At 69.9% G+C, this 56,760-nt stretch carries 48 protein-coding genes (2 of these 48 cut by a window edge); 17 read left to right on the plus strand and 31 right to left on the minus strand.

Annotated elements, in window-relative coordinates:
* From ACIBJB_RS08160 to ACIBJB_RS08190, 7 genes are all read right to left on the minus strand, one after another.
* Positions 1 to 70 carry the beginning of a VOC family protein gene (locus tag ACIBJB_RS08160; protein ID WP_398927728.1) on the minus strand. It extends 1,136 nt beyond the left edge of the window, so 70 of the gene's 1,206 nt are visible here — the first part of the coding sequence; the start codon lies at positions 68 to 70; its stop codon lies off the left edge, out of view.
* 10 nt (positions 71 to 80) lie between these two features.
* Positions 81 to 1,091, minus strand: coding sequence for a fumarylacetoacetate hydrolase family protein (locus ACIBJB_RS08165; protein WP_398927730.1), 1,011 nt, complete (start codon positions 1,089 to 1,091; stop codon positions 81 to 83).
* A 51-nt stretch (positions 1,092 to 1,142) separates the two neighbouring features.
* Positions 1,143 to 1,520 carry a nuclear transport factor 2 family protein gene (locus tag ACIBJB_RS08170; RefSeq protein ID WP_398927732.1) on the minus strand — a complete coding sequence of 126 codons (378 nt, stop codon included), beginning with the start codon at positions 1,518 to 1,520 and terminating at the stop codon, positions 1,143 to 1,145.
* A 37-nt stretch (positions 1,521 to 1,557) separates the two neighbouring features.
* Entirely contained in the window at positions 1,558 to 3,036 is a 1,479-nt protein-coding gene (locus ACIBJB_RS08175; protein ID WP_398927734.1) for an aldehyde dehydrogenase, read from the minus strand.
* A 169-nt stretch (positions 3,037 to 3,205) separates the two neighbouring features.
* The gene (locus ACIBJB_RS08180; protein WP_398927736.1) at positions 3,206 to 4,024 is read right to left on the minus strand and encodes an HpcH/HpaI aldolase/citrate lyase family protein; all 819 of its coding nucleotides are present in this window, start codon (positions 4,022 to 4,024) and stop codon (positions 3,206 to 3,208) included.
* 15 nt (positions 4,025 to 4,039) lie between these two features.
* Positions 4,040 to 5,209: a CaiB/BaiF CoA transferase family protein gene (locus tag ACIBJB_RS08185; protein WP_398927738.1), complete on the minus strand. Its 1,170-nt coding sequence runs from the start codon at positions 5,207 to 5,209 to the stop codon at positions 4,040 to 4,042.
* A 30-nt stretch (positions 5,210 to 5,239) separates the two neighbouring features.
* On the minus strand, positions 5,240 to 6,457 hold the full coding sequence (locus ACIBJB_RS08190; RefSeq protein ID WP_398927741.1) for an FAD-dependent oxidoreductase: 1,218 nt from the start codon (positions 6,455 to 6,457) through the stop codon (positions 5,240 to 5,242).
* Positions 6,458 to 6,574: 117 nt separating this feature from the next.
* On the opposite strand from ACIBJB_RS08190, the gene ACIBJB_RS08195 reads away from it, so the two are divergent.
* Positions 6,575 to 7,495 (plus strand): LysR family transcriptional regulator, encoded by a 921-nt coding sequence (locus ACIBJB_RS08195; protein WP_398927743.1) that lies wholly within the window; start codon positions 6,575 to 6,577, stop codon positions 7,493 to 7,495.
* Between the two features lie 249 nt (positions 7,496 to 7,744).
* Positions 7,745 to 8,725: an intradiol ring-cleavage dioxygenase gene (locus ACIBJB_RS08200; protein ID WP_398927745.1), complete on the plus strand. Its 981-nt coding sequence runs from the start codon at positions 7,745 to 7,747 to the stop codon at positions 8,723 to 8,725.
* Here ACIBJB_RS08200 and ACIBJB_RS08205 read toward each other — a convergent pair.
* From ACIBJB_RS08205 to ACIBJB_RS08225, 5 genes are all read right to left on the minus strand, one after another.
* Positions 8,720 to 11,047: an ATP-binding protein gene (locus ACIBJB_RS08205; protein ID WP_398927747.1), complete on the minus strand. Its 2,328-nt coding sequence runs from the start codon at positions 11,045 to 11,047 to the stop codon at positions 8,720 to 8,722. The two genes, ACIBJB_RS08200 and ACIBJB_RS08205, sit on opposite strands and share 6 nt — an antisense overlap.
* Before the next feature lie 142 nt (positions 11,048 to 11,189).
* Complete coding sequence (locus ACIBJB_RS08210; RefSeq protein ID WP_398927749.1) at positions 11,190 to 12,143, minus strand: LysR family transcriptional regulator; 954 nt, start codon at positions 12,141 to 12,143, stop codon at positions 11,190 to 11,192.
* Between the two features lie 296 nt (positions 12,144 to 12,439).
* On the minus strand, positions 12,440 to 13,618 hold the full coding sequence (locus tag ACIBJB_RS08215) for an acyl-CoA dehydrogenase family protein (RefSeq protein ID WP_398927751.1): 1,179 nt from the start codon (positions 13,616 to 13,618) through the stop codon (positions 12,440 to 12,442).
* A gap of 52 nt (positions 13,619 to 13,670) precedes the next feature.
* Positions 13,671 to 14,825 (minus strand): CaiB/BaiF CoA transferase family protein, encoded by a 1,155-nt coding sequence (locus tag ACIBJB_RS08220; protein ID WP_398927753.1) that lies wholly within the window; start codon positions 14,823 to 14,825, stop codon positions 13,671 to 13,673.
* Positions 14,822 to 16,330, minus strand: coding sequence for an aldehyde dehydrogenase family protein (locus ACIBJB_RS08225; RefSeq protein ID WP_398927755.1), 1,509 nt, complete (start codon positions 16,328 to 16,330; stop codon positions 14,822 to 14,824). The genes ACIBJB_RS08220 and ACIBJB_RS08225 overlap by 4 nt, the downstream gene beginning before the upstream one ends.
* A 206-nt stretch (positions 16,331 to 16,536) precedes the next feature.
* Between ACIBJB_RS08225 and gabT the strand changes: the two genes are divergently transcribed.
* Complete coding sequence (gabT, locus tag ACIBJB_RS08230) at positions 16,537 to 17,913, plus strand: 4-aminobutyrate--2-oxoglutarate transaminase (RefSeq protein WP_398927757.1); 1,377 nt, start codon at positions 16,537 to 16,539, stop codon at positions 17,911 to 17,913.
* 7 nt (positions 17,914 to 17,920) lie between these two features.
* Here gabT and ACIBJB_RS08235 read toward each other — a convergent pair whose 3' ends face one another.
* The 4 genes from ACIBJB_RS08235 to ACIBJB_RS08250 all read right to left on the minus strand — a co-directional run bounded on the left by ACIBJB_RS08235 (position 17,921) and on the right by ACIBJB_RS08250 (position 23,066).
* Positions 17,921 to 19,462, minus strand: a complete 1,542-nt coding sequence (locus ACIBJB_RS08235) for a PucR family transcriptional regulator (protein ID WP_398927759.1) — start codon at positions 19,460 to 19,462, stop codon at positions 17,921 to 17,923.
* A 53-nt stretch (positions 19,463 to 19,515) separates the two neighbouring features.
* Positions 19,516 to 19,995 (minus strand): dirigent protein, encoded by a 480-nt coding sequence (locus ACIBJB_RS08240; RefSeq protein ID WP_398927761.1) that lies wholly within the window; start codon positions 19,993 to 19,995, stop codon positions 19,516 to 19,518.
* A gap of 2 nt (positions 19,996 to 19,997) precedes the next feature.
* Positions 19,998 to 21,473 (minus strand): aldehyde dehydrogenase family protein, encoded by a 1,476-nt coding sequence (locus tag ACIBJB_RS08245; protein WP_398927763.1) that lies wholly within the window; start codon positions 21,471 to 21,473, stop codon positions 19,998 to 20,000.
* A gap of 69 nt (positions 21,474 to 21,542) precedes the next feature.
* Positions 21,543 to 23,066 carry an APC family permease gene (locus ACIBJB_RS08250; RefSeq protein WP_398927765.1) on the minus strand — a complete coding sequence of 508 codons (1,524 nt, stop codon included), beginning with the start codon at positions 23,064 to 23,066 and terminating at the stop codon, positions 21,543 to 21,545.
* A gap of 200 nt (positions 23,067 to 23,266) precedes the next feature.
* Here ACIBJB_RS08250 and ACIBJB_RS08255 point away from each other — a divergent pair, with 200 nt between their 5' ends.
* Both ACIBJB_RS08255 and ACIBJB_RS08260 read left to right on the plus strand, forming a co-directional pair.
* On the plus strand, positions 23,267 to 24,016 hold the full coding sequence (locus tag ACIBJB_RS08255; RefSeq protein WP_398927767.1) for a FadR/GntR family transcriptional regulator: 750 nt from the start codon (positions 23,267 to 23,269) through the stop codon (positions 24,014 to 24,016).
* Positions 24,017 to 24,061: 45 nt separating this feature from the next.
* Positions 24,062 to 24,802, plus strand: a complete 741-nt coding sequence (locus tag ACIBJB_RS08260) for a cache domain-containing protein (RefSeq protein ID WP_398927769.1) — start codon at positions 24,062 to 24,064, stop codon at positions 24,800 to 24,802.
* A gap of 172 nt (positions 24,803 to 24,974) precedes the next feature.
* Here ACIBJB_RS08260 and ACIBJB_RS08265 read toward each other — a convergent pair whose 3' ends face one another.
* The 6 genes from ACIBJB_RS08265 to ACIBJB_RS08290 all read right to left on the minus strand — a co-directional run bounded on the left by ACIBJB_RS08265 (position 24,975) and on the right by ACIBJB_RS08290 (position 31,004).
* The gene (locus tag ACIBJB_RS08265) at positions 24,975 to 25,154 is read right to left on the minus strand and encodes a hypothetical protein (protein WP_398927771.1); all 180 of its coding nucleotides are present in this window, start codon (positions 25,152 to 25,154) and stop codon (positions 24,975 to 24,977) included.
* 89 nt (positions 25,155 to 25,243) lie between these two features.
* The gene (locus ACIBJB_RS08270) at positions 25,244 to 27,394 is read right to left on the minus strand and encodes a beta-galactosidase (RefSeq protein ID WP_398927773.1); all 2,151 of its coding nucleotides are present in this window, start codon (positions 27,392 to 27,394) and stop codon (positions 25,244 to 25,246) included.
* A gap of 62 nt (positions 27,395 to 27,456) precedes the next feature.
* On the minus strand, positions 27,457 to 27,807 hold the full coding sequence (locus tag ACIBJB_RS08275) for a hypothetical protein (protein ID WP_398927775.1): 351 nt from the start codon (positions 27,805 to 27,807) through the stop codon (positions 27,457 to 27,459).
* 34 nt (positions 27,808 to 27,841) lie between these two features.
* Entirely contained in the window at positions 27,842 to 28,642 is an 801-nt protein-coding gene (locus ACIBJB_RS08280; protein ID WP_398927777.1) for a carbohydrate ABC transporter permease, read from the minus strand.
* Between the two features lie 125 nt (positions 28,643 to 28,767).
* Complete coding sequence (locus ACIBJB_RS08285) at positions 28,768 to 29,673, minus strand: carbohydrate ABC transporter permease (RefSeq protein ID WP_398927779.1); 906 nt, start codon at positions 29,671 to 29,673, stop codon at positions 28,768 to 28,770.
* The gene (locus ACIBJB_RS08290) at positions 29,673 to 31,004 is read right to left on the minus strand and encodes an ABC transporter substrate-binding protein (protein ID WP_398927781.1); all 1,332 of its coding nucleotides are present in this window, start codon (positions 31,002 to 31,004) and stop codon (positions 29,673 to 29,675) included. The genes ACIBJB_RS08285 and ACIBJB_RS08290 overlap by 1 nt, the downstream gene beginning before the upstream one ends.
* Positions 31,005 to 31,416: 412 nt before the next feature.
* Between ACIBJB_RS08290 and ACIBJB_RS08295 the strand changes: the two genes are divergently transcribed.
* On the plus strand, positions 31,417 to 32,490 hold the full coding sequence (locus ACIBJB_RS08295; protein WP_398927783.1) for a LacI family DNA-binding transcriptional regulator: 1,074 nt from the start codon (positions 31,417 to 31,419) through the stop codon (positions 32,488 to 32,490).
* A 155-nt stretch (positions 32,491 to 32,645) separates the two neighbouring features.
* The gene (locus ACIBJB_RS08300; protein WP_398927785.1) at positions 32,646 to 35,327 is read left to right on the plus strand and encodes a family 78 glycoside hydrolase catalytic domain; all 2,682 of its coding nucleotides are present in this window, start codon (positions 32,646 to 32,648) and stop codon (positions 35,325 to 35,327) included.
* Positions 35,328 to 35,478: 151 nt separating this feature from the next.
* Here ACIBJB_RS08300 and ACIBJB_RS08305 read toward each other — a convergent pair whose 3' ends face one another.
* Both ACIBJB_RS08305 and ACIBJB_RS08310 read right to left on the minus strand, forming a co-directional pair.
* The gene (locus ACIBJB_RS08305) at positions 35,479 to 36,849 is read right to left on the minus strand and encodes an APC family permease (RefSeq protein WP_398927787.1); all 1,371 of its coding nucleotides are present in this window, start codon (positions 36,847 to 36,849) and stop codon (positions 35,479 to 35,481) included.
* Entirely contained in the window at positions 36,846 to 37,724 is an 879-nt protein-coding gene (locus ACIBJB_RS08310) for a carbon-nitrogen hydrolase family protein (RefSeq protein ID WP_398928425.1), read from the minus strand. The genes ACIBJB_RS08305 and ACIBJB_RS08310 overlap by 4 nt, the downstream gene beginning before the upstream one ends.
* Positions 37,725 to 37,919: 195 nt before the next feature.
* Here ACIBJB_RS08310 and ACIBJB_RS08315 point away from each other — a divergent pair, with 195 nt between their 5' ends.
* Positions 37,920 to 38,816, plus strand: coding sequence for a LysR family transcriptional regulator (locus tag ACIBJB_RS08315; protein ID WP_398927789.1), 897 nt, complete (start codon positions 37,920 to 37,922; stop codon positions 38,814 to 38,816).
* A gap of 292 nt (positions 38,817 to 39,108) precedes the next feature.
* Here ACIBJB_RS08315 and ACIBJB_RS08320 read toward each other — a convergent pair whose 3' ends face one another.
* The 3 genes from ACIBJB_RS08320 to ACIBJB_RS08330 all read right to left on the minus strand — a co-directional run bounded on the left by ACIBJB_RS08320 (position 39,109) and on the right by ACIBJB_RS08330 (position 41,709).
* Positions 39,109 to 39,252 (minus strand): hypothetical protein, encoded by a 144-nt coding sequence (locus tag ACIBJB_RS08320; RefSeq protein WP_398927791.1) that lies wholly within the window; start codon positions 39,250 to 39,252, stop codon positions 39,109 to 39,111.
* A complete protein-coding gene (locus ACIBJB_RS08325) occupies positions 39,249 to 41,252 on the minus strand; it encodes a hypothetical protein (protein ID WP_398927793.1) in 2,004 nt (667 codons plus the stop codon). The genes ACIBJB_RS08320 and ACIBJB_RS08325 overlap by 4 nt, the downstream gene beginning before the upstream one ends.
* A gap of 298 nt (positions 41,253 to 41,550) precedes the next feature.
* Positions 41,551 to 41,709 carry a hypothetical protein gene (locus tag ACIBJB_RS08330; protein ID WP_398927795.1) on the minus strand — a complete coding sequence of 53 codons (159 nt, stop codon included), beginning with the start codon at positions 41,707 to 41,709 and terminating at the stop codon, positions 41,551 to 41,553.
* Between the two features lie 274 nt (positions 41,710 to 41,983).
* Here ACIBJB_RS08330 and ACIBJB_RS08335 point away from each other — a divergent pair, with 274 nt between their 5' ends.
* The 6 genes from ACIBJB_RS08335 (at position 41,984) to ACIBJB_RS08360 (ending at position 47,603) form a co-directional block, all read left to right on the plus strand.
* On the plus strand, positions 41,984 to 43,177 hold the full coding sequence (locus tag ACIBJB_RS08335; RefSeq protein WP_398927797.1) for an NAD(P)/FAD-dependent oxidoreductase: 1,194 nt from the start codon (positions 41,984 to 41,986) through the stop codon (positions 43,175 to 43,177).
* Complete coding sequence (locus tag ACIBJB_RS08340; protein WP_069763736.1) at positions 43,174 to 43,473, plus strand: (2Fe-2S)-binding protein; 300 nt, start codon at positions 43,174 to 43,176, stop codon at positions 43,471 to 43,473. Before ACIBJB_RS08335 ends, ACIBJB_RS08340 begins: the two co-directional genes overlap by 4 nt.
* The gene (locus ACIBJB_RS08345) at positions 43,466 to 44,875 is read left to right on the plus strand and encodes an FAD-dependent oxidoreductase (protein ID WP_398927799.1); all 1,410 of its coding nucleotides are present in this window, start codon (positions 43,466 to 43,468) and stop codon (positions 44,873 to 44,875) included. The genes ACIBJB_RS08340 and ACIBJB_RS08345 overlap by 8 nt, the downstream gene beginning before the upstream one ends.
* A 42-nt stretch (positions 44,876 to 44,917) precedes the next feature.
* Entirely contained in the window at positions 44,918 to 45,811 is an 894-nt protein-coding gene (locus ACIBJB_RS08350; RefSeq protein WP_398927801.1) for a dihydrodipicolinate synthase family protein, read from the plus strand.
* A 20-nt stretch (positions 45,812 to 45,831) separates the two neighbouring features.
* On the plus strand, positions 45,832 to 46,833 hold the full coding sequence (locus ACIBJB_RS08355) for a proline racemase family protein (protein ID WP_398927803.1): 1,002 nt from the start codon (positions 45,832 to 45,834) through the stop codon (positions 46,831 to 46,833).
* An 80-nt stretch (positions 46,834 to 46,913) separates the two neighbouring features.
* Positions 46,914 to 47,603, plus strand: coding sequence for a GntR family transcriptional regulator (locus ACIBJB_RS08360; protein ID WP_398927805.1), 690 nt, complete (start codon positions 46,914 to 46,916; stop codon positions 47,601 to 47,603).
* A gap of 30 nt (positions 47,604 to 47,633) precedes the next feature.
* Here ACIBJB_RS08360 and ACIBJB_RS08365 read toward each other — a convergent pair whose 3' ends face one another.
* The 4 genes from ACIBJB_RS08365 to ACIBJB_RS08380 all read right to left on the minus strand — a co-directional run bounded on the left by ACIBJB_RS08365 (position 47,634) and on the right by ACIBJB_RS08380 (position 52,624).
* The gene (locus ACIBJB_RS08365; RefSeq protein ID WP_398927807.1) at positions 47,634 to 49,112 is read right to left on the minus strand and encodes a cellulose binding domain-containing protein; all 1,479 of its coding nucleotides are present in this window, start codon (positions 49,110 to 49,112) and stop codon (positions 47,634 to 47,636) included.
* A gap of 352 nt (positions 49,113 to 49,464) precedes the next feature.
* On the minus strand, positions 49,465 to 50,784 hold the full coding sequence (locus ACIBJB_RS08370; RefSeq protein WP_398927809.1) for a radical SAM protein: 1,320 nt from the start codon (positions 50,782 to 50,784) through the stop codon (positions 49,465 to 49,467).
* Between the two features lie 62 nt (positions 50,785 to 50,846).
* Positions 50,847 to 51,557, minus strand: coding sequence for a pyridoxamine 5'-phosphate oxidase family protein (locus ACIBJB_RS08375; RefSeq protein ID WP_398927811.1), 711 nt, complete (start codon positions 51,555 to 51,557; stop codon positions 50,847 to 50,849).
* Between the two features lie 59 nt (positions 51,558 to 51,616).
* Positions 51,617 to 52,624: a hydroxyacid dehydrogenase gene (locus ACIBJB_RS08380; protein ID WP_398927813.1), complete on the minus strand. Its 1,008-nt coding sequence runs from the start codon at positions 52,622 to 52,624 to the stop codon at positions 51,617 to 51,619.
* Between the two features lie 119 nt (positions 52,625 to 52,743).
* Here ACIBJB_RS08380 and ACIBJB_RS08385 point away from each other — a divergent pair, with 119 nt between their 5' ends.
* The 3 genes from ACIBJB_RS08385 to ACIBJB_RS08395 form a co-directional block, all read left to right on the plus strand.
* Positions 52,744 to 53,997, plus strand: coding sequence for an FAD-binding protein (locus ACIBJB_RS08385; protein ID WP_398927815.1), 1,254 nt, complete (start codon positions 52,744 to 52,746; stop codon positions 53,995 to 53,997).
* An 87-nt stretch (positions 53,998 to 54,084) separates the two neighbouring features.
* Positions 54,085 to 55,356 (plus strand): ROK family transcriptional regulator, encoded by a 1,272-nt coding sequence (locus tag ACIBJB_RS08390; RefSeq protein ID WP_398927817.1) that lies wholly within the window; start codon positions 54,085 to 54,087, stop codon positions 55,354 to 55,356.
* Positions 55,357 to 55,392: 36 nt separating this feature from the next.
* Positions 55,393 to 56,760: the 5' portion of a glycoside hydrolase gene (locus ACIBJB_RS08395; RefSeq protein ID WP_398928427.1), read on the plus strand. It continues 477 nt past the right edge of the window; the window shows 1,368 of its 1,845 coding nt (coding positions 1-1,368); its start codon is at positions 55,393 to 55,395; the stop codon falls past the right edge of the window.

Here is a 56,760-nt window from a genome sequence, read left to right on the forward strand (position 1 = left end):
GGTTGAGCCGCCGGATCTTGAAGGGGCGGTCGTACAGGACGCCGCCGACCTGGAACTTCTGCGTGGTCATGTTGGTCTCCTCAGCCGGTCGGCTTGACGACTTCGTTGCGGATGGTGCCGATCAGGGCGGAGGAGACTTCCACGACGTCACCGGGCTTGAGGAACAGCGTGTCCGGGAACGATCCGTCGGGCCCCTGCCGGCTGGAGTCGACGGCGGTGCCCTTGGGCGTGCCACTGGCGATCAGGTCACCGGGCAACAGGGTCGTGTCCCTGGAGAGATGCTCGGCGAGCGCGGCGAAGGAGTGGACCATGGAACGCGTGTTGCCGCTCTGACGCACGTCGCCGTTGACCCGGCATTCGATGGGGATGTCCTGCGGATCGATACCGTCGTCGACGACGATCCAGGGTCCGATCGTCGCGGAGCCGTCGAAGTTCTTCGAGTACATGAAGTCGGGGCCGAAGGAGACGTTGTCCCTCACCGACCAGTCGTTGAACAGGGTGTAGCCCCACACATGGGAGGCAAGATCATCGCCCCTGATGTCGCGGCCGCTCTTGCCGATCACGACGGCCACCTCCGCCTCGTAATCCAGCCGCTGGGTGCGTGCCGGGTAGCGCAGCGGATCGCCGCTCGCGGAGACGGCACGGTGGTCCTTCACGAAGAACTTGGGTCCTCCCGCGAGGAGACGGTTGATGGTCGCCTCGGTGTCCTCGCCGTGAGAGTTCTCGGCCGCGCTCTGCATGTGGTCGGCGAAGTTGGCCAGAGCGCACAGGATGCGGGACTGTCCCTCGATCGGGGCGTGCAGCCGCGTCTCGTCAAGTCCGAACCAGAGCTGCTCACCTGTCACCCCACGCACGTCCTGCGCCTGCTTCAGCAGGTACTCCAGTGCGGCCCGTGCACCGTCGAGGGCACGAGCCCCCTCTTCGATGAACGCGTTGAGCTGAGCGGGGACTGCTGCGGCTGCGTCAGCAAGTGGCCGGGCGGCAGAAGAGGTCTCGGCCAGGTACTTCGCGTACGCGGCGCTGATGTCGACGACGGAACCTTCGTGCACCACACCGACCCGCCGAGTGGGGCCGAATACTGCGACCTTCATGGTTCTCCTTGTGAACTGGTGGGGAAACGCGCCGTACGGCGGGGCGTCAGATCACGCCGCGTCGGGGTCGACGCCGACCTTGTCGAAGAGACGTCCGTCGGTGGGGGTGAGGCTGTAAATGGCGAGACGCGCGATCTTCCCGTCGCGGACGGTGAAGAAGTCGGCGAGTGCCACGGAATTCCCGTTCGCGATCAGGTCGATCTCGACAGCGACGTTCTCGCCATCGACGACAAGCCGTTTGGGGTCCGGCTTCATCGCACCGGGCGCGAGACCGTTCTCGTACATCCGCCTGATCGCGTCGGCACCGGTCAGCGTGCCGGCGGCGTTCTGCAGGACGGCGTCCGCGGCGAAGAGGGCTGCCACGGCCTGCGGATCGGCCGCGGTGACCGAGGCGAAGTAGGCGTTGACGACCTCGACGGGACTCGTCATCACTGCCCTTCCTCTCGTGTTGTTCCTGGTGTCCGGCTCATGCCGGGAGGTACTTCGTCGAGGCGTAGACCGACTTGTACTCGAGGTAGGCGTTGATCCCCTCCGGACCGAGCTCACGGCCGATGCCCGAGTCCTTGTAGCCGCCGAACGGCGCGCCGAGATCGAGGGTGTAGTAGTTGAGCCCGATGGTGCCGGTTCGGACGCACCGTGCCACGGCCAGCGCGCGGTCCTCGTCGGCGCTCCAGACGGAGCCGCCGAGACCGTAGTTGCTGTCGTTGGCGATCCGGACCGCGTCATCGTCGTCGTCGAAGGGGATGAGGGCCATGACCGGGCCGAACACCTCCTCGCGGGCGAGCCGGTCGGCGTTGTCCACATCGGCGAAGACGGTGGGCTGCACGAACCATCCCCGGTCCAGGTGATCCGGCCGGCCACCGCCGGTGACGAGTCGGGCGTCCGAGTTCTTGGCGATCTCTATGTAGTTGAGGACCCGTTCGAGGTGCGCACGGGTGGCCATCGGACCCAGCGTCACCGAGGGGTCGAGGGGGTCTCCGAGCCGGTACGCGTCCGCGAAACCCGCGACGGCGTCGACGACTTCGTCGTAGCGGGAGCGTGCGATGAGGATCCGCGACTGGGTTGTGCAGGTCTGGCTGTTGTTGAGGAAGGAGGCGTTGTCCAGGCCGGCGAGGAGTGTCTCGACGTTCCCGTCCTCGAGGAAGATCGCAGCCGACTTGCCGCCCAGTTCGAGGGTGACCCGGCGGATCAGTCGTCCGCACTCCTGGCCGATGGCCCGGCCGGCCTCGGTGGACCCGGTGAAGGCGATCTTGTCGACCAGCGGGTGGGACACGAGCGCGGCGCCGGCATCACGGTCACCGAGCACGATGTTCAGCACGCCTGCGGGCAGCCCGGCCTCCTGGGCGGCGTCGGCGAAGACGTAGGAGTCGAGCGCGGTCTCCGGCGAGGGCTTCAGCACCACCGTGCACCCGGCGGCCAGCGCGGGTGCGATCTTGAACATGGCCAGCGCCTGCGGGAAGTTCCACGGTGTGATCGCACCGACGACGCCGACCGGTTCGCGGTGGACGATCGTCGAGCCGGCCATGCTCGGTCGCGCCTCCTCCAGCGGAAGGCTCTCGACGACGTCGGCGTAGATCCGCAGGAGGACGGCGGGCGCCCCGCCGTTCAGCATCTGCGAGAGCCCGATCGGCATTCCGTTCTCGCGGCTGACCAGGGTCGAGGTGTCCCCGGCGCGCTTTTCGAGCGCGTCCGCGAACCTGCGCAGCACCTCGGCACGTTCGGCCGCGGTGGTACGACCCCACGGGCCTTCGTCCAGTGCGCGCCGGGCGGCGCGGACGGCGGCGTCGATGTCCGCTTCCGTGCCCAGCGCGGCCACACCGATGCGCTCACCCGTGGCGGCCTCGATCTGCTCCTGCACGCGGTCGCCGCTCGGGGCGGCCCATTCTCCGTCGATGAAGAAGCGCTTCCGGTCGAGGTCGCTGGGGCGCTGGGTGGTGAGGGACATGGCTTCTCCTGCCTGTCACAAGACGGACATCGCCTGTAAACAAAGGATGTTGGCCGGAGCCGGAGTTGACGAGGCCGGGAATGTTCGCCCGGTGATTCATCTGGTGCATGAAGGTGTGCGCAGCCCCACGGGCCCGGCGTGCTGCACCACCGGTACGCCGGTGCGGGTGTCAGCCGGCTCGCTGCAGGATGGCCTTGGCCCGTGCGAGGACCGGGGCGTCCACCATGTGTCCGTCCACGCGGGCAGCGCTGCTCCCGGTGGCGGACGCGACGACACGGCGGGCCCAGCGGACCGCCTCCTCGTCGGGCCGGAACGCGGCGTGGGTGGGCTCCACCTGCTTGGGGTGGACGAGGAGCTTCGCCGTGAAGCCGGTCTCCTTCGCCCGTCTCAGATCCCCGTCAAGGGCCTCGGCGTCGTCCAGCGCCGTGGTCACCCCGTCGACGGGGCCTGGCAGCGCAGCCGCCCTCGATGCGAGTACCAGGGACGACCGGGCGTGGAGCATCGCGCTCCACCCGGGGTCGGCGCCCAGGTCGAGTGCGTAGTCGAGGTGCCCGAAGGCCAGGCGGGCGACCGCAGGGGTGCGGGCGATGTCATGGACGCGGACCATGCCGACCGCCGACTCGATCAAGGCGATCACCGGTACGCCGGCCCACTCGGCGGCAGCCGTCGACGACTCCGGCGAGTCGGTTTTCGGAACCATGACCGCCACGAGGCCGGGAATGTCGGCAAGGGCGTCCAGGTCGGTGCCGTACAGCGGGCTCGACGGGTCGTTGATCCGCACGCATGCACGACCGCCGTGCGAGAGCCACTCGACCGCTGCTGCGCGCGCGCTGTCCTTGCGGTCTCCCGCGACCGCGTCCTCGAGGTCGATCACCACCAGATCTGCGCCCGAGTCGACCGCCTTGTCGAAGCGCGCCGGTTGATCGCCGGGCACGAAGAGAAACGACCTCGCCGCTTGTACGACGTTGTTCCGATGCGTGTGCGGCATGCTGACCACCCGCACCTAACGGCGGCTGTCCGTGAGCTCTGCCGACGGCAGTGCTCCGAACTCGGCAAGTACGGCATCGGTGTGTTCGCCGACTTCCGGAACCCGGCCCATGACCGGCTTCGCGCCCACGAACGTCGCCGGCGGAATGAGCGCTCGTAGCGTCCCGGCCGGTGAGTCGTACTCCAGCCACCGTCCTCGAGCCTTGAGCTGCGGATGATGCGCCAGGCCGGCCATGTCCCTCAGCAGGGCGTTCGCGATACCCGCGGTCTCGAGCCGCTGTGCGACCTCCTCGGCAGTGCTGTCACCGAAGGCCCGCTCGATCTCGGCCTGCAGCTGCGCGCTGTGCTCCACTCGCGCGGAGTTCCGGACGAATCTCGGGTCGACGGCGAGGGTCGGCTCGCCGAGGATCCGCTCACAGAACATGGCCCACTCGCGCTCGTTCTGGAGCCCGAGGAAGACCTGCTCGCCGTCCCCGCAACGGAACGGCCCGTACGGAGCGATGGCCGCGTGTCGCGCCCCGGTCCGCGCGGGCGGCGTGCCGCCGTACAGGGCGTAGTTGAGCGGATAGCCCATCCATTCGGCGAGCGCCTCCAGCATCGAGATCTCGATCGTGACGCCCTCATCGGTCCGACCGCGCTGGATGAGTGCGGAGAGGATGCCGCTGTACGCGTACATGCCCGAGGCGATGTCCGCGATGGAGATGCCGACCTTCGAGGGCTCGTCCCGGGTGCCGGTGATGGAGACCAGGCCGGCCTCGCACTGGACGAGCAGGTCGTACGCCTTCTTGTCGGCATAGGGTCCGTCGCCGCCGTAGCCGGAGATCGAGACGTGGATGAGGCGGGGGTTGACGGCTCGGAGCGCATCGGCGCCGAGCCCGAGCCGCTCGGCCGCGCCAGGGGCGAGATTCTGGACGAAGACGTCGGCCCGGCTCACCAGGGCCGCAACGGCCGACCTGCCGTGGTCGCTCTTCAGGTCGAGCGCCACTGACTCCTTCGACCGGTTGAGCCAGACGAAGTGGCTCGCCAGCCCGTGGACGGTTTCGTCGTAGCCGCGGGCGAAATCGCCGGCGCCGGGACGCTCGATCTTGATCACTCGGGCTCCGAGATCAGCCAGCTGACGCGTCGCGAACGGCGCGGCGACGGCCTGCTCGAGGGAGACGACGAGGAGTCCGTCGAGGGGGTTCATGCCGAATTCCTTCGTTTGTCGTCAGACACGTCAGAGACGGGTCCGGGCGGCGAGCAGGGAGGGGGTTTCCAACTCCTTTGTGAAGTACAGGCGTTCCGCGGCGAACTCGGGGTCGCGTGACATCCGCCGGAAGACTTCGAGGTCCTGGTCGAGCTTGACCGGATCGGCGGAGTGGAAGAGCAGTCGCTTGTTCGCGGAGGCCCGCGGGCTCGCCCTCTCCAGGAAGGCGCGGCGACGCAGGTCGGCGTAGACGTCGAGGACGCCCTCATCGGCGCGTTGCTGGATCACCGCGCCGAGTGCCTCGTTCAGGACGTAGGAGTCGAACAGTCCCATCGTCAGTCCGAGGCCGCCGGTCGGATTGGTGGCGTGCGCCGCGTCGCCGGCGAGCAGTACCCGGCCCGCGCGGTAGGCGGACGCGCTGCGCTGATGCATCCGGTACGGCGAGAGCGCGACCAGCTCCGTGTGTGGGGCGATGTCCTCCCCGAACACGCCGGCGAGGAATTTCGGGAGCCGCTCGGCCGCGGACTCGGCGGGCAGCGCGTCATCCTCCATGTAGGTGTAGCGCCACAGGCCGTGGTCACCCGACTCGTCGATCTTGGCGATGATCGCGCCGTAGACGTCGTCGACATAGAACGTCGACTGCGCCCAGCCCGGGCGGGCGTCGGGGAAGCGCACGTTCGTCGCGACGAACCGCTCGGGCCATGTCATGCCGTCGAAACCGAGCCCGGCCTCGACACGAACCCTGGAGCCGGCGCCGTCGGCTCCGACGAGCCAGGGGGCGCGCAGGACCTTGCCGCCGCTCTCGGTGCGGACGGTGACCTCGACCCCGTCGCTGTCCTGGGTGACCGCGGTGACCTCGTGGTCCCAGAGCACGCGGGCGTTCTCGAACGTCTCCAAGTGCCGCAGGATCACTTGGGCCAGCGCTCCCTGCCCCAAGTGCAGGTTGTAGGGCCGCCGCACCCTGCCCTCGAGCGCGTGCAGTCCGTACGCGATGATCTCGCCGGTCCGACGCACCCGGTAGGCATAGTCCTGCTTCAGGAACCCGGCCCGAAGCGCGTCGTCGAGGACACCCAGACGAGCCAGACCATCGAGTGTGGCCCAGTGGTAGACCATCGCCCGTGGCGCGTCCTGCAGGGCCGACGCACGCTCGACCACGGTGACGACGACGCCCTGCTGCGCCAGGCCGAGTGCGTTGAGGAGCCCGGTCGGCCCGGCCCCTGCGACGATCACCTGTTGTTCCTCTGCCACCTGTCCTCCAGCTCTGGAAGCCACCGGCCGCTACGGACCGCGAGCCTCACGTCACCTTGCTGGAGAGGCAGCCATTGGTCCAATGTTGGTTGTTCGGCGCTTCGATACACTCCGCGCATGGATCTGCGGAACATCAGGTACTTCCTCGCCGTGGCGGACGCCGGATCCATCACCGAGGCGGCGAAGGCACTGCACCTCTCCCAGCCGCCGCTCAGTACGGCCATGGCGAAGCTCGAATCGGAGCTCGGCGTGCCCTTGCTGAACCGGTTGCCGCGCGGCGTCACCCTGACTCCGGCCGGTCGTTACCTGCAGGCCGCAGGCCGACGGCTCATCGCCGAGGAGCAGCGGCTGTCCGCGACCTTGCGGGCGATGGGTGAAGGGCTCGAAGGGGAACTGCGGGTCGGAGCCGAGCCCATGGGGCTGTGGCGGGTCGTGAGCACACGCGTCGCATCGTTCCTTTCCGCGCACCCTCGGGTGTCACTCGAACTGATGGACGCACCACCGCGGGTTCAGCTCGAGAACCTCGCCAACGGCTACCTGGACCTCGCCGTGATTCCCGTTCTGCCCCAGGAGCCGTTGCAGCCCATCGGCGACGTCGCTTTCACCGTCGACGTCGTCGCGACGCTGCCGCTGACGCTGATCGCGCCGCAAAGCTGGAATCTCGGTGCCTCGGAGCCCCTTTCCCTTGTCGGCCTGAGGGACCAGACGTGGATCCTGCCCAGAAGGCTGCCAGGCGCCCGAAGCCTTTCGCGGCTCATCGACGACCGCTTCACCTCCGTGGGCGGGAGTCCCACGAAGATCATCCCCGTCCCGACGGTGCAGACCGCGGTGACACTGGTCGCGGCGGGTCTCGGCGTATCGGTGATGAGCGACGAGATGGCCGCGCACCACCCCGGCGTGGACCGGGTCCCCGTCGCCGGGGGCTGGCCCGACCTGCCTCTGGGCCTTGTGCGAAGGCAGGACGGGATCGTGACACCCGTCGCCGGGAGGTTCGCCGGGCTCTTCGGAGTGGACGAGAACGGGGAGTCGGCCGACTGAGCCGCCCCTTTCTCCGACAGGGACGCCGCCGTCGAACAGCTTGACCAAGAGGGCGCGTACGCGTCTGTCCCTCCCGGCCTCTCATGCATCTGACGCATAGGACTCCTCAACAACCCGCCAGTTCCCCTCGCACAGGGCGCCTCGCACGATGGACGCACAGGGATCACTGGCCAGAAGGGACCTCGTCCTCGAATGCCAGTCATGAATCCCGTGATGAAGACACACAAGGAACCAGGGAAGCGAGTCCCGATGACGTTGCCCCAGGAACTCTCCACAGAGCAGCGTGCCCGCGAGGACGACCTCGTCCAGCGCGTGCTGCGCTCGTTCGACGACTGCGAGAATCCCCGGCTCGACCACGTCCTGCGCTCGCTCGTCCGGCATCTGCACGCCTTTCTGCGCGAGGTCCGGCTCACCGAGGCGGAGTGGAAGACGGGCATCGACTTCCTCACCGAGGCAGGCCACATCACCGACGACAGGCGGCAGGAGTTCATCCTGCTCTCCGACGTGCTGGGCGTCTCGATGCAGACGATCGCCATGAACAACGAGGTGTACGGCGACGCCACGGAGGCCACCGTTTTCGGGCCCTTCTTCGTCGACGGCTCGCCACGCGTCGACAACGGCGGCGACATCGCCTTCGGCGCCCAGGGGCAGCCGTGCTGGGTCGAGGGAACCGTCACCGACTCCGAGGGCAAACCTGTGCCCGGCGCGCGCATCGACGTATGGGAGGCCGACGACGACGGCCTCTACGACGTGCAGTACGACGACGACCGGGTGGCCGCGCGGGCCCATCTCCTCACTGACGAGGACGGCGGCTACCGCTTCTGGGCGATCACGCCCACGCCGTACCCGATCCCGCACGACGGCCCCGTCGGCCGACTGCTCGCCGCTGCCGGCCGGTCGCCCATGCGCGCCTCGCACCTGCATTTCATGGTGACCGCGCCGGGCACCCGCCGACTGGTGACGCACATCTTCGTGCGCGGCGACGAGCTGCTCGGCACGGACGCCGTCTTCGGCGTGAAGGAGTCACTGGTCAAGGACTTCGTGCAGCAACCCGCGGGCACCCCGACCCCCGACGACCGCCCGCTGGACCATGACTGGGCGCGCGTCAGGTTCGACATCGTGCTGGCGCCCTGTGCCTCGCCAACCGGCACTCCGGCGAGCGCGACGCCATCCCCGCGGTCTGCGGCGCCATGGACCTCGCGATCGGAGCCAAGGGCGTCTACGTCATGACGACCCTCCGAGCACCTGGGCCGCCCATACGCCTGCTTCGGTGCGCGAGCGGAAGCCGAGCTTGTGAAGAATGTGTTCGACGTGGACCTCGACTGTTCTCGGGGAAAGTACAAGCCTTGCGGCAATGGCCCGATTGCTGAGACCCTCCACCAGCAGTGACGCGACCTCCCTCTCCCTTCGAGTGAGCAGATCGAGCTCGGCCACTGCGCCTGCCTGGTCCTCCGGTGCGCCGGCGGCACCGCCGAGTGCGAGGCTCATGCGCCTGGCTGGCTCCAGGCGCCGCCCCATCTCGTGGATGCGTTGGAACGCACCTTCTCCCAGCCGGTCTCGTACGGCGCGCTCAATGGCTTCGTACCGCGAGACCAGCACGGGCCCGAAGGCCTTGAGTCCGGTGTCGAGCAGGGTCCACATGGCTGCGACGACCCCGAGCAGTTCTGCCGCCCTCCTAGGGTCGCCGTTGTCCAGGGCGATGCCGGCCATCAGGTTGATGACGAGCGCCGTGCCGAGGTCGTCCCGGAAGTCGTGTTTGAGCTCGAGGCTCTGCTTGGCCAGCTCATTCGCGACGTCCAAGGACTGACGCGTCCAGGCGTCGAACGCCAGCACCCACAGAGCGTAGGAGCGCACCCACGTCTCGCCCAGGCTCTCGCTGAGGCTGACGACTTCCTGGCAGGCGTCCGACGCCCCCTGATGGTCTCCCAGCACACTCTTGACCATCCCGAGCAGGAAGAGGGTTATGAGCTGCCCCTCTGCGTCCGACAGGTCCGTGTGACCTCTGTATGCCGCCTCCAAGGCTTCCTGGGCGGCGTCGAGATCCCCTGCGGTCAGGGCGGTTTGCCCTCTCCATGTGGCCGTGTGCGCAGCCAGCCTCCGGTCCTCGGTCGAGCGCGCGATCTCGTCGGCCTCTCTCAGGAAGCTCTGGGCCCTGGGCAGTTCCCCGTGCATGGCCATGACCGCCGCCGCTATCCAGAGCGCGTTGCCGCGTTCGACGGATTCGGTCGTGTCCGCGGCAAGTGCCCTCTCCAGCCAACGTCGGCCCTCACGGAGATGGCCGGTGATCCAGTAGAAGCGAAGGCTTGATGCGAACTCCAACACCTCACGGGAGCGACCCGGGTCCCGGGAGAGATCGTTGAAGGCCAGCTCGAGGTTACTGAAATCGGATTCCAACCGCTGCACAGCATCGGCCTGGCCAGGGCCGAAGAAATTACTCGCGGTGTGCGTCGCCCACGCCCGGTAGTACGCCACGTGCGCACTCCGAGCGTGGACGAGGTCCTCACTCCCCTGGGCGCGCTCCAGGGCGAAATCGCGCAGCGTCTCCAGGAGCCGGTAGCGCATGTCTCCCCGCGTCAGTTCAGGGAGGAGGATCGACTTGGAGACCAAGCCGTCGAGTGCGTCGATGAGCTTGGCGCCTTCCAGGGGCGGAAAACCGCCCACGGCTTGGATCGCCGCAAGATCGGGGCTGCCGCTGAATGCGGCCATCCTCGCCCAGAGCAGCTGCTCGTCCCGGGAACAGAGGTCGTAGCTCCACCGCACCAGCGCGTCGAGCGAGTGGTGGTGCGGACTCGCGGTGGGGTCGCCCCGGTTCAGGAGCGCGAATCGGTCGTTGATGCGGTCCAGCAGCTCCTTCACCGGCAGGGACCGCAGTCGCGCGGCGGCGAGTTCGATGGCCAGCGGCATGCCGTCCAGGCGAGCGACCAGTTTCGCCACTGCCGACGTCTCGTACTCGGTGATCTCGAACTGATCGTTGACGGCCTTGGCGCGGGCTTCGAGCATGGCCACGGCCGGATAGTCGCGCAGCTCACCCACGGTGACGTCCCGCTCCTGGGGAGGAACGGGCAGGGGGCGGACGACGATCACACGCTCATCCCTGATCCTCAGCGGCTCTCTGCTGGTGGTCAACACCCGCAGCTCGCTGGAGGCGGCGAGGAGTGCGGTCACGAGTCGTCGGCATCCCGGGAGGACGTGCTCGCAGTTGTCCAGAACCAGGAGCATCGAGCGGCCCGCCACATGACGGCGGAGTTGTTCCTCGGCTTCCATGGTCGGTACGGCACTCAGCCCGAGGTTCGTCGCCACCGTTTCGGCGATGGTGTCCGAGCTCCGTTGAGCACCCAGCTCGACGAACCACGTCCCCTCTGTGAAAGCTCGTTCGAGTGTGGTCGCCATCGCGGCAGCCAACGAGGTCTTGCCCACCCCGCCGGGACCGGTGAGCGTCACGAGGCGGTGGGAAGAGAACAGCTGGCGGGCAGCGGCCACCTCACCCTCACGTCCGAACAGATGGGTCGAAGGGGATGCCGGCGGTCGAAAGGTGGCTGCGTGCCTGCTCATGGGGGTCATTCTGGGCCGACGTTCCCCACGGGCAAACCCATCTGCACGCACCGACTGCCGCCCGCCCCTCTGCCGGACGGGCGGGACGCGAGAGTGTCCGGGGCCACTCACGCCGGCGGCGGGTCCGGCCCGACCAGTTCGATCAGGCGGTCCTGGTTGCCGTGAGCGCTCCCGTCACGGTTTCTTTGCCTGCCGGTCGGCCTGACTGCGAGGGAGGCGTCGAGCCTCTGGCGACGAACTTCAGAAAGCGCCTCGCGGCCAGGCCGCTCGGCCCGCACCGCCGGGTGACCGCGCCGTAGTGCCGGAAGGCGGTCGGGTCACTGAACGGGATGCCGCGGATCGTGGGTCCCGGAGTGTGCCCCGTTCTTGGTGCGGGCACGACAGCCACACCCATTCCCGCCGCCACCAGAGCATGGAGGGTGGAGAGCTCGGTCACCTCGATCTCGACACGGGGACTGAACCCTGCTTCACGGCACAGGCGGTCCGTGACGTGACGCAGACCGAACCCGGCCCTGAGAGCGACCATCGGCTCGTGCACAAGGTCGGCGATCGCCACCTGGTCGCGGCCCTCGAACACGTGACCCGGCGGAACACCGAGGCACAGCGGCTCGCGCCCGAGCGGGATCCAGTCCAGATCGTCCGCGACCGGTTCGGGAGCCACGAAGCCGATGTCGATGTTCCCTCGACGTACGTCGTCGATCACGGCGTCACAGGCGCCACCGCGCAGCTCGAATGACGTGCTCGGGGCGAGCTTGCGATAGCGGTTCAAGAGGTCGGGCACCAGCCATCCACCGAACGAGTGCAGGAATCCGAGCGATACCGAGCCTCGCTCCGGATCGACCAGAGTGACGATCCGCTCCTCTCCCCTGTCGAGCTCGCTCATGGCCCGTAGAGCGTGGGCCTGGAAGATCTCCCCGTACTTGTTGAGCCGCAGCCCGCTGTGATGACGGTCGAAAAGCTTCACGCCCAGCTTGCGCTCGAGCCGGGCCAAGGCTCGCGACAGGGTGGGCTGGCTGACGTTCAAGCGCAGCGAGGCATCCGTCATGTGCTCGGTCTCGGCCAGGGTCGTGAACCACTCGAGCTCGCGCAGTTCCATGGTCACTCCCCGCCGCCGGCGCGTCGGGCGGCCCACGGCAGTCCGGCGAGCAACGTCCGGCGAACGAAACGTCCATGACGAAGACCCGGTTTCCCACGGCTTTCGGCGTCCCGACCGGTCATCGTGGTCACCTCTTTTCCGCATGAGGGCAGGTAGATGAGGCTCCACCCTCCGCCTTCCGCCCGCCCCCCACATTCGGACGAACACGTATCCGCTACGTAGTTCCGGGGCCTACGTGTCTGCAGCGGCTCCTTGGATTCAGGGGAGCGGGACGGCATTGCAGCTGTTGGGGCCGGTCAGCGGTACGCCGCCTGGCCGGTCAGGGCCTGGCCGATGACGAGGGTGTGGATCTCGCTGGTGCCCTCGTAGGTGAGGACGGATTCCAGGTTGTTGGCGTGGCGCAGCGGCGAGTACTCCAGGGAGATGCCGTTGGCGCCCAGGACGGTACGGCATTCGCGGGCGATGGCGATGGCCTCGCGGACGTTGTTGAGTTTGCCGACGCTGATCTGCTCGGGGCGGATGCGGCCCAGGTCCTTCAGCCGGCCGAGGTGCAGGGCGAGCAGTGCGGCGCTGCCCAGGGAGACGCTCATGTCGGCGAGCTTCTTCTGGGTGAGTTGGAAGCCGCTGATGGGCCTGCCGAACTGGACGCGCGCGTCGGCGTAGTCGAGGGCCGTCCGGATCGAGTCGCGGGCTGCGCCGACCGCGCCGAAGAGGATGCCGAAGCGGGCCTCGTTCAGGCAGGACAGCGGCCCGCGCAAGCCTGCCGCGAGGGGCAGCCGCGCCGAGTCGGGCAGCCGTACGTTGTCGAAGTACAGCTCCGAGGTGACGGACGCCCGCAGCGACATCTTCTGCTTGATGTCCTGGGTGGTGAAGCCCGGGGTGCCGCGCGGTACGAGGAAGCCGCGGATGCCGTCCTCGGTCTGCGCCCAGACGGTGGCCACGTCGGCGATGCCGCCGTTGGTGATCCACATCTTGGAGCCGTTGAGGACCCAGTCGTCCCCGTCGCGGACGGCCCGGGTGCGCATGTCCGAGGGGTTGCTGCCGAAGTCGGGTTCGGTCAGTCCGAAGCAGCCGATCGCCTCACCGGCGGCGAGCCGGGGCAGCCACTCGAGCTTCTGCTCCTCCGAGCCCCACTTCCAGATGGAGAACATCGACAGCGAGCCCTGTACGGAGACGAAGCTGCGGAAGCCGGAGTCGGCAGCCTCCAGCTCCAGACAGGCCAGTCCGTACGAGACGGCGTTGGTGCCGGCGCAGCCGTACCCGTCGAGGTGCATGCCGAGCACGCCCAACTTGCCGAGTTCCGGGGCGAGTTCGCGGGCGAAGTGGGCGTTCTCGAACCACTCGCCGATGTGCGGGCGCACGCGGTCGGCGAGGAACTTGGCGACGGTCGCCTGGATCTCGCGCTCCTCGTCGGTGAGGACGGAGGCGAGGTCGATCAGGTCGAGGGGGTCCTTCATCGGCTTGGCGCCGCTCATCGTGTGCTCCTGGGGGCGGTGTTGGTCGGTCGGGGATGGCGGGGAGGGCGGGTCATGAGTCCAGCCAGGCGGTGAGGTCCTCGGTGTGCTCGCCGAGCCGGGGTGGACGGCGTTCGTAGCGGGGCGGGGTGCTGGACAGGCCGATCGGGTTGGCCACCAGGTCCATCGGCCCGCCGTCCGGTCCGGTCACGGTGGCGCGCGGGCCGAGGCCCAGGCGTTCGGCCAGGTCGAAAGCCTGGGCCAGATCGTTCACGGGACCGCAGGGCACACCCAGCGGGGTGAGGCGGTCGAACCAGTCGGTCGCGGTCCGCGCCGACAGCAACCGCCCCAGCCACTCGGCGAGTTCGTCCACATGTGTCACCCGGTCGGTGTTGGTCGCGAAACGGGGATCCTCGGCCAGGGCCGGTGCCTCGAGCCCCTGGCACAGGGCGCGGAACTGCCGGTCGTTTCCGACGGCCAGCACCATCGGCCGGTCCTTCGTCGGGAAGACCTCGTACGGCGCGATCGAGGGATGGCGGTTGCCCAGGATGCCCGGCACCTGACCGGCCAGGGTGTAGCCGCCGGACTGGTTGACCAGGCTGGACAGCAGACAGGACAGGAGATCGACCTGGACGTGCTGCCCTTCCCCGGTGGCCTCGCGGTGGCGCAGGGCGGCCAGGACGCCGATCGTCGCGTGCAGTCCGGTGAGGACGTCCACGAGAGCCACACCCGTCTTCACCGGCTGCCCGGGCACCGGCCCGGTGACGCTCATCAGGCCGCCGACCGCCTGGATCAGCAGGTCGTAGCCGGGCAGAGCGGCCCCCGCCCCGGCGCCGAAGCCGGTGACTGAGCAGTACACGAGGCCGGGGTTGAGCTCGCGGGCCCGGTCGTGGCCGAGCCCGTACTTGTCCATGGTCCCGGGCCGGAAGTTCTCGAAGAGCACGTCGGCGCGACGTACCAACTCGGTCGCCCTGCGCAGGTCCCGCTCGTCGCGCAGGTCGAGGCCGAGGGAGCGCTTGTTGCGGTTGACCGACAGGTAGTAGGTGGCTTCGCCGTGGGCGTGCGGCGGACCCCAGGCCCGCGTGTCGTCCCCGGCGACCGGATGTTCGACCTTGATCACATCGGCGCCGAGGTCGGCCAGGAGCATCGTGGCGTACGGGGCGGCCAGGACACGCCCGAAGTCAGCGATCAGCACACCGGTCAGGGGCCCGCCGGTTGCCGCGGTCACTGTTCCCGCCACTGTGACGGGCGTACGTACACCGTCTTGGTGCGGGTGAAGAACTCGCGTGCCGCGCGCCCCTGTTCCCTGGGACCGTACGCGCTCTGCTTCGCTCCGCCGAAGGGGACGTGCGGATCGGCCCCGGCCGTCTCGGAGTTGATGTGGAGGACGCCGACGTCCACCTGTTCGATGGCGGCGGCCACGGCCCGCAGGTCGTCGGTGAAGACGGCCGCCGAAAGCCCGTAGTCGCTGTCGTCGGCCAGGGTGAACGCCTCCTGGATGTCGCGGGCCCGGCGGACGCAGAGCACCGGGCCGAACAGTTCCTCCCGCCACAGCGGGTCGTCTCCCGCCAGTTCGACCACGGTGGGCGGCAGGAAGGCCCCCGTCATACGGTCGTCGTCGTACGGTCGGCCGCCCGTCAGGAGGTCGACGCCCGCGCGTGCGGTCCCGGCATCCATGGCCCGCTGGATGTCGTCCCGGGCCTTGAGCGAGACCACAGGGCCCATTTCGGTGCCCTCCTCCAGGGGGTCGCCGACGCGCAGGGCCGCGGCCCGCTTGGTGAGCAGGGCCAGGAACTCGTCGGCGACCGGCTCCTGAACGACGAGCCGGGAGGTGGCGGTGCACTTCTGGCCCGCAGAACGGAAGGCTCCGGCGAGTACCTCACCCGCTGCCAGTTCCAGGTCGGCGTCGGACAGGACGACGGCCGCGTTCTTGCCGCCCATCTCGGTCTGGACGGGGCGGGCCAGCCGGCCGCAGGCCGCGATCAGACTCCGGCCGACGGAGGTCGACCCGGTGAACGTCACCGCGTCCACCCCCGGGTGCTCGACGAGCCGGCCGCCCAGGGCGCCGTCGCCGATCAGCAGCGACAGCACTCCCTCGGGAAGCCCGGCCTCGACCAGGGCTTCGGCCAGTCGTACCGCCAGCAGTGGCACCAGGGCGGCGGGCTTCCACACCACCACGTTGCCGTAGCTGAGGGCAGGGGCGATCTTCCACGCCGGGATGGCGAGGGGGAAGTTGAAGGGGGTGACGACGGCGATGACACCCACCGGGCGGTGGATCACGTGGATCTGCTCACCGGTCCGTGGCGAGGCGAACACTTCGCCGGCCGGGCGCGACGCCTCGCTCGCGTGGTAGCGCAGGATCTCGGCGGCGCGCCGCACCTCGCCGATGCCCTCGGCCCGGGTCTTGCCCTCCTCCCACGACAGTTCCTCGCCCCACGGCTCGGCGTGTGCGTCGAGGATGTCGGCGGCCCGGTCCAGGATCCGGGCGCGCAGGTGATGGGGGGTGGCCGCCCAGCGGGGGAAGGCGTCCCGTGCGGCGTCTACCGCCTGGTCGAGGTCGCGGTCCTGGGCGAGTCGTCCGGTGGCCACGGTCTCGTGGGGACGCGCCGGGCTGACGTCGACCAGTTCGTCGCCGTCCCCGGTTCGCCACTCCCCCGCGATCAGGTGGCGCAGGGACCGGGCGGACCGGGACAGTCCGCCCGCTGTCGTGCTGCTGCCCGCGTTCTGTGGCATCGGCCTTCCCTTCTCCTACGTCCGTCTCCGCCGCGTGGGCGCCTCGGGCTCGTGAGTGTCGTCATTCTCGGGACCTGATGGCGGCGCCGCACTCGACGAGATGTCCTGTGTCCTGCCACCAGAGCACTCCGTTCCGTCCATGGCTGTGGGATCGCGGCGGTGCTTGGCTCGGCGTTCCCATCCCCGCACACCCCGGAGGACGCTTCATGTCCGGTGTTTCCCAGCCGGTCGGCGGTCCCGATCTCGCGCAGGTGCGACGCGTCGTGAGTGAGATCCCGGGCCCGCGTTCCCGTGAACTGCTGGCCCGTCAGCGCAGCCTGGTGCCGGCCGGAGTCGGCGCGACCCTGCCCGTGTTCGTCGAGGCGGCCGGAGGCGGGGTGATCGTCGACGTGGACGGCAACTCCTTCATCGACTTCGGCAGCGGCATCGCGGTGACCACGGTCGGCAACTCCGCCCCGGCGGTGGCGGAGCGGGCGGCCGCGCAGCTGCGCCGGTTCACGCACACGTGTTTCCTCGTCAACCCGTACGAGTCGTATCTGGATGTGTGCGAGAAGCTGAACGAGCTGGCGCCCGTCCCCGGTGAGAAGCGCACGATCCTGGTGAACTCCGGCGCCGAGGCGGTGGAGAACGCCGTCAAGATCGCCCGCGCCGCCACCGGCCGCCCCGGCATCGTCGTCTTCGACCACGCCTTCCACGGACGCACGTTGCTCACCATGAGCCTGACCGCCAAGAACAAGCCGTACAAGCAGGGCTTCGGACCGTTCGCACCCGAGGTCCACCGGGCGCCGATGGCCTACCCCTACCGCTGGCCCACCGGACCCGCCCGGTGCGCCGAGGATGCGGCGTACGCGCTCGCGGATCTGCTCGACCGTCAGGTGGGTGCGGAGAACGTGGCCGCTGTCCTGATCGAGCCGATCCAGGGCGAGGGTGGCTTCGTCGTCCCGGCTCCGGGTTTTCTGAGCAGCGTCGCCAATATCTGCCGGGCGCGGGGCATCCTGCTGATCGTGGACGAGATCCAGTCCGGCATCGCGCGCACCGGCCGGATGTTCGCCTGCGAGCACGAGGGCATCCGGCCCGATCTGATCACGACCGCCAAGGGACTCGCCGGCGGGCTGCCGCTGGGTGCGGTGACCGGCCGCGCCGAGCTCATGGACGCGGCCCCGGCGGGCGGCCTGGGCGGGACGTTCAGCGGCAACCCGGTGGCCTGTGAGGCGGCGCTCGGTGTCTTCGAGGAGATCGAGGCGCATGACCTGCTGGGACGGGCCCGGGAGATCGGCGACATCATGCTGGGCCGCCTGGGCGAGCTCGCCGACGCGTATGACGTGATCGGTGACGTCCGGGGCAGGGGTGCCATGATCGCGATCGAACTCGTGGAGCCTGAGGGTGACCGGGTGCCCGCTCCCGACCTCGCCGCCCGTGTGGCCAGGCGCTGCCACGAGGACGGGCTGCTGGTCCTGACGGCGGGCAGTTACGGCAATGTGCTGCGGTTCCTGCCGCCTCTGTCGATCTCGGACGCCCTGCTGGAGGAGGGGTTGACGGTGTTGGCAGAGGCCATCGCCAAGGAGCCGGCCGCGATCGTGTGACGCTGCGTCAGCCGGTGCGGTCGCTGCCGCCGGGCTCCTGCCAGGCGGACGACGCCAGCAGGAGTTCGGCGCGCACGTGCGCCGAGTCGAGGTCCGCGCCGAGCAGTACGCGCACCCGCTCGATGCGGCTGCGCAGGGTGTGCCGGTGCACGCCGAGAGCCGTAGAGGCGGCCTCCCACTGGCCGTGGTGCTCCAGGAAGGCGCGCAGCGTGGGGAGCAGGTGGGTGCCGTGTGCGGTGTCGTGTGCGGCGAGCGGGGCCAGCTGGGTCTCGGCCAGTGTCGCGAGGATCTTCCTCGTCTGAGGGGTGGCGGCGAGGAGTTGGCCGGCCAGGGACTCGAACGGCACCACGGCCTGGCCGCCGCGGGCCTGGGCCACCGAAGCGGCGTTCAAGGCCTCGGTCAGGGCCGCGGGCCCGTCGGTGAGATCGTGTACGGCGCTCAAGCCGGCCCAGGTGGACGACCTCAGCCGCGCACGCGCGCCGTCCATGGCCGTCTGTGCCGTGGCCGCGTGACCGGCCGGCAACAGCACCGCCGCGCATGCGGCGTGCACACGGCCGAACAGGGGCAGGCCACGCTCGGCCAGCTCATCCCCCAGGGCCTGAAGGCACTGGCGTGGGCTGCCGCCGCGCAGGGCGAGAACACGGATGCCGTCACGGACGGGGAAACCCGCCTCGGTCAGATGGTCCCGAGCCAGGGATGCGCCGACGGTACCGTCCAGCAGCAACCGCAGGAACAGGCCGTTGACACGGTTCTGTTCGTCGCGCAGTCGCAGGGGTTTCTCCGCCTCCAGTGCGACCAACGATGCCGCGTGCCCGAGCAGGAGGTGGTCGACCGGCGTGAGAGCCCGCTCGGCCGCCACGACCAGACGGCCGTGGACACGCGGTCCCACCCGGACCTGATGCACGGCCGTCACACCGTCCTGGCTGCTGCTCACCGCTGCCGACGTCTGCTCCGCGGAGCCGAGCCCGGCGAGCACGGTGGCCCCGGAGGCTGCGCCATGGGGCGGATGAGCCGCGCGCACCCTGCTGTCGTGGTCCAGGAAAACCACCGACGTGCGGGTGGAGACGGCGAGTTCCCGCACCACCGCCTGGGCCCCGCCGCGCAGCGCGGCCCGGGTCATCCGCGGCTGGATGCGTGACGCCTGGACGACGCCCTCGTACTGCTGCTGAGCCAGACGTTCCATGACCACCTTGGTGACGGCCACGAACGGTGTGGGCAGGGGCACCTCCACCAGCGGCAGGCCGGCCTCCTCGGCCGCGCCGACGAGCGCCTCGGGCACCTGCTCGTGCGACAGACCGACCCCGAAGCCCAGAGCGGCCACCCCGGCTTTCGTGAGCCGGGTGACGTAGTCCGTGCAGGCTCCGGTGTCCGACGGCAGGCGGAGCCCGGTGGTGAGCACCAGCTCACCACCGGTCAACCACGGTGCGGGGTCGGCGAGTTCGATGCTGTGCGCCCAGACCACGTCCCGCTCCAGGCCGCCGCGGCCTGCCAGCAACGTGAGACGCAGATCCTGGCGATGCATCAGCCAGGCAAGCGGTACGCCCACCATCCTCACCGCCCATGACATTCAGAAATAGAGGTAACGCGTGCGGAGCCGGTCGGTCAGCGCTCCACCGCGAAGGTGAAGTCGTACGCACTTCCCTTGGCGTCGCGGGCGTGCAGATGCATCTGCCCGCGCGCCGTGCGCCACTTCCCGGTTCCGCCGGTGACGGCGAGCGTGGAGTCGGCCGCGTCGTAGAACGGGCCCTGGACGACGATCGATCCACCGTGCAGGGTCGTCGTCCAACTGCACTCCCACGCGACGCCGACCTCGGTGCGGACGCAGGAGCCCTGGTCGCTGCCCACCATCGTTGCGGCCGTGTCGTAGACGGGGTTGGCGAAGGCCAGCGTGTCCCCGATGCTGTCGCCGTGCGGGCCGAGGTCGACGACCGTGTCGGTGTCGGCGTGCTCGGTCAGCGTGAAGACGGCGGGACCGGAGCGGTGCCCCGCTGTCCTGTCGCCGGCCTGCGCCACGGAGACACCGGTGACGAGGACCGCGCAGGCGGTGGCCGCGAGAACAGCCGTGAGTCGGGACCTCCTCATGGTCACCAGCCCCCTTCGGCACGGCGGTCGTTGCGCACTTCGCTGTCTCCGAGGTCGAAGACGAGCAGCTTCGACTCGGTGAAGGTGTCGAGGAACCAGCCGGAGAGTTCGCGGCCGACGCCGCTCTTGCCGGTGCCGCCGAAGGGGGCGAGCTGGTCCCAGTAGTTGCTGGTCTCGTTGATGTTGACGGTGCCGTGCTGCAGGGCCTCGCCCACGCGCCAGGCGGTGGCGAGGTCCCGCGTCCACAGCGAGGCGATCAGTCCGAGGTCGGTGGAGTTGGCGATCTCGATGGCCTCCTGCACCGAGGAGACCTTGATGACGGGGGCGACCGGACCGAAGGTCTCCTCCTGGGCGATGCGCATCTCGGGCGTGACCCCGGTGAGGATGGTGGCCGGGAAGAACAGGCCCTCCTCCTTGCCGAACTGGACGACGTCGGCGCCCCGCTCGCGGGCGTCCGCGACGTGCTCGGCGATGCGCCGCAGACTCGCCTCGTTGCGCACGGGACCCATGTCGGTGTCCGCCAGGGCAGGGTCGCCGACGCGGAGTCGGGAGGCACGGGCGGTCAGCTTGGCGACGAACTCGTCGTGGACGTCCGCATGGACCAGGAGTCGTTCCGCCGAGGTGCAGACCTGTCCGGCGAAGTAGAAACAGCCGTTGACCGCCGCCTCGACGGCTGCGTCGATGTCGGCGTCGGGGAGGATGATGAAGGGACCGTCGCCGCCGAGTTCGAGCAGGTGCGGGCGCAGGGCCGCGGCGCGGGCGATGCGTTCGCCGGTGGCGGTGGAACCGGTGAAGAACAGGCCGTCGACGCCCGGGTGGTCCACGACGGCCGCTCCGACGTCGCCGAATCCGTGTACGACGTTGATCACGCCGTCGGGCAGGCCGGCCTCGGTGAAGATCTCCGCCACGAGGTTGCAGCTGATCGGGGCGTACTCGGAGGGCTTCCAGACGGCCGTGTTGCCGGCGGCGACGATGTGCGCCAGCGCGATCGAGGAGATGTCGGTGGGGAAGTTGTAGGGGGTGATGACGCCGACGACGCCGAGCGGGCGGTAGTTCATGACCAGCCGCTTGTTGTTGGTCTGCTCCTGTGTGGAGGGGAACGACAGGCCCCGGTGGCGCAGGACTTCCTCGCCGGCCTTCTGCCAGGCGGGGGCCGCGTACTCGATGACCTCCTCGCGGGCCTCCGCCACGGTCTTGCCGATCTCCAGCGTGAGCACCCGGGCGACCTCCTCGGCGCGCTCGGCGAAGAGCGCGTGGACGCGCCGCATGATCTTGACCCGCTCGATGAGGGGTGTGGCGGCCCAGTGCGGCTGGGCCCGGCGGGCTGCGGACACGGCGCGCTCGACGTCCTGGACGTCGCAGCGGGCCACCTCCGCGATCAGCTCACCGGACTGCGGGGAGTGCACCGGGAAGCTGCCCGCGCCGCCGTCCAGCCATGAGCCGTCGACGAGCGCCTTTGTGGGCAGGGTTGAGGGCATGTCGGTTCCACCTTGGGATCTCGGCGTCGCGTCACACGACGGTGGGAAGGGAGAGCTGGGTTTCGGTGCTCAGACGGCGGCGGGCGACGAGGACGGCTCCTGCGCGGCCGCAGCGGCCAGCGCGTCTCCCGCCGGAGCGTCCCCCCGCTCGTGCGGCTTGGCGATGGCCATGTACACGGCACCCACGCCCATCACGACCGCTCCGCTGACCAGCACGATGTAGTTGTCGTACCAGGGCGTGCCGGGCGTGCGCGGCCAGCTCATGTTGACGATGCCGATGACGCCGTAGACGAGGGCACCGACCGTGACCGGGATCCCCCACCGCTCCAGCCGGTATGCGCCGGACGGACGCCAGCCGCGCAGCCGCGCCCGCAGAGACGCGAGGACAACCATCTGGAAGGCGAGGTAGATGCCGAGGGTGGAGAAGGAGATGATCTTCACCAGGGCGTCGGCGGAGTACGCGGAACCCACGATGATCAGCCCGGGGAGGACCGCGGCGAGCAGCAGCGCGTACGGCGGCACCCGCAGCCGCTCGGAGAAGGCCGACAGCAGACGGCTGCCGACGATCATCCGGTCGCGGGCGAAGGAGTAGGTCAGCCGGCTGGCGGCGGCCTGCAGACTCATCGCGCAGGAGATGAAGGACAGCAGGACGACGACCAGGACCGCACGGGCGCCGCCGCTGCCGAACGCGTCCGTGAGCACGGTGGTCACCGGGTCGGCGTCCTTGCCCGAGATCACCGCGCCGAAGTCGCTGACGGAGAGGATGAGGGCGAGACACACCGCCGTCGCGGCGGCCCCGCCGATGTAGATGGTGCGCCGCATCGACGTCGGAATGCGCCGCCCGGGGTCGGGCACCTCCTCGGCCACGTCACCGCACGCCTCGAAGCCGTAGTACTGGAAGACGCCGATGAGCGAGGCCGCCGCGAAGGCGTAGAAATACGAGTGGCCGCCTTGGGAGCCGAAGCCGTCGAACAGCACGCCAAGACCGTGGTGGCGGTTGGCGATCAGCAACCAGGCGCCCACCACGACGGCCCCGACGATCTCGGCCACGAACCCGAACACGGCGACCGCGGAAAGGACCTTCGTGCCGCCGAAGTTGATCACCGTCGCGAGCAGGAGCAGTCCCAGTGCGCAGAGGATCGTCGTCGTGGTGCTGGAGGCGAAACCGAACACCGCGGCCACGTACGGTCCGGCGCCGTAGGCGACCGCCGAGATGGTGGAGAGCAACGCGAGGAGGTAGATCCAGCCGGTCATCCACCCCCACTTGCGACCCCACAGGCGCCGGGCCCACGGATAGACCCCGCCCGCCACCGGGAACTGGGCGACGACCTCGCTGAAGACGAGGGCCACCAGCAGCTGGCCGACGCCCGCGATGACGAAGGCCCAGATCATCGGCGGTCCGCCGGCCATGAGGGAGGCGGCGAACAGGGTGTACACGCCGACGACGGGCGAGAGGTAGGTGAAGCCCAGCGAGAAGTTCGCCCACAGGCTCATGTCCCGCTTGAACTCGGACTCGTAACCGAGAGCGGCAAGTCGCTGGGCGTCGACGTCTGCTTCTGCGGGGGACGGCGGGGGCTGCGTGGCGTCGTTCATCGACGGGCTCCTTGAGGGAAACACGCTGTGAGCGGGATGGCGGTGGGCCGGGGCCGTGGGGGACGCCGACGAGGACCGGCGGGGTGTCCGGCAGGTCGAGTGGGCGAAAACCTACTACATTGAAGTTCAAAGGACAACGGTTTGACTGGTAGCCTGGGAACGATCTCTCGTTACGGATCTTTGACCTTTGAGGAGGGGCCGTGGCGGCAGTGGACGGCCGCTCGCCGGTGATGAGCGCCGCCTTCGCGCCCCTGAGTGACACCGGCCGGGCAGACATGGTGGTCCGCAGGGTCGCCGAGGCGGTCACCATCGGACTGATGGCGGACGGAGAGCAGCTCCCCAGTGAGAGCGACCTCGCCTGCCAACTGGGGGTCGCCAACGGCACGGTCCGCGAAGCCCTGGCCATCCTGCGCGAACAGGGACTCGTGGAGACGCGGCGCGGACGCAACGGCGGAAGCTTCATCCGCAGCCCGGAGGAGGGTCTGACCAGGATCCACCAGGCCCGCCTCAAGGAACTCGGCATCTCGGAACTGCGCGATCTCGGCGACGAGCAGTTCGCCGTCTCGGGCACCGCGGCCCGCTTCGCCGCCGAACGCGCCCCCTCGGACCTGGCGAAGAGCCTGGACCGCCTGGTCACCGCCCTGCGCAAGGCCGAGTCCCCCGCCGAACGCCGCAAGGCCGACGCCCGCTTCCACATCGAAGTGGCCGTCGCCGCCCAGTCCGTCCGGCTGACCCGCCTGGAGGTCAGGCTGCAGGCGGAACTCGGGCCCCTCCTGTGGTTGCCGGGGGGCGACGGGCCCGACGCGTCGGCCTTCGCCGACCAGCACCACGAGATCCTGGTGGCCATCATGGCCGGAGACGCGGCCGAGGCGCGCCGCCTCGCCGAGGCACACACGGTTGCCGGAGCTCGCCATCTGGTACGTACACACCTACGGTTGACCGATGCCTGATCCGGCGGCGCGCCCCCACGCCGCCCTCCGTGACGGAGCACAGTGATGACCAGCACCCCAGCCACCGGCATCGTCCAGTGCAGCGATTCCATCCGGGACGCGGTCGAACCCGTCTTCGCAGCGCTGACCGTCCTGGAGACCGAAGCGCGCGAACGCCTGAGCGCGATCGGCCGGAAGGGCAGGCGTCCCGGGACGAGTGACCTCACCGCCCTACGGCCGACGATCCGGGCCCTGTTGCGCGAGCAGGGTGACAGGTTCAACGGCACGGGTGTCGTCATGGCGCCCGACGCGCTCGCCGACGCCCCCTTCCACCTCGAGTGGTGGCAGCGGACCGGTGACCAGGGCCCCCGGCCACTGCGGCTGAACCTGGACCCGCAGAGCGAGAGTTTCTACGACTACACCCTCAAGCCCTGGTTCGTGACTCCGCGCGACGAGGGTCACGGCACGGTCATGGGGCCGTACGTCGATCTGCACTGCGCCGGCCTCTACATCCTGACGTTCACCCGGCCGTTGACGGTGCTCGGTGAGTTCATCGGCGTCGTCGGGGCCGACGTCCCCGTGGCCGCCTTCGAGCAACTCGTCATCCCCTCGCTCAGGCATCTGGGTGGCGAAGCCGTGGTGATCACCAGCGAGGGCCGGGTTCTGGCCGCGAACACACCCACATGGGCCGTCGGGGAGATCGCTCGCGAGCTGCTCCGTCATGACGCCGCAGTGGAGCGCGCAGCGGTGCCCACCCCGGAAGTCGACTGGAGCGTGGTCCGCGTGAAGTCCTCGGCCGTCGGCTGAGTGAGCGCGACGGCCACCGTAAGTAGTTGGTCTTTCCAGTGAAACGCAGCCATCTTCGATCGCGCCGGGCTTGGCAGTGGTGCCGAGCAGAGGGCCGGACGACCGCTTTCACCCATGTGGGGCTCTCCGACGGCTCGCCCGCGCGGCGAGCCATCCTGTGTGCCGCGTCCGCTCAGTGCCCTGCCGGAGCCGGCACCTCGCTGAAGTTCTCCATGTTCATCCATCCCCCGAGTCCGGCGCCACGGAGCCGGACCGGGGTGCCGTCCCGGGTTTCGAGCCGGGTGCCGGAGACCTTCAGCAGGGGGTCGGGGAGAGTGCGGTGGGAGGGCGGAGGGGAGGGCGCGGAGGCCATTCAGGCGGTCCCTTCGTGGTGTGCTGACGGGCAGGGTTTCGTCGACCTCGGCCCCGGCCAGGGCAAGGGCGTCAGGAAGGGCAGCTACCTCAGGCTGAGAGCGTCCCGTCGTCGGCGGTGACGAAGATCCGTACGTCCCAGGCACCGAGGCGCAGTGCCGTGCCGGCGGGCGCGGAGGTGCCGTCGAGGACGTCGGAGAGTGCCACCGGTGCCGTGACGTGCGTGGGGTCCCAGCTCCAGTTGTGGACGACGTGGATGCGGCGGCCGTCGGGGGAGGTCCCGGTGGTGGCGGTGACCGACGGTGGCAGGTTCTGCCAGCCGCTGCTCGGGGCGGGTGCCAGCCAGGCGGCGAGCGCACTGGCGAGGTCGCGGCCGGGAACCGTGCCGACGCAGGTGACCCGGCCGGCGCCGTGACGGCGGGTGGTGACGGCGGGCCAGCGGCCGAAGTGCGGGTGGTTGTACGCCGCGAGCACCTCGGCGTCCAGGACCGTGAGTCCGTCGACCCAGCGCGTGGCCGTCGCCTGCTCCGGCAGCTCCAGAGGGCTGCCGGGCACCGTGCGCAGCGGGATGTCGTGCACCAGGTTGCTGAACTCCTCGTACTGGGCCCCGGCGGCCGTGGTGAGTCGTCCCGGCGCCGGTTCCTGGCGGGCCCGTGCCTCGTGGTCGGCGTAGCCGGTCCGCGGTCCGAGGACCAGATGGCCGCCCGCGTGCGCGTAGGCGGCGAGCCAGTCCAGTGTCCCGTCGTCGGTCACGTACAGCGCGGGGACGACGAGGACCGGATGGAGGCGCACGGCTTCCTCGGGGTTCGGGCCGGGGACTTCTCCGCGCGGGTCGTGCAGCTGGCGGGCGTGCACGATGCGGACCTGGCGGCCCGCGTCGAAGGCGCCGCGGTAGAAGGGATCGAAGATGCCGTGGTAGGCGGCCGGATCGGGTCCGCCGCTCTGTTTCGCCAGGGGCGGGTACTTCTCCATCAGCCACTTGCTCGGCGTCGAGTACACCATGGTGATGTCGGCGTCCGGCACGATGCCGGCCACCAGCGGGCCTGCGGTGTCGAACTCGCCTCCCAGGCGGGCCAGTTCGTCGTACACGCGGCCCGGCCTGCCGCTGTGCGGGAGGATGCCGCCCACGTACGTCTCGGCCCCGAAGTGCAGGGTGTGCCAGTGCCAGTACTCGATCATCCGCGCCCCGCGCGCGACCAGTGCCCAGGCGGCCTGGCGCCACTGGCCGTCGAAGGCGGGGCGGTTGTCCCAGGGGCCGCCGATGGTGGCCGCGTTGGTCTCGGTGACCAGGAACGGGGCCTGGCGGGAGGAGTACATCCGGTCCGCGATCTGGGAGATCGACCAGGCGCCGGTGGTCTTGCTGGGCTCGGCCTCGCGCTCGTCGGGCAGCAGCAGGGCGTCCTGCATGGCGTAGTACGGGTTGCCCGCGGCAATGTCCAGGGCCGCGTTGAGCTCGTGGTCCTCCACCCCCGGGCGGGGATAGGAGACGCAGGTGGTGACGAACTGCTCGGGGAGGGCGTACTCGCGGGTGATGCCCGCCTGCCAGGCGATGAACTCGGTGGTCTGCCTGGCCTGGAACTCCCGCCAGGCGACGTCGTACTGCGGTTGGGCGTTGCCGTCCGGCGTCCACAGGTCGGCCCAGGTGGTCAGGCGGTGCGACCAGTAGACCAGGCCCCACTCCCGGTTGAGGGTCTCGACGTCGCCGTACTTGTGGCGCAGGTGGTCGGTGAAGCGCTGGAAGACCCCGTGGTTGTGGAAGAGCTCCAGGCCTGGCTCGTTGTCCACCTGGAAGCCGATGACCGCGGGGTGGCGGGCGTAACGGTCGAGGATGCGGCGGATGACGCGTTCGGCGTGGAAGAGGAAGGCGGGGTGGGTGTAGTCGACCTCCTGACGGGCTCCCCAGCCGATGCGCTGCCCGCTGGCCCGTTCGCCGCAGATCTCGGGGTACTGCCGGGCCAGCCATGGCGGGACCGCGTAGGTCGGTGTGCCCAGGATGACGAAGATCCCGCGCTCCCGGGCGCCGTCGAGGACGGGCTGGAGCCAGTCGAGGTCGAACGTTCCGTTCTCCGGCTCCCAGGTCGACCAGACCGACTCGCCGACCCGGATGACGGTGAAGTGTGCCTCGGCCATCAGGTCGAGGTCTTTCTTGAGCTGCTCCTCAGCTTGTTCGGTGCCGTAGGGCGGACGGTACTCGTGGTAGTACGCGGCGCCGAAGAGAACGCGGGCGGGCAGGTCCGCCATGAAGTGGGCCTCCTGAAGGCAGAGTTGGGCGCAGGGGGCGGCGAGACCTGCCGCCCCTGGGATCAGCTGCCGTTGGCCGGCTGGCTGTAGGTGGTCCCGTCGATGCTCGTGGTGAGCGTGCCGAGGGCCTGGAAGTCGTTCTTGAGCATCGCGGCCGGGCCGAGGGTGAAGCCTCCGGGGCCGGTGCCTTTGGTGCCGGTGCGCCGGCCGGACAGCGTCAGGTCCTCGGTCCAGGTGACGCAGGCGAGTGCCGAAGCGGTACCCGGTGTGCAGCCGAGGGCCGTGTTGGAGACGTGCTCCACTTTCTCGGTGCCGTTGATTGACGTCTGGGGGCCGGAAAGGGCCGCGGCGAGCGCCAGTACGGCGGCCGCAGTGCCTCTCGCGAGGGTGTAACGCACACTCCTGACTCTCATGATCGTTGCAGCTTCCTGTCCGGTCGTTGCGTGGTCACTTGAGCGCTCCCGCCGAGAGCCCGCTGATGATGTGGCGCTGCGCGATCGCGTAGAAGGCGACGATCGGCAGCACCGCGATGAGCGAGGCGGCGAGCAGGATCTGCTGTTGCGGGGAGTCCGCCGAGACGAAGTTGGTGAGCCCGCGCTGCACGGGCATCAGCGAACTGTCGTTGAACAGCACCAGGCCCATCAGGTACTCGTTCCAGACCCCCATGGCCTGGATGACGGCCACCGCGATCAGACCGGGCTTGGCCAGCGGGAGGATGATCCGCCAGAAGGTGCCGAGAAGAGAGGCGCCGTCGATGGCGGCGGCCTCCTCCAGCTCCTTGGGCTGGCTGGCGAAGAACCCGCGCATGATCAGGATGGAGATCGGCAGCCCGCCGGCGATGAGGACGAGGATGTAGCCGATACGGGTGTTGGCGAGCCCGAGCGTGATCAGCAGCTTGTACTGGGCGATGAACGAGGCCGGCAGCGGGATGATCATGATGACGAGAATGGCCCCCACGATCACGCCTCGGCCGGGGAACTCGATGCGGGCCAGGGCGTACCCGGCCAGGCTCGCGATGATCAGGATGCCGAGGACCGCGGCGGTCGTGTACAGAAGGCTGTTGGGCAGGTACTGGCTGAAGCCGCCCTCGTTCCACGCGGTGGCGAAGTTGCCCCACTCGAAGGGGCGGGGTATGGGGTCGGTCCCCTTGTACAGCTGCTTGGCGCTCTGCAGGGATCCGCTCAGCACCCACAGCACCGGTACCAGTGCTTCCAGCGCGCCGGCGATCAGCAGGGCGTACAGAGCCAAACGGGGCAGACGGCCGGCACGTCGTGGTGGGCCGGGCGCCGGCTTCGGCACCGGCGACGCCTGCCGTCCGGCCTGCTTTTCTGCCGGGGGTCCGGGGGTCGCTCCCCGGGAAGACGCGGTCACGGTCAACGTCCCTTCTCCGTCCGGGAGTCGGTGCTTCCGCCGAGCCTGCGGGAGACCCACAGCTGGACGCAGGCCAGGGCGACCAGGCACAGCCCGAAGATGACGGACATGGCGGCCGCGCGGCCGTACTCGCTGTACTGGAAGGCTTGTTGGTAGATGTGCAGGGTGGGGACCTCGGTGTGGCCGGCGGGGCCACCGTTGGTCAGCACCTGGACGGTGCCGAAGATCTGCAAGCCGCTGAGCAGGGTCAGCACGCTGACGATGCCGGTGACATGGGACATTCCGGGCCAGGTGACGTAGCGGAACTGGGCCCAGCCACGCGCCCCGTCCAGTGACGAGGCCTCGTACAACTCCTGGGGCACGTCCTGCCGGCCGGCCAGGAAGAGGATGAAGCCGAAGCCCCAGTGGTACCAGACGAACACGGCGGCGACCGCGATCACCGCCGTCTTGGGGTCACCCAGCCAGTTGTGCTGAAGACCGTCGAGGCCGACGGCCTTCAGCATCTGGTTGACGATCCCGATGTTCGGGTCGAGGAACCACGAGAACATCACACCCACCACCACCGTGGAGAACACGCCCGGCAGGTAGAAGACGGTGCGGAAGAACGCGGACCCGCGGCGGGCGCGGTGCACGGCCAGGGCCATGACCATCGACACCGCGTTGGCGACGATCAGGCCGACCACGCCGTAGAGGACGGCGTTCTTCATCGAGCCCCAGAACTGGGTGTCGTGCAGCACGTAGCGGTAGTTGTCGAGCCCGGTGTACGGCGTGTCCAGGCTCACCCCGTCCCAGGACTGGAAGCTCAGGAGAATGCCCTGGACGAAGGGGACCACCGTGAACATGCCGATCATGGCCAGCGCCGGCGCCAGGAAGAGCCAGGCCGCGGGCACGCGACTGCGGCGCCGCATTACGCGCTCTTCTGCGCCGCGTCGAGGTCGCCGAGGACCTGGTCGACGGTGCGTTCCTTGAGGACGAGGGCCTGAGTGCCTTTCTGCAGCGCGGTGTTGACCTGCTCCAGGATCTGGTTCTGGACGAGTTGGAGGTCGGAGATCTTCGCGGCGATGCCGGTCAGCTGCTCGGGAATGGTCTTCTCCGACACGGCGCGTGCGGAGGGTATGAGCGGGACTCCCTTGGCCCAGGCCTGCTGCTGGTCGGGCGCGGTCAGCCACTGGAGGAACTTCAGCGCCTTGGCCGCGTTCTTGCTGCGGGGGTTGACCGCGGCGCCCTTTGCGGCGCCGCCGACCAGGCGCGGGGTCTGTGTGCCGTCGTCGGCCTTGGGCAGCGGGAAGGAGCGGAAGTCGGTGAAGTCGGGGGCGGTGGCGCGGGCCACGCCGACGGCCGAGGTGCCGTCGAAGATGGCGGCGACGCCTTGGGTGTTGAAGAAGGCCTTCTCCACGGTGGGGTTGTCGGTGTTGCCGCTCGGCAGGGAGCCGGTGGCGATCACGCCGGCGTCCCGCAGGTCGACCACGAGTTGCAGGGTCTTGCGCCAGCCCTCGCTCTTCCAGCTGTTCTCGCCCACGAAGGTGGCGTTGAGCTCCTCGTCGGACATGTAGTTGGAGGCGTAGGACTGGATCACCTGGTTGGAGAGGCTGGTCGCGAACCAGAAGGGGCCCTTCCCGGACTTCTTGATCTTCCGCATCTGGTCGATGAACTCGCTCATGGACGCGGGCGACTTGTCCGGGTCGAGGCCGACGGCCTGGTACATCGCGGCGTTGACGAAGACCCCCAGGGCCGGGGTCTCCCAGTGGGCGCTGTAGACGCCCGGCTTCACGTGCTGCGGATTGTCCTTCCCGAACGACGTCGTCTTGAGGGTGGCGGGCCGGAAGCTGTCGCCCCAGCTGCCCTTCATCTCGTCGCTCAGGTCCATGGCCCAGCCGGCCTTGTAGTAGGGCGCCATGGAGTGACCGTCCATCGCCGAGTACATGTCCGGCAGGTTGCGCGACTGGGAGCTCGACTGGAGCTTGGTCAGGAAGTCGGCGGGTCCGACGTCGTCGATCCTGATCTTCACGCCGGTCTGCTTCGTGTACTGCTTGGCCAGCGCCTTCAGCGTCGCGGCCTGTCCGCGGGACTGGTTCATGAACACGATCTCGGAGCTGCTTCCCGTACTGCCCCCGCCCGACCCGCAGGCGGCCAGCGTGGTGGCGGCCAGTCCGCCGCCGAGGGCGCCGAGGAAACCGCGCCGGGACAGGAATGTGGCGGCGGTCGGCGAAACAGCCTCCGCGGTGTGGTCTCGCCTCATCGCGAGTCCTCCTCCATGGGTCGGTGATGATGGTGTCGGGGCGCCGGATGACCGGGGCGGGCGGGATCTGCAGGTCCTTGAGCAGGGCGACCTGGCCAGAGGGCGGGCTGCTGCTGCAGAGGAAGACCGGGGCGGGTGCCAGGTGCTCACCGTGCTGCCCAGGCTCGAACGGGGTCGCGTCAGCCGGAAGTACTTCGAAACTTTGTGACCAAGAAACTCGAAATTGCTTTCCGTAGATCCTGCTGCCCGTGAACGGTAGGCAGGTCGATGACCTTCGTCAACCCCTCGTGTCACCCTTGTTTCGACTGCACTTTCCCGCCTGAAGAGATCGAAATCGCTACGAAAAATGTTTCGGTGCTAGGGTTTTCAGGGCAAGGAACGCTCAGACCGGCACTGTCGCCAAAGGGGACCCATGGCATCCGTTTCCAACCGAGTGACACTGGCGCAGATCGCCGAGTACGCCGGCGTCTCGGTCGCCACCGTCTCCAAGGTCGTCAACGGGCGCCCTGATGTCGCCCAGCAGACCCGTGACGCGGTGCTGGAGCTGATGCGTCAGCACAACTACGGGGGGAACCGTGATGACCTGCGCTCACACCCCACCGTCGAGCTGTTCTTCGGCTTCGAGGAGTTGAGCATCTACTGCACCGCCATGGTCCAGGCCGTGGTGGACGCCGGGGCCCGCGAGGGCGTCGGCGTGGTCGTCAGCAGACGGAGCGATCGCGATCCGGCCGCCGACCCCGCCGGGTGGGCGCACAACCTGGCCGCCGCCGGCCGGCGCGCGGTCATCGCCGTCACCGCCAACACCTTGTCCCCTCCGATCGTCGAAGCCCTGAGCCGGGTCCGCCTGCCCCTCGTGCTGCTCGACCCGGAGGTACCCGACCCTTCGATCGTCAGCGTCGGTTCGACCTACTTCGCCGGTGGCCGTGCCGCCACCACGCATCTGCTCTCCCTCGGCCACCGCCGCATCGCCTACCTCGGCGGCAAGCAGGGCGCCAGCTCCAACCAGGCCCGACTGCACGGATTCCGCAGCGCCATGGAGGCGGCCGGCGTACCCGTACCGGGCGAACTGGTCCGGCACGCCGGCAGTTTCCACACCGCGGAGGGCGTCGAGCACGGCAAGCGGCTGCTGGCCGCCGACCCCGCGCCCACCGCGGTGTTCGCCGCCTGCGACGAGCTGGCCGCCGGGGTCATCGAGGCCGCGCGGCTGCGGGGCCTGCGCGTCCCGGAGGACCTCAGCGTCGTCGGCTTCGACGACACTCCGCTGGCTCGGGTCACCTCGCCGCCGCTGAGCACCGTCCACCAACCCATCAACGAGATGGGTGGCGTCGCCCTGCGGACCGCTCTTCGGCTGGCTTCCGCGGAGGAGATCGATTCCCACCACGTCGAACTGGCCACGAGGCTGGTGCTCCGGGACTCGACCGCACCGGTCCCCGCCGATACCGACCCCGACGGCGCCGGGCAGACCGAAACCGGTGTCGCCGTCTGACCCCATACGGCACACACGCCTGAACATCCGGGACGCGACGGAGGGCGATCGCTGCTTCCGCACGCCCTCGCGGGCCCACCACGCCCCGCGCATGCTCGTCCGGCACCGACAGAAACAACCAACTGACCCCCATGGAAGGGGAGGCGAGGGCGTCAATGGCCATGCTCGCTCCGTACGACCTCACGATCGACTTCGGTGGCGACCAGTTCCCGGTCTCCGGAAGTCGCCCGCGCCTGTCGTGGAAGCCTCCGGGGGGCATATCGGCGCGTGCCGGCCACGAGCTGGAGATCCACGTCGACGGGCGTCCGCCGCAGACGGCGCACGTCGGCGACCACCTGTTCGTCGACTGGCCGGCACCCCCGTTGGGCAGTGGCGAGCGCGTGCGGTGGCGCGTCCGAACACACGCCGACGTGGACACCTCGCCGTGGAGCGCCTGGCACGTCTTCGAGGCCGGACTCCTCGACAAGGACTGGACGGCACACTGGATCACGCCCGCGGACGATCCGCAGGACGCGCGCCGCGAGCCCGGGACCCGCCCCACGCACGTCCTGCGCTCCGCCTTCACCACCGCCGAGGTGGTCCGCGCCCGCCTGTACTCCACGGCCCTGGGCGTGTACGAGGCGTTCGTCAACGGCGAGCGCGCGGGCACCGTCGAACTCGCGCCCGGCTCGACCTCGTACGACCGCACGCTGTACGCCCAGGCCACCGACGTCACCGCGTCCGTCCGCCCCGGCATCAACACCGTCGAGATCGTGCTGTCCGACGGCTGGTACCGCGGCCAGGTCGGCGCCTTCCGCAAACCGGCAGGCTGGGGAGAACTCCTCGCCGCCCGGCTGGAGTTGCATCTGGAGTACGCCGACGGGACGCGCCGGGTCGTACGCACCGACGAGCACTGGACCTCCGCCCGGGGCCCCGTCACCCGCGCCGACCTGAGGGACGGCCAGATCACCGACTTCCTCGCCTCCCGAGGCCCTGAGCGGCCCGTCCTCGTCGACGCCGTCACCGCGCCCGCGATCGACTGGTCCCCGGCCCCGCCCGTGCGCCGTATCGAGGACCGCCCCGTCGTCTCGCTCACCCGGCTGCCGGACGGCGCCTGGATCGCCGACTTCGGCCAGAACGCCTCCGGCTGGCTCCTGCTCACCGACCTCGGCCCGGCCGGCACCCGGACCGTGATCGACCACGGCGAGCACGTCGACCCGGCCACCGGGGACCTGACCACCACCCACCTGGACATCCAGCGCCCCGGCGATCCGGTGACCGTCTTCGTCCAGCGCGACGAGGTCGTCTCCTCCGGGGCCCCCGGCGAGGTCTTCGAGCCCCGCCACACCGTGCACGGATTCCGGTACGCCCGGCTGGAGCGCGGCGACGTCCCGCTGGACGCCTCAAGCGTCACCATGCGGGTGGTCCACACCGACCTGCGGCCCGCCGGCACCTTCGCTTGTGGCAACGAGGACCTCAACCGTCTGCACGAGGTCGTCCGTTGGAGCTTCCGCGGCAACGCCGTCGACGTGCCCACCGACTGCCCCACCCGCGAGTGCATCGGCTGGACCGGCGACTACCAGGTCTTCGCGCCCAGCGCCACACGTCTCTACGACGTCTCCGGCTTCAGCCGCAAGTGGCTCCGCTCGGTCCGCGACGACCAACTCGACGACGGTCGCATCGCCAACTTCTCCCCCGACGGACGGCGCGCCAAGCTCCGCACCGACCAGCGGCTCGACATGATGACGGGCTCCGCCGGCTGGGGCGACGCCATCGTGCTGGTGCCCTGGGTGCTGTACGAGACCTACGGCGACCGCCGAGTGCTCGCCGAGAACTGGGACGCGATGGTCCGCTGGGTCGAATGGGCACTGACCACCGCCCGCACCGCCCGCCACCCCTCCCGAGTGGCCCGCTCGGCCCAGCCCCTTCCCCACGAGGAGTTCGTCTGGGACGGCTCCTTCCACTGGGGCGAGTGGGCCGAGCCGAAAGCCCGCGCCGAGGACGGCTCGCCGATCGAGCCGGTGGAGGACGGCCCGGACGGCTGGATGAGCACCGACAAGGGTGAGGTGGGCACCGCCTTCCTGTACCGCTCCACCTCCCTCCTCGCCGAGGTCGCCACCCTCCTGGGCCGCGACGCCGAGGCCGACCGCTACACGGAGTTGGCGCAGCAGATCAAGGACGCCTGGCGCACGGAGTTCCTCGACGACACCGGCCGGACCTCCACCGACACCCAGGCCGGCTACGTCCGCGCCCTCACCTTCGGACTGGTGCCCGAGAAGCTGCGTGACGCGGCCGTCGAGCGTCTGGTGGTCCTCATCCGCGCGGCCGGAACGCATTTGGGCACCGGCTTCCTCTCCACCGCTGACCTGCTGCCCCTCCTCGCCGACACCGGCCACGCCGGCCTCGCCTACGAGGTACTGCTCCAGCGCACCGCGCCGTCCTGGCTGGCCATGCTCGACCGCGGCGCCACCACGATGTGGGAGGACTGGGAGGGCATCGACGAGAACGGCGACGCACACGACTCGCTCAACCACTACAGCAAGGGCGCCGTCCTCAACTTCCTGCACACCCACACCCTGGGACTGCGGCAGGCCGAGGGCTCGGTGGCCTGGGAGTCGTTCGTCGTCGCGCCCGTGCTCCACGCATCGGTCGGCTGGGCGCGCGGCACCTTCGACAGCCCACGGGGCACCATCGCGGTCGAGTGGCGCACCGAGGGCGACGAACTGCACATCACCGTCGACGTTCCCCCCACCTCCGCCGCCACCGTGATCTTCCCCGGGGGTGAGGAACTGACGGCGGGCCCAGGCCGGTTCACGGCGCGGCATGGCGTACCGGGTGCCCTTGGACGTCTTCCCTGAGCTTCGCGCCGTCCACGGGCAGGACCCGCGAACGCACACCAAGGCGGAGACAGGTCTCGCACTCGTCATCTGCACCGCCGTGGCGGAGCTCCGCGCCCTGGGCAGCGCCCGCTGTTGGGGGCACCCTCGTCTCCTCGCATGGGGAAGAGGACTACGCGGTGACTCTGTCCGTGGCCGCGGAGTCGTCGTCGAAGGTCATCTCCGGTGCGGGCCGGCGGAAGCCCTTGGTCAGGACGGCCAGGTAGACGACGCCGATCGCCAGCCAGACGCCGCCGATCTGGAGTGCGACGTGACCGAGCTTCGTGAGCAGGTAGAGGGAAACGCCGGCGCCGATGGCCGGCATCACCAGGTACGAGAAGAGGTTGGGGGTGCGGCCGTGTCTGCGCTCGCGGACCAGGTGGGCGATCACGCAGACGTTCACCAGGGTGAAGCCGAGGAAGGCGCCGAAGTTGATGAACGAGGTGGCTGTGGTCAGGTCCAGTTTCATGGCGATGACACCGGCGGCCGCGGTCAGCAGCAGGTTCAAGACGGGCGTGCCGGTCTTCCCGGACAGGTTGCCGAAGACGGCCTTGGGCAGTGCGCCGTCGCGTCCCATGACGTACATGAGGCGGGCGGCGGAGGCTTGCAGGGCGATACAGGAGGCGATGGATCCGGCGATGGTGACGAAGTTGATGATCTCGGCGTACGTCTCGCCGCCGACCTGGACCTTGAGGTGGTAGGCGGCGGCGTCGACGTCGGCGAACTTCGCGCCGGGGTGGACCAGTTGCATCACGAAGGACAGCACGATGAAGATCGCTCCGGCGGCGATGACGCAGCCGATGATGCCGCGGCCGATCGTCCTCGCCCCGCCCCTGGCCTCCTCGCCCAGCGTGGAGACGGCGTCGAAGCCGAGGAAGGAGTACGCGGCGATGGCGGCGGCCGCCGTGACCGCGCCGATCGACGTGCCGGAGTTCCACAGGGCGTCCGTGGCGGGGGCGGAGGAGCCGTGCTTGCCGAGGAAGACGACACACAGGGTGGCGAAGAGGACCAGCGACCCCAGAGCGATGAACATCAGGACCTTGTTGACGCGGTCCGCGAGCTTCATGCCGAAGACGTTGATGGCCGTGGTGATGCCCACTGAGACGATCAGCCAGACCCACTTGGGTATCTCAGGGAACTGGGCGTTGAAGTAGATCGCCGTGATCAGCCATCCGACCATCGGGATGAAGAAGTAGTCGAGCAGCATCGCCCAGCCGGACAGGAAACCGATGCGGCTGTCGAGCATCTTGCGGGCGTAGGTGTAGACCGACCCCGCGCCGGGCGCGGCGCGCGCCATCTTCGCGTAACTCAGCCCGGTGAGCAGCATCGCCAGGGTGGCGACGGCGAACGCGGTCGGCGCCACGCCGCCGCTGGTGGCGGCAACCACGCCGAACATCGTGACGACGATGCCGGGTGAGATGTAGGCCAGGCCGAACAGGACGACGGACAGGAGGCTCAGGTCGCCCTTCAGTCTCATGCTGTTCTCTGTGGTCTCGCTGTTCATCGTGGTGGCTCCTCGGTGGCGTGGACGGGGTTCCAGGTGGCGGGGTCGATGCGGCCCCCGTACAGCGGGAGTTCGAGGGCTGGGTCGCCGGGTCGGAACTGGTCCCAGATCCGGTTGAGACCGGCGGTGCCGTAGCGGCGGACGTTGCTGACCTCGTCGAGGTCGATCACGTCGGTGAGGGTGGCGTCGCCGGCATCGACGGTTTCGGCGCGCACCGTGCCCTGTGGATCGATGACGAGGCTGCGGCCGATCCCGGATGGGGCGGCGGCGTTGACGCCGGCGACGAAGACCTGATTGGTGATGGCGTTGGCGCGGCTGAGGACGACTTCCTGCGTGCGGTCGCTCGTCGGCGTGCGGACCACGTTGACGATCAGCTCCGCGCCCATCCAGGCCAGATGGCGGGAGATCTCCGGGAACCAGGTGTCGTAGCAGATGGACAGTCCGATGCGGCCGACCCCGGCGAGGTCGACGACCTCGAACCGGTTGCCGGGTGTGGTCGTCTCGTACGGGCGCCACGGGCAGATCTTGCGGTACGCGGCGAGGCGCTCACCTCGTGGTGAATAGACCGGTGTCGTGTTGTGGACGCGGTCGTCGGTGCCTCGCTCGTAGACGCTGCCGGGTACCAGCCAGATACCCAGGTCCCCCGCGAGCTCGGCGAAGGCCGCGTCGCGTTTGCCGTCGAGCGGCTCGGCGGCCTCCTCCGGGGCGGCGGGGACGCCGGGGGCGCTCTCGCCGAGGTGCAGTTCGGGGTAGACGACGAGGGCTCCGGGTGCGTGCAGTTTCACGCGCCGCTCCACGTCGGCGGCAAAGCCTGCGAGGTCGTCGGCCGGGCGGCCGGGCGCCTGGGCGAGGATCAGGGGCAGGGGGCGGGCCATGCGGGAACCAGCCAATCGAAAGACTGTTGTATGAGGAGAAGTCGGCGGAGATTCGGGTGCCGATAACCGAAAATTCCGGTGGGCCAAGAATGCAGCCAGTCAGCCATAGCCTCAAATACTTGGAAGGGTTGACTACCATGCCTTTGAGGCATGAAGGTGCCCCATGCCTCCTCCGTCTCCCGAAGGACCACCGCCATGGAACTCCGAGTGCTGCGCTACTTCCTGACCATCGTGGAGACCGGTTCCGTCACCAAGGCTGCCGAGGTGGTACGCGTCGCCCAGCCCTCGTTGTCGCGCCAACTGCGCGGCCTGGAGGGGACCTTGGGAATGACGCTCTTCGACCGCGGCGGCAAGCAGATGGTCCTGACGGCGGCCGGCCGGCGCTTCCTTCCCCTGGCCCGCGACCTGGTCGCCCGTGCGGACACCGCCGAGGCCGCGGTCGGTGCGCTGGCTGCCGGTCGTGCCATGCGGATCACCGTGGCGGCGCCGCCCACCACCATCACCGACGTGATCGCGCCGTTCCTGGCCACCTGGGGGCCGGAGGATCCGCTCGTCACCGTGCAGGCGGAGAGTCCGGCACATGCGTACCAAGCCCTTGCGAGGGGCGCCGATGTAGCCATCTCCTCGGCACCTCCGAGACGCCGTTTCGCCGGGCTCCCGGTGGCCCGCCTGCCGTTGTGGGCCTACGTCCGTGCCGACCATGCCTGGGCGGACCGGGACCGCGTCACCATCAAAGAACTTGCCGCGGAGCCCCTCATCGTCCTCACCCCGACGCACGGCACCCGCCGCATCCTGGACCATGCCGTGCAGGATGCGGACGCCTCGTACGACATCGTGCTCGAATGCGACACCCCGCACGTCGCACAGGCCATGGCGGCTTCGGGCCACGGTGTCGCGGTGGTCTCCGACGATCCCCGCTTCGACCTGCACCCGCTGCTGATCCTCGGCAGCACGGGCGAACCGCTGCAGATCCACCTGCACGCGGCGTGGGATGCCGGCCACTATGCGCTGCGCAGCATCGAGGCATTCGCGGCCGGATTGTCCCGCTTTTGTGTCGAGCGGTACGGGCCACAGGTCGCCGCCCGCCTATGAACTGCAGCGACGACTACATACCCCGGTCCTCACCGTGACGCGCGGCGCGACCGCACGCCGACCCGACGGCCGACAGGTCAGGGAGAGCTGGAGGAATGCCTGGCAAGCAGCCTGACCAGACCGGGCAGGCATCGGACGGTCGCCGCGGCCTCGGAAACGCTGGCGGGCACGACCAGGTCCTCAACGAGGTCGTGCATGTCGGCGTAGTTGTACGTGAGCGTCTGCTCAGCTCGGCGTACGCCGACAGGTCGAAGGTGCGCAGGGTGGAGCCGGGCGCGGCGTCGGTGATGAATCAGGTGGCCAGCGGATGCGCGGTGCCGGAGGAGTCCAGTACGGCGGCAGGCATCGTGTCGTAGGCGACGGCTTGCGTCTTCGCGATGTCGATGTGCAGGTAGAAGGCCAGGTGGGCGTGGGTGCAGTCGGCCGGGATCGTCACCGTCTGCGTGAGCTTGTCGGTGTGCGTGGTACCGAAGCCGTCGATCCAGGCGAGCCATTGCCGCTGTGCGGCACTTCCCGCGCGTTGTCGGACACGACCTTGTCGCCTGCCGTCCACGGCGACGCCGTCCCTGTCTCGAAGCCGCCGTTGCCGAGCAGTTGGCCGGCCCTGCACGTCCCGCCGCCTGCGCCGGTGGCGGGCAGCTTGTACGCCTGCGCGGCCGCCGCCGACCAGCCGAACTCGTCGTTGTCGCTGAAGTAGTAGTACGTGGCACCGTTGGGCAGCAACGCCGCGGTGATGCCGCCGAAGCCGGACATGAACGGCACGTACACCGGACTGGTGAACACCGGGTTGTCCGCCGAGGTGAACTGCCGGGCCCACAGGCCGTCCTGGTACTGGTAGGTCTTGCCGGCCGAGTTGGCGGTCGTGGTGATGCCGCGGTTCGCCGGGTTCTGCTGCATCGCGTCGGCGAGCATCGTCGGGTCGAGCATCTGCACGCCGCCGATCTTCCCGCCGTCAGCGTTCAGGAACCGGCTGACCTTGGCGATGTCGTCCTGCGTGTAGAACAGGCCGTACCCGCCGAACGGCTGCCCGGTGGCGCTGTTGTCGGTGCGCTCGGTGGTCAGCACGTCCGGGCTCAGGTGTAGCGGGACCAGCACCTGGTCGCGGATCCAGCGGTAGATGTCGCTGCCGGCGCCGGCCTTGGACACCAGGTAGTTCTGCATCGCCCGGGCGAGCACGAAGGTGTCGGAGGAGTGGTAGACCCACTGCGTGCCGGGCGCGGCGGAGTGTGGGAAGGCCAGCGCGGCGGTCATCTTCGGACCGTACGCCTCGGCGTCGAAGAACGCCGTCATGCCGCTGCCGGACTCGTCGGACTCGAAGGCGCTGGAGGAGTAGTTGCCGGTGGCCATGTTCGCGGTGTCCTGGAACGTGACGCCGCTCCAGGCGGAGGTGTCCGCCTCGCTGACCCAGTCGCGGATCAGCTGCGACGGCACGGACGAGCCGTAGACCTGCGTCAGCCGCATCAGCACGATGCCGGCGAACATCGTCTTGGCCAGCGAGTACGACGGCAGCACCATCTGGTTGCAGTACGGGTACGCGCCCTGCCGGGTCTGACACGCGCCGACGTAGTTCACGCCGCCGTAGGACACGCCGTACGTACTCAGCGCCGAGGCGGTGATGCCGCTGCCGAACGCGCTGGTGTCGATGCCGGCGCGTGGGTAGTCGGTGCTCAGCGCGCTGATCGACTTGGTCGGCATGCGGTGGGCGACCTCGGCGGCGTAGGCGTTCTTCAGGTTGGTGTCACCGGTCACGGTGTGCCGGGAGTAGGTCGCGCGGACCTGGCCCCACATGTCGAACTGGAAGTACTCGCACGTCTCGTGCGTGATCTGGTACCGGACCCGGGAGATCTTGCTGTCGTCGAAGAGGAAGGTCAACAGGCCGTTGTGCACGCAGTTGGCGTTGCGCTCGACCAGCGCGAAGGGCAGCGAGACGCGGGTGCGGCCGCCGTCGCCGTTCTCGTTCCAGGCGCGGCCGCCCTCGACGATCAGGTTCCAGTACGCGCTCCCGGTGATCCGCAGGCCGCGGACGGCAGGGATGACGTGACTGCCGTTCTGCACGAGGTCGATGCTCACCGGCGGCAGGTGCTTGAGCGCCGCGGTGGCCGCGTAGTGGTAGGTGTCCTTGACGGTGCGGAAACCGCCTGCGGTGGCCACGCCGTTGAGCGTCAGGGTGCCCTCGAAGGTGTGCGTCGGGGCGGCGGCCGCCGCGGGCAGCGAGAAGGCGTCGTTGCTGACGGTGCCGGTGGCCGCGCCGCTGGTCAGATCGCCGGCGGTCAGCACCGACCTGGTCACGGCGCCGCTGCCGGTGAGCGGATCACCGGGTACGGCGGGCGCGGCGTACGCGGGTCTCGCCGCCAGCGGTGAGAACGGCACGAGGGCCAGGGCCAGTACGAGGACGGTCAACACGGCCCAGCGGCGCCGGGCGTACAAGACGGACACGGTGAACTCCTCGGGAACACGAAGGGGTAGTGCCCGCATTCTTGGGACGCGCAGTGCTGCCGTCGAAGACCAATTGGGGTTCGACGGCATGCCTCGAAGGCATCGGCGGAGGTCAGAGGTCGGCCGGGCCGGCGGTCGCCGGGGGTCAGAGGTCATGGGGTGCGCAACCGCTGAGAGCTGCCCTACCAGGGGCTTTACGCCTACCCGCACCCAGGGTCTCGCCGGCCGACCCGGCCACTCACGAGCACTTTCCAACACTCGCGAAAATCATTTCGCGGAGAAACCCTCAATGAGGCCCTCAGAGGTTTTCTGAGGGCCTCCGTGAGCGCCAGCCTGATGCTCGGCTCCAGCGGCTGGTCACCTGCACCTCGATGTAGGCGATGACGACCACGGTGCGCAGGGCGGTGAGGAAGTACAGGATGCGGACTGCTTCGATGTCGTCGGTGTACTGGCGCACTTGAGGACCGGTGGTCCCGGGGACGGGGTGTCGAGGTCGACGGAGAGGACGCCCTTGCGCGGTGCAGGACGTGGAGCTCTGCCTCGCTGATGGTCGGTGAAAGGGTGCGGGGTGGTGCGCAGCGGCGCGGCCCAGTGTGCCTTGCTCGCAGAGAGCACCGCCGCCACGCTCAGGGGCCCACCGTCGAAAGCCGACAGGTGCGTCCTGTCCACTGTGCCGCCGCCCCGGCTGTCGGGGTGTTCCCGGCGACAGAGACATGTGACATAGTACTGGTGTGAGCAAGCGACTGACCTGCGATGTCGTGGTCGTCGGAGCCGGGATGGTGGGCGCGGCCTGTGCGCTGTACGCCGCCCGGGCGGGACTCGACGTGATCGTCGTCGACCGCGGCCCGGTGGCCGGCGGTACGACAGGTGCCGGTGAGGGCAATCTCCTGGTCTCCGACAAGGAGCCGGGCCCCGAGCTCGAACTGGCCCTGCTGTCCGGCCGGTTGTGGACCGGGTTGGCGGAGGAGGTCGGCGACGCCGTCGAGTACGAACTCAAGGGCGGCGTGGTCGTGGCCTCCACCGCCGACGGTCTCGAAGCCCTGGAGAGGTTCGCGACCGGGCAACGGGCCGCGGGTGTCGAGGCGGTGCGGGTGGACGCAGGCCGACTCCGGGAGCTGGAGCCCCACTTGGCGCCCGGGCTCACGGGCGGTGTGCTGTACCCCCAGGACGCCCAGGTCATGCCGACGCTGGCCGCCGCTCATCTCGTACGGGCCTCGGGTGCCCGGCTGCTCACCGGCGCGGCGGTGACCGAGGTGCTGCGCGGCGCCGACGGGGCCGTGCGCGGGGTGCGGACCGGCCGGGGCGAGATCCACGCCCCGCATGTCGTCAACGCCGCCGGGACCTGGGGCGGTGAGCTGGCCGCGCTGGCGGGAGTGAGCCTTCCCGTGCTTCCCCGGCGCGGCTTCGTCCTGGTCACCGAGCCGCTCCCCCGCCTGGTCCACCACAAGGTGTACGCCGCCGACTACGTGGCCGACGTGGCCAGCGACTCGGCGGCCCTGCAGACCTCACCGGTCGTCGAGGGGACGGCGGCCGGGCCCGTACTGATCGGCGCGACCCGTGAGCGGGTGGGCTTCGACCGGTCGTTGTCGCTGCCCGCGTTGCGCGCGCTGGCGGCGGGCGCAACGCGGCTGTTCCCGTTCCTGGAGCGCGTGCGTGCGATGCGGACGTACCTCGGCTTCCGGCCGTACATGCCCGATCACCTGCCCGCGATCGGCCCCGATCCGCGGGTGCCCGGGCTGTTCCACGCCTGCGGGCACGAGGGCGCGGGCATCGGACTGTCCACCGGGACAGGGCAGTTGATCGCCCAGGTGCTGACCGGGCACGCTCCCGATCTCGATCTCGCACCCTTCCGTCCCGACCGTTTCCCGGCCTCCGCCTCCGACCGCGACTCCGACTCCGACTCCGACTGCGAGGAGGCCTCGTGAACCCGCTGGAGCTGGTGCGCGCCGAGCCCGGTCCCGCCTTCACCGTCACCCTCGACGGGCGGGAGATCGAGGCCCTGCCCGGCCAGACCGTCGCCGCCGCGCTGTGGACGGCGGGCGTCACCTCGTGGCGCACCACCCGCGGCGAGGGCCGCCCGCGCGGGATCTTCTGCGGCATCGGCGTCTGCTTCGACTGCCTGGTGACCGTCAACGACCGCCCGAACCAACGGGCTTGTCTGATGCCCTTGCGGCCGGGCGACGCGATCCGCACGCAGGAGGGGACGGGCCACGATGACTGAGCCGAGCCTGGCGGTGATCGGCGCGGGTCCGGCCGGACTCGCGGCCACCCTCGCGGCGGCCGCCCGGGGCATCCGGGTCACCCTGATCGACTCGGCCACGGAAGCCGGCGGGCAGTTCTACCGTCAGCCCGCAGCCGGGCTCGGGGCCCGTCGACCGCAGGCCCTGCATCACCAGTGGCGGACCTGGGAGAGACTGCGAGACGGCCTGTGCGCCCACGTACAGGCGGGCACCGTAACGCAGGTGACGGACCATCATGTCTGGTTCGTCGAGCGCCGGGACGAACGCCGGGGCCCCGCCGGGTTCACCGTGCACGCCCTCGTCGGCCCCGAGCAGGAGCAGCCGGCCGAGATACGCGCAACGGCGGTCCTCCTCGCCACCGGCGGCTACGAGAAGGTGCTGCCCTTCCCCGGCTGGACCCTGCCCGGTGTCGTCACGGCGGGCGGGGCGCAGGCCATGCTCAAGGGCGGGCTCGTGCTGCCCGGCCGTACCGCCGTCGTCGCCGGAACGGGACCGCTGCTGCTGCCCGTCGCCGCCGGCCTCGCCGCGGCGGGCGCGACGGTCGCCGCGCTGGTGGACTCGGCCGACCCGAAGTCGTTCGTACGGCGGTCCCGGGTGCTGGCGGGCCGGCCGGGAAAGGTAGCGGAAGGCGCCCGGTACGCGGGGCAGTTGCTCCGGCACCGAGTACGTACGCTCCTCCATCACACCGTCGTGGCGGCGCACGGCGCCGAGCGGCTGGAGGCGGTGACGGTCGCGGCCCTCGACCGGGACGGGCGGGTGCGTCAGGACACCCGCCGACGCCTCGTCTGCGACACCCTCGCCGTGAGTCACGGCATGCTGCCGCACACCGACCTCGCCGACGCGCTGGGCTGCCGGGTCGACGGCATGGACGTGTACGTCGACGACGAGCAGCGCACCGACGTGCCGGGGGTGTGGGCGGCGGGCGAGACCACCGGCATCGGCGGCTCCGCCCTCTCGCTCGCCGAGGGGCACATCGCCGGGCGGTCGATCGCGGCGCGGCTGGCCGGACGGGCGCCGGATCCCGGTGAGTGGGCGGCCGCCGCGCGCACCCGGGCCGGGCTGCGGGCCTTCTTCGCCGCCGTCGACTCCGTCTACGTGCCGCCCGCGCACTGGGCCGAGCAGGTCACCGACGACACGGTGGTGTGCCGTTGCGAGGAGGTGTCGGCCGGTGCGGTGCGGGAGGCGGTACAGGAGCTCGGCGCCGGAGATCTGCGGACCGTGAAGCTGCTGACGCGGGCCGGGATGGGCTGGTGCCAGGGCCGGGTGTGCGGGCCCGGAGTGGCCGGAGTCGCCGGGTGCGCGGAGACGGCGGGCCGCAGGCCGTTCGCACGGCCGGTGCCGCTGGGCGTGCTGGCCCGGGCCGGAGAGACCGAGGAGCAGTGATATGTCACACCCTATTGAGCACACTATGGAGAGGCCATCCACATGACCACCAGCCTTCGTCCGTGGCGCGGAGTCCTCGTCGCCACCGCCCTCCCGTTGAACGACGACCTGTCGGTGAACTACGACAAGTACGCCGAACACTGCGCCTGGCTGGTCGAGAACGGCTGCGACGGCGTCGTACCGAACGGCTCGCTCGGCGAGTACCAGGTGCTCACCCCCGAGGAGCGGGCCAAGGTCGTCGAGACGGCCGTGGCCGCCATCGGCGGCGCACGGGTGATGCCGGGCGTCGCCGCGTACGGCTCGGCGGAGTCCCGCCGCTGGGCCGAGCAGGCGCGTGACGCGGGCTGTGCGTCCGTGATGCTGCTGCCGCCCAACGCCTACCGCGCCGACGAGCGGTCGGTCCTCGCGCACTACGCCGAGGTCGCGAAGGCGGGTCTGCCGATCGTGGCGTACAACAACCCCATCGACACCAAGGTCGACCTGGTGCCGGAGCTGTTGGCCACCCTGCACGCCGAGGGGTTCATCCGCGCGGTCAAGGAGTTCTCCGGTGACGTCCGCCGCGCCTACCAGCTGGCCGAACTCGCCCCGGGACTGGACCTGTTGATCGGCGCCGACGACGTCCTGCTGGAACTCGCCCTCGCCGGCGCGAAGGGCTGGGTGGCCGGCTACCCGAACGCGCTGCCCAGGGCCTCCGTCGAGTTGTACCGGGCGGCCGTGGCCGGGGACCTCGCCACCGCGAAGAAGCTCTACGAGCAGCTGCACCCGCTGCTGCGCTGGGACTCCAAAGTCGAGTTCGTGCAGGCGATCAAGTTGTCGATGGACCTCGTCGGCCGGCACGGCGGGCCGGTGCGTCCACCGCGCGTCCCCCTGCTGCCCGAGCAGGAGGCCGTCGTGCGGGCCGCCACCGAGAAGGCCGTCGCCGCGGGACTCGTGTAACTCGTCAAGGAGAGCGGACCATGCGCAGCAAACTCGTCCTGCACGCCGTCGACTCGCACACCGAGGGCATGCCCACCCGCGTGATCACCGGCGGGATCGGCACGATCCCCGGCGCGACCATGAACGAGCGGCGGCTGTACTTCCGTGAGCACCGCGACGACATCAAGCAGCTGCTGATGAACGAGCCGCGCGGGCACTCGGCGATGAGCGGTGCGATCCTCCAGCCGCCGACCCGCCCGGACTGCGACTGGGGTGTCGTGTACATCGAGGTCTCGGGCTATCTGCCGATGTGCGGACACGGCACGATCGGGGTGGCGACCGTGCTGGTGGAGACCGGCATGGTCGAGGTCGTCGAGCCGGTCACCACGATCCGGCTCGACACCCCGGCGGGCCTGGTCGTGGCCGAGGTCGCCGTGGAGGACGGCAGGGCGAAGCACGTCACGCTCCAGAACGTGCCGTCCTTCTCCGTCGCCCTGGACCGCAAGATCGCACTGGCCGACGGGCGGACGGTGACATACGACCTGGCGTACGGCGGCAACTTCTACGCCATCCTGCCGCTGGAGGAGTTCGGGCTGCCCTTCGACCGGGCCCGCAAGGACGACATCCTGCAGGCGGGACTGTCCCTCATGGAGGCGATCAACGCCGAGGAGGAGCCCGTCCACCCCGAGGATCCCTCCATCCGCGGCTGTCACCACGTCCACCTGCTCGCGCCCGGAGCGACAGCCCGCCACTCCCGGCACGCGATGGCCATCCACCCCGGCTGGTTCGACCGCTCCCCCTGCGGCACCGGCACCAGCGCGCGCATGGCCCAGCTGCACGCGCGCGGCGAACTCCCGTTGCACACCGAGTTCGTGAACGAGTCCTTCATCGGGACACGGTTCACGGGCCGGCTCCTCGGCACCACCGAGGTGGCGGGCCGCCCCGCCGTCCTGCCCAGCTTCACCGGGCGGGCGTGGATCACCGGCACGGCCCAGTACCTGCTCGACCCGACCGATCCGTTCCCGGCGGGATTCGTCCTGTGAGGCCTGAGCGTGTCCAGGAACGTCGAGGATAATGCCCGGTGCCGCGTGACATTGCACTTGCACACTAGGAGACACCCTTCATGGCCGCCCAGCGATCCAGCACCCCCGCCGCTGCCCCCGCCCTGCCCGTGCTCGGCGGCAAGAAGAGCAGCTACCGGGAGCGGGTCGCCGACGCCCTGCGGGCCGCGCTGATCGCGGGCGAACTACTCCCGGGCCAGGTGTACTCGGCGCCCGCGCTCGCCGCCCGCTTCGGTGTGTCGGCCACCCCCGTGCGCGAGGCCATGCTCGACCTCGCCAAGGAGGGCCTGGTCGACACCGTCCCCAACAAGGGCTTCCGGGTCACCGCGGTCTCCGAGAAGCAGCTCGACGAGTACACCCACATCCGCTCGCTCATCGAGATCCCCACCATCGTGGGACTGGCCTCGACCGCCGACCCGGTCTCCCTGGAGGCGCTGCGTCCGGCCGCCCGGGAGATCGTCCAGGCGGCGGTGTCCGGTGACCTCATCGCGTACGTCGAGGCCGACACCCGCTTCCACCTCGGCCTGCTCGCCCTCGCGGGCAACGCCCACTTGGTCGAGGTGGTCGGCGACCTCCGCAAGCGGTCACGGCTCTACGGTCTCACCCCGCTGGTGAAGTCCGGCCGTCTGCTGGCCTCCGCCGAGGAGCACCTCGAACTCCTCGACGCGCTGATCGCCCGCGACGAGAGGGCGGTCCACGCGGTGATGACCCGTCACATCGGCCACGTCCGGGGGCTGTGGGCGGCGAAGTAGGCGCGACAGCCCCCGCCCGGACCGAAGGTGTCAGGACTTGACGCACTCCTGCCCGTTGAGGGAGAAGTCGTACGCCGGGGCGTTCCTGCTCTGCCAGGTGGCGAGGAAGCCGAGGGAGAGCGAACCGTGCGCGGGGACCGACTTGTTGTAGTCGGCGGCGCTCGCGGTGACCTTCGCGCCGCTCTGGGTGAAGCTCCCGTCCCACATCTGGGTCACCTTCTGGCCGTCCTTGAAGGACCAGGTGACCCGCCAGTCGCTGAGCGCCTCGGTGGTGGTGACGGTGACTTCGCCCTGGAAGCCGTCGGGCCACTGGTTGACGAGGGTGTACTCGACCTGGCAGGACGGCGTGACGCTCTCGCCGGGCTCCGGTTCCTCGGCACCGGCGGAGGAGGTCCCCTGGGGTTCCGGGTCGGAGTTCTTCGCACCCGTGGACTCGGACGGGTTCCCGCCGGCCGTCTGCGACGGGTCCGCCGAGCCGGGTGCCCGGGACGTGGCGGCGGGAACGGAGGAGGTGGGGTTGGCCACCGGCTGGCTGTCGGCGGAGGTACCGGTGCCGGGCTTGGCGGCGCCGTTCTCCATGTCGTCGCCGGGCATCATCGAGACGGCGAGGGCGAGCAGGGAGACGAGGACGGCCGCGACGAGCAGTCCGTTGCGCGCGACCTTCGCCTTGTGCGCGCCGGGGTTCGGGGGCCCGCTCTCCAGTGCCGCCGGGCGTCCCGCGCCAAGGCGTACCTCGGCGGCCCGGCGGCGGCGTTCCAGATAGGCGAGCCCGCCCCAGCCGATCACCCCGCTCGCGAGGGCCGCGGGCAGCCCGCCGCCGTGCAGTCGAAGACAGGCGGCGGCCTCCGCGCACTGCCGGCATCTCGCGAGGTGGTGGGAGAGGTCGTCCGGGGTCTCGCCGGAGGTGGATCGGGTGACCGCGTCCAGCAGCCGGGCGTAGCTGCGGCACTGCGCGTCCATCGGCATGTCGAGATGGTTGCGGTGGCTGCGGTCCCGGAACAGGCCGCGCACCTGGGCGAGTTCGTCGCCCACGGTGGCCGGGTCGAGGCCGAGCCGGCGGGCCACCGCGGACAGCGGCAGCGCCTCCACCTCGGCCAGCCACAGCAGTTCGGCGTCCGCTGCCTGCAGATCGCGCAGTCCGCGCAGCGCGATCGGCCGCTGGAGCGGCGGGCCGGTGTAGCGGGCGGCCTTGTCGGAGTTGAGCCACAGCCGCAGATCGGGGTCGAGCCGGTGGCCCAGACCCCGTGTCTCCCAGTCCGCCGCTGTCGTGCGAACGGCGGTCAGCAACAGGGGTATTCGGGGCAGCCGGGTCGGACGGCGGCCGGCGCCGCGGGCGGCGGCCTCCGCCTCACGGGCCTCGCGCATGCCGAGGGAGAACGCCTCCGTGGCCAGCTCGGTGGCGGCGGTGGAGCCGGCCGTGCACAGATCGGCGTACGACAGCACGGCATCCCAGCACTCTGAGAACAGCGCGGCCTCGGTGGCGTCCTGAGGGGTCGGCAGGTCGGGCATGGGTCTCCTGCATCCAAAGCGAGGTCAACTCGCCATACTGGCAAAGGAGTTGGGGGGAACCTCGCGGCAGGACAGGACCCTTTCACGTCCCCCACACAACTGACAAGCAGGCTATTCAAATCGGTTACCGACGGTTCGCGCCAGTGGTCGGAGCGCACGACCGGGAGCGCTGTTACGAGAGTTATACGGAAAGAGCGCCGGGAAAGCTCGATACCGGGTGCATCTCATCGCGAAAAGTGCGAAGCAGCGGCCGCTCCGGTCACCTTGTCGATAAATCCTTCGATACATCAGAGCGGGCCGCGGATCCCGAAGGTCTCCGCGGCCCGCGCCCACACTTTTCGGCGGTGAGGAGTCACACCTCGACCGGCTCCTGGGCCGGAAGGCTGTCCATGAAGGAGCTCACGGAGAAGACGGCACGGCCCGGTCCGGGCGGGCCGTAGCCGGGAGGCGAGGACAGTCCGAAGTCGTCCATCGTCTGCCGATAGGCCTGGAGCAGCCGGATGTGGTACTCCAGCGGCGCGCCCTGCGGGTTGGCCTTGCCGAGCGGGGTCGTGGGCTCAGGGCACCACGTGGTGAAGCGGGGTGTGATGCCGTGCGACATGAAGAAGCGCAGGCCCTCCGTCGTGGACGCGATCGCCTCGTCGACCGTCTTGAAGCCGAACGGCTCGGCCATCTCCACGCCCGCCACGAAATTGGGGATCACATTGCGCGCGCCGAAGACCTCCGCCGAGTCCAGGATCCGCTTGTGCCACTCGTCCCGGCCGACGTACCGCTCCTTGCCCGGGCAGTACATCTTGAAGAGGTACTCGTCCCACACCTCGTAGTTGGGGTGGTAGATCTGCACGCCGTAGTCCTTGAAGCGCTGCACGTCGTCCTTCGGCAGCGCCTGCGCGACGACCTTGCCGATCCAGCGGCCCGGGAAGTGCTCCTCGATGGCCTTCGCGTACATGCCGTAGAAGTCGGCCTCGTCCCGGCCCTGGAGCTTCGAGGTGATCGCGCCGCCGGTGAGGGTGTAGGCCGTGGACACCTTGGCGGTGTCGTACCGGTCGATGATCTCGAGCGCCTCCAGGACCTCGTCCACGTCCTTGACGCCCGTGTACGGCCGCCCCGCCGCCTTGTGCTGGCGCCAGTTGTGGTTGATGTCGCAGTACTGGCACTCCTCCTTGGCGCCGAAGTACTGGCACACCCGGAAGACGGTCAGATAGACCAGGTAGCCCCACTGGATGGTCGGGGCGACCTCCATCACGGACTTCCCGCTGGAGAGTTTGTGCCGGTAGTACTCCGGCATCGGCGGTACACCCACGTCGGCGATCCGCTTGCCGTCGAGGTAGAGCCCGAGCATGCCGGAGTCGTCGGCCGCCACGCGGTAGGGCGAGGCGGGGTTCACCCGCACCGACACCACGGTCCGCCTGAGGTCGTACGGCCCGCCGGTGAGGATGATCTCCTCCGGCGGGCGCCGCAGCGCGGCCTCGCCGAGTTCCGGCAGGGTGCCGTGGTCGAAGGAGAAGATGAAGTACGACTTCGGCTTCATCTCCCCCGACTCGTTGTCGCTGAGGGCGGACGGGTCGAAGGCCACGCCACCTCGCAGCAGGTCCTCTTTGAAGACGGCTTCCCGCGGCACCTGCGGAAACCGCTCCATCAGATCCTCGACCAGCGCGGTACGGCTGCCCATCCCGTGTCTCCTCCCGGCTCAGACGTACGACCGACTCCTCACGGTATGCCCTCGCACCGACATCACCCGTGCCGGGTCCCCTCGCGGCGAGCTATATGGGTCGGTACGGGCGTTTCCTGCGGCAGAAGCGGGTCCGGAACAGGCGCGTCCCATGTCGAGGTGAGCGGAAGCACACCGGCCCACAGCCCCAGTTCGGCGTCGGGACCGTCGCCGTCGTCGGGCGCACCGGTACGGACCTTGACGGAAGCCTCCTCGAGGGAGACGGCGAGCAGGGTGGTGGCCGCGAGTTCCTTCCGGCTCGGCCGCCGGGCGTACGCCCACTGCCCCGGCGCCGCGTGGTCGGTCAGCAGACGCAGGCCCGCCAGCTTCTCCTGCGGGTCGGTCACCTTGCGGGCCTCGCCGTGGATCATGGCGCTGCGGTAGTTGACGCCGTGCTCGAAGACGGACCGCGCGAGGACCAGCCCGTCGACGTGCGTGACGGTGACACAGACCGGCGTACCGCCCGCGAGGCTGCGGCCGGCCACCGAGCCGTGCACATACAGCTGCCGCTCGTCCCACCCGTACACCGTGGGCACGACCAGGGGCCGCCCCTCGACCACCACACCCAGATGGCAGACGAACCCCGCGTCGAGGATCGCCTCCAGATCGGCCCGCTCCAGGCTGCCCTGCTCACGCAGGCGGCGATGCCGGGTGAGCTCGGTCTGCGGAAGGGACACGGGGAGGCGCTGGGGATGCGGTTCGGGGCCGGGTTCGGGTTCGGGTTCGGGGCTCATGACCAGGCAGGTTACTGACGCCTCAGGCCGGGCCCCTGACCAGGCAGGCTACCGACGCGTCAGGCCCCGCGCTCCAGCCCTTCGAACGCCACCGGGAACGCCACCCCTGCCCCGGACACCACCCGCTCCGCCTCCTCTACGACCGCCAGGCCCAGCCGCGCCAGTTCGTTGCCCTGCGACCCCGCGAGGTGCGGCGTGACGAAGGCGCCCGGGAGTTCGTACAGCAGCGAGTCGGCGGGCAGGGGCTCCGGGTCGGTGACGTCGAGGACCGCCGAGAGGCGCCCCGACCGCAGTTCAGCGACGAGGGCGTCCGTGTCGACGAGCGACCCGCGCGCGGTGTTGACCAGCACCGCTCCGTCCGGCATCAGGGCCAGCTCGCGGCCGCCGATGAGATGCCGGGTCTCGGGGGTCTCCGGGGCGTGGACGGTCACGATCTCGCAGGTGCGCAGGAGGTCGTCCAGCGGCAGCAGCGGGACGCCCAGCTCCGCGGCCGCGCTCTCGTCGACGTACGGGTCGGTCAGGCTCACCGAGAGGTCGAACGGCCGCAGCAGCTCGATCACCTTCCGCCCGATCCGGGACGCCCCGATCACGCCGACCCGCCGCCCGTGGTTGCCGATGCCGGGCACGATCCCCCAGCCGTCGGACGCCCGCTCGGTGCGCAGCCGCTCCCGGCGCACGAAGACGTCCTTGCCGGCGAGCAGGATCACGGCGAGCGTGTACTCGGCGACGGGCACCGCGTTGGCCTCGGCCGCCGAGGACACGGCGATCCCGCGCCGCCAGATCTCGGGACCCGCGAAGCTCTTGACCGAGCCGGCCGAATGCAGGACGGCCCGGAGCTTCGGGGCCGCGTCGAGGACGGCCGCGTCCAGACGGGGGCAGCCCCAGCCGGTCACGAGGATCTCGGTGCGGGCCAGGACGTCCGCGAACGCCGGGTCGGTGAGGTCCTCGGCCACCAGCCCGGGATCGATGTCCACGGACTCCCGCAGCCGTGCCAGCACCTCGGGCGGGAAGACGAGCGGCACGTTCTCGGCGGTCATGGCGAACAGCGCCTGGGGTCGCTCGGGCACGGTGGTGATCCTCCAGACCTACGGAAGGTTGCGGAAACCGTTGTAGAAACCGTTCTCTACGGTAGGCCCCGACAAATGAGAGGGTCAACGCATACACACTTCCTGGAGGAACGACGGACATGTCGGAGACGATCACCAACTGGGCGGGGAACATCACCTACTCCGCCAAGGAACTGCACCGGCCCCACTCGCTCGACGAGGTCGCCGCCCTGGTCGCGGACAGCGCGAGCGTGCGGGTGCTGGGCAGCGGGCACTCCTTCAACGAGATCGCCGAGCCGGGCCCCGAGGGCGTGCTGCTGTCGATCGCCGACCTGCCGCCGGTGATCGACGTGGACACGGCGGCCCGTACGGTACGGGTCTCGGGCGGCGTCCGCTACGCCGAACTCGCCCGTGCGGTGTACACCAAGGGCCTCGCGCTGCCCAACATGGCTTCGCTGCCGCACATTTCCGTGGCCGGCTCGGTCGCGACCGGCACCCACGGCTCGGGCGTCGGCAACGGTCCGCTCTCGTCGGCCGTGCGCGAGGTGGAGCTGATCACGGCGGACGGCTCGGTACTGACCGTCGGCCGGGACGACCCGCGCTTCGGCGGGGCGGTCACCTCACTGGGCGCCCTCGGTGTCGTCACCGCGCTCACCCTGGACCTCGTTCCCACCTTCGACGTGGAGCAGTACGTCTTCACCGAACTCCCCCTCGCCGGACTGGACCCGGCGACCTTCGGGACGGTCATGGCATCGGCGTACAGCGTCAGCCTGTTCACCGACTGGCGGGCGCCGGGCTTCCGGCAGGCCTGGGTCAAGCGGCGGACGGACCAGCCTCTCGCCGACTTCCCGTGGGCCGCGCCCGCCACCGAGAAGATGCACCCGGTGCCGGGGATGCCCGCGGTCAACTGCACCGAGCAGTTCGGCGTGGCGGGTCCCTGGCAGGACCGACTGCCGCACTTCCGGGCCGAGTTCACGCCGAGCAGCGGAACGGAGCTCCAGTCGGAGTACCTGCTGCCGCGCGAGCATGCCGTCGAGGCGCTGCACGCGGTGGACGGCATCCGGGACACGGTCGCCGGGGTGCTCCAGATCTGCGAGGTGCGGACCGTGGCCGCCGACGAGCAGTGGCTGAGCCCGTCCTACGGCCGGGACACCGTGGCCCTGCACTTCACCTGGATCGAGGACACCGCGGCCGTCCTGCCGGTGGTGCGCCGGCTGGAGGAGGCACTGGCTCCCTTCGGCGCGCGGCCGCACTGGGGAAAGGTCTTCACCACGCCCGTGGACCTGCTGCGCGAGCGCTACCCGAGGCTCGGCGACTTCCGGAAGCTGGCGCGTGAGCTGGACCCCGACGGAAAATTCGCCAACGCCTTCGTCCGGGTCGTACTCGCCGACTGACTTTATAAAGCCCCTTTCCTAACCCCTTGTACAAAGTCCCCCGCAGCCCATAATCTTGCGCCGCGCCGGTGCCACTGTCGTCCCGGCATGAGCGAAGGGATGGGGGTCGGCCCGGTGAAGCGCACATCACGTGACATCCGCACCGCGAACCGCTACGAGGTGTTGCGCCAGATCATCGCCGAGTCGCCCACCTCCCGGCAGGAACTGGCGGCGGCCACCGGGCTGAGCCTGGCCACCGTCGCCACGCTCGTGGGCGAGCTGCTCGACCTCCACATGATCACGGAGGTCGGGTTCGAGGAGTCGGCGGGCGGGCGCCCCCGCGGGCTCGTGGCGGTCAACGCGTCGGGGGGCGCGTTGATCGGCGTGGACATCGCGGAGACGTACGTCCGTGTCGAGCTGTTCGACCTGGCGCTGAACGTGCTGGCCCGCGCCGAGGAGGACGTCCGCCCCGGCGAGAGCCTCCCCGAGCAGGTGGTCGGCCATGTCGCCGCCGCCGTCGGCTCGGTGGTCACGCAGGCCGGCATCGAGGGCGCCCGGGTGCTCGGCGTCGGCGTGAGCGTGCCGGGGCAGGTGGACCGCGCCACCGGCATCTCGGAGTACGCGCCGAACTGGGACTGGCACGACGTGCCGCTGGTCGACCTGCTCTCCGAGTACATCGCCTACCCGCTCTACCTGGACAACCCGCTGCGTGCCGTGGCCGTGGCAGAGCTGTGGTTCGGCGCGGCGCGCGGGAGCGGGAACGCCGTGGTGGTCACCCTCGGGACCGGCGTGGGCGCCGGGCTCGTCCTGGGCGGCGCACTGCATCGCGGTGTCTCCAACAGCGCCGGCGAGTGGGGCCACAACACGATCGTCCTGGACGGACGCCTGTGCCGCTGCGGCAACCACGGCTGCGTGGAGACGTACGTGGGCGCGCCCGGCATCATGCTGAACCTGCGGGAGCTGAGCCCCGACAGCGAGCTGCTGCACCCGGGCGACCAGACGGCGACGATCGCCGCGCTGGCCCGGGGGATGCTCGACCGGGACCCGGTGGCGGTCGAGGTCGTCCGGCACACCGCCCGTTATCTGGGCGCCTCCATCGCGCACCTGGTCAACCTGTTCAACCCCGAGGTGGTCGTGCTCAGCAGCTGGGTCGCGGCCGCCCTCGGCGAGCCCCTGGTCGCGGAGGTGCGCGAGGCCGTCGCCCGGCACGCGCTGCCCCGGCCGATGGCCGCCACCCAGATCGTCCTCTCCCCGATCCCGACCGACCCGGCGTGTCTGGGCGCGGCGACGTTCGCGCTCGAAGGGGCGCTCCAGTCGGGCGGGCAGAGGTCTGTGAAACGCACCACCCCGGCAAGGACGAAGACGCACGACCCCCGCTAGGAGCCGTACCGCACCACCTTCATGACGACGGAAGGGATGCACGTGTCTCAGCCCCACCGCAAGAGATCGGCCCTGTTGACAGCCGCAGCCGCGTTCGCTGTCGCGGGACCGCTGATATCCGCCCCGCCCGCGTCGGCCGCCACCCCCACGGTGGCCGAAGTGTCCCCGCACGCCGCCCAGACCATCGACAACATCGGCGCCTCGGGCGCCTGGTGGGTCAACGACCTGAAGAACTTCGACCCGAAGGTCCAGGCCCGGGTGTCCAAGCTGCTGTTCTCCAAGGACGGCCTGGCACTGAGCAGTTACCGCTACAACATCGGCGGTGGCGGCACCGGGGTCACCTACGCGCCGCGCGCCCCCGAGGACTTCCTGAAGGACGACGGGTCGTACGACTGGAGCAAGGACAAGGCGGGCCGTACGTTCCTGTACGCGGCCGCCCAGTACGGCGTGAAGGACCTGATCGCCTTCGTCAACAGCGCGCCCGCACAGTGGAAGACCAACGGCCTGAGCTGCGGCGGTTATCTGAAGGCGGAGAACGAGCAGGACTACGCGAAGTACGTCGCCGACGTCACCGACCACTTCGCGAAACAGGGCGTGCGGTTCGACTACATCAGCCCCTTCAACGAGCCCACCAACAGCTTCGGCGACTGCGGCCAGGAAGGCATGCTGGTGCCGGTCGACCAACGCGACGACATCGTGCGGGCGTTGGGCGCCGAGCAGCAGGCCCGCGGTCAGAAGACCGGCATCATCGCGGACGAGTCCAGCTCCACGGTGAGCTTCAACACCGAGGTCCCGCAGTGGATCTCGCAGCCGGGCACCGCCCAGTACGTCGACAAGCTCGCCCACCACACGTACAACAACCCGGGCGACGACCAGCGGGCGAAGATCTACGAGACGTCCAGGTCGGTCGGCAAGCAGTCCTGGTCCACGGAGATCTGCTGCTTCGGCAACGGCGGCACGGGCTGGGCGCAGGAGTACGACCCCACGATCGACGGTGGTCTGAACCTCTCCCGGATCATCTACAAGGACTTCGCGACCGCGCACGACTCGGCGTTCCAGTGGTGGGTCGCCCTCTCGGAGCAGATCGGCTCCGACCCCCTCGCCAAGAACGCCGAGGGCTGGAACGACGGCCTGATCTACTACGACCCGGACTACGCCACCAACGGCAACCAGACCCTGTACTTCACCAAGCGCTACTACGCGCTCGGCCAGTACAGCAAGTTCGTCCGGCCGGGAGCGGTCGCCCACAACGTGACCGGCGTACCGGACGGCGTGGAGGTGTCGACGTACGACGACCACGGCAAGTGGGTCGTGGTGGTCAACAACCACAACACCGCCGACACCGCGGTGAACCTGCACTTCAACAGCAAGACGCCGGTGCGTGCGAGCAAGGCCGTGCGGACC

The organism is Streptomyces sp. NPDC050759, from assembly GCF_044456945.1.
In the GTDB taxonomy this organism is placed as follows: Bacteria; Actinomycetota; Actinomycetes; order Streptomycetales; family Streptomycetaceae; genus Streptomyces.

Excerpts from the sequence above, each read along its gene's own strand:
- ACIBJB_RS08165 (WP_398927730.1), bottom strand. The coding sequence starts at position 1,091 with ATGAAGGTCGCAGTATTCGGCCCCACTCGGCGGGTCGGTGTGGTGCAC.
- ACIBJB_RS08170 (WP_398927732.1), bottom strand. The coding sequence starts at position 1,520 with ATGACGAGTCCCGTCGAGGTCGTCAACGCCTACTTCGCCTCGGTCACC.
- ACIBJB_RS08175 (WP_398927734.1), bottom strand. The coding sequence starts at position 3,036 with ATGTCCCTCACCACCCAGCGCCCCAGCGACCTCGACCGGAAGCGCTTC.
- ACIBJB_RS08180 (WP_398927736.1), bottom strand. The coding sequence starts at position 4,024 with ATGCCGCACACGCATCGGAACAACGTCGTACAAGCGGCGAGGTCGTTT.
- ACIBJB_RS08185 (WP_398927738.1), bottom strand. The coding sequence starts at position 5,209 with ATGAACCCCCTCGACGGACTCCTCGTCGTCTCCCTCGAGCAGGCCGTC.
- ACIBJB_RS08195 (WP_398927743.1), top strand. The coding sequence starts at position 6,575 with ATGGATCTGCGGAACATCAGGTACTTCCTCGCCGTGGCGGACGCCGGA.
- ACIBJB_RS08200 (WP_398927745.1), top strand. The coding sequence starts at position 7,745 with ATGACGTTGCCCCAGGAACTCTCCACAGAGCAGCGTGCCCGCGAGGAC.
- ACIBJB_RS08205 (WP_398927747.1), bottom strand. The coding sequence starts at position 11,047 with ATGAGCAGGCACGCAGCCACCTTTCGACCGCCGGCATCCCCTTCGACC.
- ACIBJB_RS08210 (WP_398927749.1), bottom strand. The coding sequence starts at position 12,143 with ATGGAACTGCGCGAGCTCGAGTGGTTCACGACCCTGGCCGAGACCGAG.
- ACIBJB_RS08215 (WP_398927751.1), bottom strand. The coding sequence starts at position 13,618 with ATGAGCGGCGCCAAGCCGATGAAGGACCCCCTCGACCTGATCGACCTC.
- ACIBJB_RS08225 (WP_398927755.1), bottom strand. The coding sequence starts at position 16,330 with ATGCCACAGAACGCGGGCAGCAGCACGACAGCGGGCGGACTGTCCCGG.
- gabT (WP_398927757.1), top strand. The coding sequence starts at position 16,537 with ATGTCCGGTGTTTCCCAGCCGGTCGGCGGTCCCGATCTCGCGCAGGTG.
- ACIBJB_RS08235 (WP_398927759.1), bottom strand. The coding sequence starts at position 19,462 with ATGGTGGGCGTACCGCTTGCCTGGCTGATGCATCGCCAGGATCTGCGT.
- ACIBJB_RS08240 (WP_398927761.1), bottom strand. The coding sequence starts at position 19,995 with ATGAGGAGGTCCCGACTCACGGCTGTTCTCGCGGCCACCGCCTGCGCG.
- ACIBJB_RS08245 (WP_398927763.1), bottom strand. The coding sequence starts at position 21,473 with ATGCCCTCAACCCTGCCCACAAAGGCGCTCGTCGACGGCTCATGGCTG.
- ACIBJB_RS08250 (WP_398927765.1), bottom strand. The coding sequence starts at position 23,066 with ATGAACGACGCCACGCAGCCCCCGCCGTCCCCCGCAGAAGCAGACGTC.
- ACIBJB_RS08260 (WP_398927769.1), top strand. The coding sequence starts at position 24,062 with ATGACCAGCACCCCAGCCACCGGCATCGTCCAGTGCAGCGATTCCATC.
- ACIBJB_RS08265 (WP_398927771.1), bottom strand. The coding sequence starts at position 25,154 with ATGGCCTCCGCGCCCTCCCCTCCGCCCTCCCACCGCACTCTCCCCGAC.
- ACIBJB_RS08270 (WP_398927773.1), bottom strand. The coding sequence starts at position 27,394 with ATGGCGGACCTGCCCGCCCGCGTTCTCTTCGGCGCCGCGTACTACCAC.
- ACIBJB_RS08275 (WP_398927775.1), bottom strand. The coding sequence starts at position 27,807 with ATGAGAGTCAGGAGTGTGCGTTACACCCTCGCGAGAGGCACTGCGGCC.
- ACIBJB_RS08285 (WP_398927779.1), bottom strand. The coding sequence starts at position 29,673 with ATGCGGCGCCGCAGTCGCGTGCCCGCGGCCTGGCTCTTCCTGGCGCCG.
- ACIBJB_RS08290 (WP_398927781.1), bottom strand. The coding sequence starts at position 31,004 with ATGAGGCGAGACCACACCGCGGAGGCTGTTTCGCCGACCGCCGCCACA.
- ACIBJB_RS08295 (WP_398927783.1), top strand. The coding sequence starts at position 31,417 with ATGGCATCCGTTTCCAACCGAGTGACACTGGCGCAGATCGCCGAGTAC.
- ACIBJB_RS08300 (WP_398927785.1), top strand. The coding sequence starts at position 32,646 with ATGGCCATGCTCGCTCCGTACGACCTCACGATCGACTTCGGTGGCGAC.
- ACIBJB_RS08305 (WP_398927787.1), bottom strand. The coding sequence starts at position 36,849 with ATGAACAGCGAGACCACAGAGAACAGCATGAGACTGAAGGGCGACCTG.
- ACIBJB_RS08310 (WP_398928425.1), bottom strand. The coding sequence starts at position 37,724 with ATGGCCCGCCCCCTGCCCCTGATCCTCGCCCAGGCGCCCGGCCGCCCG.
- ACIBJB_RS08315 (WP_398927789.1), top strand. The coding sequence starts at position 37,920 with ATGGAACTCCGAGTGCTGCGCTACTTCCTGACCATCGTGGAGACCGGT.
- ACIBJB_RS08345 (WP_398927799.1), top strand. The coding sequence starts at position 43,466 with ATGACTGAGCCGAGCCTGGCGGTGATCGGCGCGGGTCCGGCCGGACTC.
- ACIBJB_RS08350 (WP_398927801.1), top strand. The coding sequence starts at position 44,918 with ATGACCACCAGCCTTCGTCCGTGGCGCGGAGTCCTCGTCGCCACCGCC.
- ACIBJB_RS08355 (WP_398927803.1), top strand. The coding sequence starts at position 45,832 with ATGCGCAGCAAACTCGTCCTGCACGCCGTCGACTCGCACACCGAGGGC.
- ACIBJB_RS08360 (WP_398927805.1), top strand. The coding sequence starts at position 46,914 with ATGGCCGCCCAGCGATCCAGCACCCCCGCCGCTGCCCCCGCCCTGCCC.
- ACIBJB_RS08365 (WP_398927807.1), bottom strand. The coding sequence starts at position 49,112 with ATGCCCGACCTGCCGACCCCTCAGGACGCCACCGAGGCCGCGCTGTTC.
- ACIBJB_RS08370 (WP_398927809.1), bottom strand. The coding sequence starts at position 50,784 with ATGGGCAGCCGTACCGCGCTGGTCGAGGATCTGATGGAGCGGTTTCCG.
- ACIBJB_RS08375 (WP_398927811.1), bottom strand. The coding sequence starts at position 51,557 with ATGAGCCCCGAACCCGAACCCGAACCCGGCCCCGAACCGCATCCCCAG.
- ACIBJB_RS08385 (WP_398927815.1), top strand. The coding sequence starts at position 52,744 with ATGTCGGAGACGATCACCAACTGGGCGGGGAACATCACCTACTCCGCC.
- ACIBJB_RS08390 (WP_398927817.1), top strand. The coding sequence starts at position 54,085 with ATGAGCGAAGGGATGGGGGTCGGCCCGGTGAAGCGCACATCACGTGAC.